This is a genomic window from Marinobacter sp. C2H3, assembly GCF_037080155.1.
Classification (GTDB): Bacteria; Pseudomonadota; Gammaproteobacteria; order Pseudomonadales; family Oleiphilaceae; genus Marinobacter.
Map to the genome: position 1 here is coordinate 915,699 of NZ_JBBBNZ010000002.1, position 49,682 is coordinate 965,380.

Annotated in this window: 48 protein-coding genes and 1 other RNA gene; 10 read left to right on the forward strand and 39 right to left on the reverse strand. The window is 63.6% G+C overall.

Annotated elements, in window-relative coordinates:
- Nucleotides 1-100: 100 nt before the first annotated feature.
- Nucleotides 101-1,000 (forward strand): haloalkane dehalogenase, encoded by a 900-nt coding sequence (locus tag V3388_RS09240; RefSeq protein WP_336367234.1) that lies wholly within the window; start codon nt 101-103, stop codon nt 998-1,000.
- 135 nt (nt 1,001-1,135) lie between these two features.
- The gene (locus tag V3388_RS09245; RefSeq protein WP_336367235.1) at nt 1,136-2,644 is read left to right on the forward strand and encodes a DEAD/DEAH box helicase; all 1,509 of its coding nucleotides are present in this window, start codon (nt 1,136-1,138) and stop codon (nt 2,642-2,644) included.
- Here V3388_RS09245 and V3388_RS09250 read toward each other — a convergent pair.
- The 4 genes from V3388_RS09250 to V3388_RS09265 are packed head-to-tail and all read right to left on the reverse strand — an operon-like array spanning nt 2,641 to nt 5,610.
- Nucleotides 2,641-3,153 carry a dihydrofolate reductase gene (locus V3388_RS09250; RefSeq protein WP_336367236.1) on the reverse strand — a complete coding sequence of 171 codons (513 nt, stop codon included), beginning with the start codon at nt 3,151-3,153 and terminating at the stop codon, nt 2,641-2,643. The genes V3388_RS09245 and V3388_RS09250 overlap by 4 nt on opposite strands.
- A gap of 23 nt (nt 3,154-3,176) precedes the next feature.
- On the reverse strand, nt 3,177-4,016 hold the full coding sequence (locus V3388_RS09255; protein ID WP_336367237.1) for a thymidylate synthase: 840 nt from the start codon (nt 4,014-4,016) through the stop codon (nt 3,177-3,179).
- Entirely contained in the window at nt 4,013-4,801 is a 789-nt protein-coding gene (lgt, locus tag V3388_RS09260) for a prolipoprotein diacylglyceryl transferase (protein ID WP_336367238.1), read from the reverse strand. The genes V3388_RS09255 and lgt overlap by 4 nt, the downstream gene beginning before the upstream one ends.
- Before the next feature lie 11 nt (nt 4,802-4,812).
- Nucleotides 4,813-5,610, reverse strand: a complete 798-nt coding sequence (locus V3388_RS09265; protein WP_336367239.1) for a sulfite exporter TauE/SafE family protein — start codon at nt 5,608-5,610, stop codon at nt 4,813-4,815.
- A gap of 92 nt (nt 5,611-5,702) precedes the next feature.
- Between V3388_RS09265 and V3388_RS09270 the strand changes: the two genes are divergently transcribed.
- The 4 genes from V3388_RS09270 to dxs all read left to right on the forward strand — a co-directional run bounded on the left by V3388_RS09270 (nt 5,703) and on the right by dxs (nt 9,667).
- A complete protein-coding gene (locus V3388_RS09270) occupies nt 5,703-6,476 on the forward strand; it encodes an NRDE family protein (RefSeq protein WP_336367240.1) in 774 nt (257 codons plus the stop codon).
- Between the two features lie 53 nt (nt 6,477-6,529).
- Entirely contained in the window at nt 6,530-6,787 is a 258-nt protein-coding gene (locus V3388_RS09275) for an exodeoxyribonuclease VII small subunit (RefSeq protein ID WP_336367241.1), read from the forward strand.
- Nucleotides 6,784-7,680 (forward strand): polyprenyl synthetase family protein, encoded by an 897-nt coding sequence (locus tag V3388_RS09280; RefSeq protein WP_336367242.1) that lies wholly within the window; start codon nt 6,784-6,786, stop codon nt 7,678-7,680. Before V3388_RS09275 ends, V3388_RS09280 begins: the two co-directional genes overlap by 4 nt.
- Before the next feature lie 76 nt (nt 7,681-7,756).
- On the forward strand, nt 7,757-9,667 hold the full coding sequence (gene dxs / locus V3388_RS09285; protein WP_336367243.1) for a 1-deoxy-D-xylulose-5-phosphate synthase: 1,911 nt from the start codon (nt 7,757-7,759) through the stop codon (nt 9,665-9,667).
- Nucleotides 9,668-9,708: 41 nt separating this feature from the next.
- Here dxs and ribA read toward each other — a convergent pair whose 3' ends face one another.
- The 6 genes from ribA to V3388_RS09315 form a co-directional block, all read right to left on the reverse strand.
- Complete coding sequence (ribA, locus tag V3388_RS09290) at nt 9,709-10,320, reverse strand: GTP cyclohydrolase II (RefSeq protein WP_336367244.1); 612 nt, start codon at nt 10,318-10,320, stop codon at nt 9,709-9,711.
- A 120-nt stretch (nt 10,321-10,440) separates the two neighbouring features.
- Nucleotides 10,441-10,920 carry a cyclic pyranopterin monophosphate synthase MoaC gene (gene moaC / locus V3388_RS09295; RefSeq protein WP_336367245.1) on the reverse strand — a complete coding sequence of 160 codons (480 nt, stop codon included), beginning with the start codon at nt 10,918-10,920 and terminating at the stop codon, nt 10,441-10,443.
- Between the two features lie 101 nt (nt 10,921-11,021).
- On the reverse strand, nt 11,022-12,020 hold the full coding sequence (locus V3388_RS09300) for a Nudix family hydrolase (protein ID WP_336367246.1): 999 nt from the start codon (nt 12,018-12,020) through the stop codon (nt 11,022-11,024).
- Nucleotides 12,001-13,218, reverse strand: coding sequence for a bifunctional glutamate N-acetyltransferase/amino-acid acetyltransferase ArgJ (argJ, locus tag V3388_RS09305; RefSeq protein WP_336367247.1), 1,218 nt, complete (start codon nt 13,216-13,218; stop codon nt 12,001-12,003). The genes V3388_RS09300 and argJ overlap by 20 nt, the downstream gene beginning before the upstream one ends.
- Before the next feature lie 184 nt (nt 13,219-13,402).
- Nucleotides 13,403-16,153: a preprotein translocase subunit SecA gene (secA, locus tag V3388_RS09310; RefSeq protein WP_336367248.1), complete on the reverse strand. Its 2,751-nt coding sequence runs from the start codon at nt 16,151-16,153 to the stop codon at nt 13,403-13,405.
- 167 nt (nt 16,154-16,320) lie between these two features.
- Nucleotides 16,321-17,256 (reverse strand): peptidoglycan DD-metalloendopeptidase family protein, encoded by a 936-nt coding sequence (locus tag V3388_RS09315; RefSeq protein WP_336367249.1) that lies wholly within the window; start codon nt 17,254-17,256, stop codon nt 16,321-16,323.
- A gap of 276 nt (nt 17,257-17,532) precedes the next feature.
- Between V3388_RS09315 and V3388_RS09320 the strand changes: the two genes are divergently transcribed.
- Nucleotides 17,533-17,955 (forward strand): DciA family protein, encoded by a 423-nt coding sequence (locus tag V3388_RS09320; protein ID WP_336367310.1) that lies wholly within the window; start codon nt 17,533-17,535, stop codon nt 17,953-17,955.
- 11 nt (nt 17,956-17,966) lie between these two features.
- Here the strand turns inward: V3388_RS09320 and lpxC are convergent, their stop codons facing one another.
- The 18 genes from lpxC to rsmI all read right to left on the reverse strand — a co-directional run bounded on the left by lpxC (nt 17,967) and on the right by rsmI (nt 37,667).
- On the reverse strand, nt 17,967-18,884 hold the full coding sequence (lpxC, locus tag V3388_RS09325; RefSeq protein ID WP_336367250.1) for a UDP-3-O-acyl-N-acetylglucosamine deacetylase: 918 nt from the start codon (nt 18,882-18,884) through the stop codon (nt 17,967-17,969).
- A gap of 232 nt (nt 18,885-19,116) precedes the next feature.
- The gene (ftsZ, locus tag V3388_RS09330) at nt 19,117-20,274 is read right to left on the reverse strand and encodes a cell division protein FtsZ (RefSeq protein ID WP_336367251.1); all 1,158 of its coding nucleotides are present in this window, start codon (nt 20,272-20,274) and stop codon (nt 19,117-19,119) included.
- 107 nt (nt 20,275-20,381) lie between these two features.
- Nucleotides 20,382-21,617 carry a cell division protein FtsA gene (gene ftsA, locus V3388_RS09335; RefSeq protein WP_336367252.1) on the reverse strand — a complete coding sequence of 412 codons (1,236 nt, stop codon included), beginning with the start codon at nt 21,615-21,617 and terminating at the stop codon, nt 20,382-20,384.
- A 35-nt stretch (nt 21,618-21,652) separates the two neighbouring features.
- Nucleotides 21,653-22,492 (reverse strand): cell division protein FtsQ/DivIB, encoded by an 840-nt coding sequence (locus V3388_RS09340; RefSeq protein WP_336367253.1) that lies wholly within the window; start codon nt 22,490-22,492, stop codon nt 21,653-21,655.
- The gene (locus V3388_RS09345) at nt 22,485-23,459 is read right to left on the reverse strand and encodes a D-alanine--D-alanine ligase (protein WP_336367254.1); all 975 of its coding nucleotides are present in this window, start codon (nt 23,457-23,459) and stop codon (nt 22,485-22,487) included. The genes V3388_RS09340 and V3388_RS09345 overlap by 8 nt, the downstream gene beginning before the upstream one ends.
- Entirely contained in the window at nt 23,452-24,897 is a 1,446-nt protein-coding gene (gene murC, locus V3388_RS09350; protein WP_336367255.1) for a UDP-N-acetylmuramate--L-alanine ligase, read from the reverse strand. Before murC ends, V3388_RS09345 begins: the two co-directional genes overlap by 8 nt.
- Nucleotides 24,890-25,975, reverse strand: a complete 1,086-nt coding sequence (murG, locus tag V3388_RS09355) for an undecaprenyldiphospho-muramoylpentapeptide beta-N-acetylglucosaminyltransferase (RefSeq protein WP_336367256.1) — start codon at nt 25,973-25,975, stop codon at nt 24,890-24,892. Before murG ends, murC begins: the two co-directional genes overlap by 8 nt.
- Nucleotides 25,972-27,171, reverse strand: a complete 1,200-nt coding sequence (ftsW, locus tag V3388_RS09360) for a putative lipid II flippase FtsW (RefSeq protein WP_336367257.1) — start codon at nt 27,169-27,171, stop codon at nt 25,972-25,974. Before ftsW ends, murG begins: the two co-directional genes overlap by 4 nt.
- Nucleotides 27,168-28,517 (reverse strand): UDP-N-acetylmuramoyl-L-alanine--D-glutamate ligase, encoded by a 1,350-nt coding sequence (gene murD, locus V3388_RS09365; RefSeq protein ID WP_336367258.1) that lies wholly within the window; start codon nt 28,515-28,517, stop codon nt 27,168-27,170. The genes ftsW and murD overlap by 4 nt, the downstream gene beginning before the upstream one ends.
- Before the next feature lie 12 nt (nt 28,518-28,529).
- Nucleotides 28,530-29,615 (reverse strand): phospho-N-acetylmuramoyl-pentapeptide-transferase, encoded by a 1,086-nt coding sequence (gene mraY, locus V3388_RS09370; RefSeq protein WP_336367259.1) that lies wholly within the window; start codon nt 29,613-29,615, stop codon nt 28,530-28,532.
- Nucleotides 29,600-30,991: a UDP-N-acetylmuramoyl-tripeptide--D-alanyl-D-alanine ligase gene (locus V3388_RS09375; protein WP_336367260.1), complete on the reverse strand. Its 1,392-nt coding sequence runs from the start codon at nt 30,989-30,991 to the stop codon at nt 29,600-29,602. The genes mraY and V3388_RS09375 overlap by 16 nt, the downstream gene beginning before the upstream one ends.
- A complete protein-coding gene (locus V3388_RS09380; protein ID WP_336367261.1) occupies nt 30,988-32,472 on the reverse strand; it encodes a UDP-N-acetylmuramoyl-L-alanyl-D-glutamate--2,6-diaminopimelate ligase in 1,485 nt (494 codons plus the stop codon). The genes V3388_RS09375 and V3388_RS09380 overlap by 4 nt, the downstream gene beginning before the upstream one ends.
- Nucleotides 32,473-32,476: 4 nt before the next feature.
- Complete coding sequence (locus tag V3388_RS09385) at nt 32,477-34,216, reverse strand: peptidoglycan D,D-transpeptidase FtsI family protein (RefSeq protein WP_442915625.1); 1,740 nt, start codon at nt 34,214-34,216, stop codon at nt 32,477-32,479.
- 57 nt (nt 34,217-34,273) lie between these two features.
- Complete coding sequence (ftsL, locus tag V3388_RS09390) at nt 34,274-34,678, reverse strand: cell division protein FtsL (RefSeq protein WP_336367263.1); 405 nt, start codon at nt 34,676-34,678, stop codon at nt 34,274-34,276.
- A gap of 24 nt (nt 34,679-34,702) precedes the next feature.
- Nucleotides 34,703-35,656 carry a 16S rRNA (cytosine(1402)-N(4))-methyltransferase RsmH gene (rsmH, locus tag V3388_RS09395; protein ID WP_336367264.1) on the reverse strand — a complete coding sequence of 318 codons (954 nt, stop codon included), beginning with the start codon at nt 35,654-35,656 and terminating at the stop codon, nt 34,703-34,705.
- Nucleotides 35,656-36,108 (reverse strand): division/cell wall cluster transcriptional repressor MraZ, encoded by a 453-nt coding sequence (gene mraZ / locus V3388_RS09400; protein WP_336367265.1) that lies wholly within the window; start codon nt 36,106-36,108, stop codon nt 35,656-35,658. The genes rsmH and mraZ overlap by 1 nt, the downstream gene beginning before the upstream one ends.
- Nucleotides 36,109-36,409: 301 nt before the next feature.
- Nucleotides 36,410-36,761, reverse strand: an RNA gene (gene rnpB, locus V3388_RS09405) — RNase P RNA component class A.
- A gap of 42 nt (nt 36,762-36,803) precedes the next feature.
- Nucleotides 36,804-37,667: a 16S rRNA (cytidine(1402)-2'-O)-methyltransferase gene (gene rsmI / locus V3388_RS09410; protein ID WP_336367311.1), complete on the reverse strand. Its 864-nt coding sequence runs from the start codon at nt 37,665-37,667 to the stop codon at nt 36,804-36,806.
- A 147-nt stretch (nt 37,668-37,814) separates the two neighbouring features.
- On the opposite strand from rsmI, the gene V3388_RS09415 reads away from it, so the two are divergent.
- Genes V3388_RS09415 through V3388_RS09425 form a run of 3 tightly spaced genes read left to right on the forward strand, consistent with a single transcriptional unit; the run spans nt 37,815 to nt 40,729 of the window.
- A complete protein-coding gene (locus V3388_RS09415; RefSeq protein ID WP_336367266.1) occupies nt 37,815-39,728 on the forward strand; it encodes a penicillin-binding protein activator in 1,914 nt (637 codons plus the stop codon).
- A gap of 18 nt (nt 39,729-39,746) precedes the next feature.
- The gene (locus tag V3388_RS09420; protein WP_336367267.1) at nt 39,747-40,112 is read left to right on the forward strand and encodes a YraN family protein; all 366 of its coding nucleotides are present in this window, start codon (nt 39,747-39,749) and stop codon (nt 40,110-40,112) included.
- A gap of 26 nt (nt 40,113-40,138) precedes the next feature.
- A complete protein-coding gene (locus V3388_RS09425) occupies nt 40,139-40,729 on the forward strand; it encodes an SIS domain-containing protein (RefSeq protein ID WP_336367268.1) in 591 nt (196 codons plus the stop codon).
- A 51-nt stretch (nt 40,730-40,780) separates the two neighbouring features.
- On the opposite strand, the gene V3388_RS09430 is transcribed toward V3388_RS09425, so the two are convergent.
- From V3388_RS09430 to V3388_RS09480, 11 genes are all read right to left on the reverse strand, one after another.
- On the reverse strand, nt 40,781-41,188 hold the full coding sequence (locus V3388_RS09430) for a ClpXP protease specificity-enhancing factor (RefSeq protein WP_336367312.1): 408 nt from the start codon (nt 41,186-41,188) through the stop codon (nt 40,781-40,783).
- 59 nt (nt 41,189-41,247) lie between these two features.
- A complete protein-coding gene (sspA, locus tag V3388_RS09435; RefSeq protein WP_336367269.1) occupies nt 41,248-41,877 on the reverse strand; it encodes a stringent starvation protein SspA in 630 nt (209 codons plus the stop codon).
- A 108-nt stretch (nt 41,878-41,985) separates the two neighbouring features.
- Nucleotides 41,986-42,711 (reverse strand): cytochrome c1, encoded by a 726-nt coding sequence (locus V3388_RS09440; RefSeq protein ID WP_336367270.1) that lies wholly within the window; start codon nt 42,709-42,711, stop codon nt 41,986-41,988.
- Nucleotides 42,711-43,940: a cytochrome b gene (locus tag V3388_RS09445; protein WP_336367313.1), complete on the reverse strand. Its 1,230-nt coding sequence runs from the start codon at nt 43,938-43,940 to the stop codon at nt 42,711-42,713. The genes V3388_RS09440 and V3388_RS09445 overlap by 1 nt, the downstream gene beginning before the upstream one ends.
- Nucleotides 43,940-44,533 (reverse strand): ubiquinol-cytochrome c reductase iron-sulfur subunit, encoded by a 594-nt coding sequence (gene petA, locus V3388_RS09450; protein ID WP_336367271.1) that lies wholly within the window; start codon nt 44,531-44,533, stop codon nt 43,940-43,942. The genes V3388_RS09445 and petA overlap by 1 nt, the downstream gene beginning before the upstream one ends.
- 145 nt (nt 44,534-44,678) lie before the next feature.
- Entirely contained in the window at nt 44,679-45,071 is a 393-nt protein-coding gene (rpsI, locus tag V3388_RS09455) for a 30S ribosomal protein S9 (protein ID WP_336367272.1), read from the reverse strand.
- Between the two features lie 12 nt (nt 45,072-45,083).
- On the reverse strand, nt 45,084-45,512 hold the full coding sequence (gene rplM, locus V3388_RS09460; RefSeq protein WP_336367273.1) for a 50S ribosomal protein L13: 429 nt from the start codon (nt 45,510-45,512) through the stop codon (nt 45,084-45,086).
- A 232-nt stretch (nt 45,513-45,744) separates the two neighbouring features.
- Nucleotides 45,745-46,521: a TatD family hydrolase gene (locus V3388_RS09465; RefSeq protein ID WP_336367274.1), complete on the reverse strand. Its 777-nt coding sequence runs from the start codon at nt 46,519-46,521 to the stop codon at nt 45,745-45,747.
- A gap of 25 nt (nt 46,522-46,546) precedes the next feature.
- Nucleotides 46,547-48,127, reverse strand: a complete 1,581-nt coding sequence (gene prfC / locus V3388_RS09470) for a peptide chain release factor 3 (protein WP_336367275.1) — start codon at nt 48,125-48,127, stop codon at nt 46,547-46,549.
- Nucleotides 48,128-48,162: 35 nt separating this feature from the next.
- Nucleotides 48,163-48,657, reverse strand: a complete 495-nt coding sequence (gene rimI / locus V3388_RS09475; protein WP_336367276.1) for a ribosomal protein S18-alanine N-acetyltransferase — start codon at nt 48,655-48,657, stop codon at nt 48,163-48,165.
- Nucleotides 48,657-49,088: a hypothetical protein gene (locus V3388_RS09480; RefSeq protein WP_336367277.1), complete on the reverse strand. Its 432-nt coding sequence runs from the start codon at nt 49,086-49,088 to the stop codon at nt 48,657-48,659. The genes rimI and V3388_RS09480 overlap by 1 nt, the downstream gene beginning before the upstream one ends.
- Nucleotides 49,089-49,682: the final 594 nt, after the last annotated feature.

Here is a 49,682-nt window from a genome sequence, read left to right on the forward strand (position 1 = left end):
CGCAACTCAAACACACCGGCCATCGAACTGAATTATCCTGAGCGTCGACGATTGTCGTAATCGACAGTCACGCACCCTATCAGCCAGGACAGTCGATGGTATGCGTATCCTGAGAACCGACGAGAGCCGTTTCAAAGACCTCCCGGATTACCCCTTCAAGCCCCATTATCTGGACGTTGCCCCGGGGCTGCGCATGCATTACGTGGACGAAGGCAACCCAGCGGCAACGCCGGTGCTGATGCTGCACGGCGAGCCCTCGTGGTCCTATCTTTACCGGCACATGATTCCGCTGGTGGCCGGCGCGGGCCATCGGGTGCTGGCGCCCGACCTGATCGGCTTTGGCAAATCCGACAAGCCGGCCAGCATGGACGACTACAGCTATGACCAGCACATGGCGTGGCTCACCGCCTGGCTGGACACCCTCGACCTGCGCAATGTCACTCTGGTCTGCCAGAACTGGGGCTCTCTGCTGGGCCTGCGACTTGCGGCGGAACACCCGGATCGCTTCAGCCGCATCATCGTCGGGAACGGCATGCTGCCCACCGGTGACACCCGTGTGCCTGCGGTCTTTACCCTCTGGAAGGCGTTCGCCAGCCACAGCCCCTGGTTTCCCATCGGGCGCATCGTGCAACTTGGTACCGAGAGGACCCTGGACCGTCACGAACTGGCGGCCTACGAGGCCCCCTTCCCATCGTCCGAGTATAAAGCGGGAGCCCGGGCCTTCCCGAAGCTGGTACCGACGTCACCGGACGATCCGGCCAGTGCCGCCAACCAGGCCGCCTGGCGCGTGCTGGAGAAATGGCGAAAGCCCTTCATCACCTGTTTCAGCAGCGGCGACCCCATTACCCGGGGCGGCGACCGGTACATGCAAAGACGCATTCCCGGCGCCCACGGACAGCCCCACATCACCCTCCGGGGCGGTCATTTCCTGCAGGAGGACTCGCCGGAGGCGTTCGCCCGCATCATCATCGACGCCCTGAAATCGGAACTGGCGGCCTGAGGCCGCCGGTGTCCGCGCAAGTGCCTACCCACCTCCCGGGGATTTCCCGTATCAAAATGCCCGCCAAGCGTCTATAATTCCGCTCTGTCACGCATCGTCGATTGATGCCCTGCCCTCCGAATTCCGAGTAATCTAATGTCAGAAATGTCTTTTGCCGAGCTGGGGCTGGATGCAGCCGTTCTTGCCGCCGTTCAGTCTGTCGGCTACGAAACGCCATCCCCTATCCAGGCCCAGTCCATTCCGGCCCTCCTGGCTGGCCGCCATCTGCTGGGCGTTGCCCAGACCGGCACCGGGAAAACCGCGGCGTTTGCCCTGCCGCTGCTGAGCCGGATTGACGCCAACCTTACCGAGCCTCAGATTCTCGTGTTGGCGCCCACCCGGGAGCTGGCCATCCAGGTGGCCGAAGCCTTCACCACCTACGCCAGCCACTTCAGCCAGTTCCACGTGCTGCCCATTTACGGCGGACAGGACTTCAGCCCGCAAATCCGCGGCCTGCGCCGAGGAGCCCAGGTGATCGTGGGCACACCGGGCCGGCTGTTGGACCACTTGCGAAAGGGCACACTGAAGCTGGACAACCTGCGAGCGCTGGTCCTGGATGAGGCGGACGAGATGCTGCGGATGGGCTTTATCGACGACGTCGAAACCATCCTGTCGAAAACGCCGGACAGCTGCCAGCGGGCGCTGTTCTCCGCCACCATGCCGCCGCAGATCAAGAAGGTCGCCCAGACCTACCTGCGGGACGCGGTGGAAGTGCGCATTGAGAGCGAAACGCGAACGGTGGAGCGCATTTCCCAGTTCGTGCTGCCGGTGTACGCCGAGCGCAAGCTGGATGCCCTGACCCGCATTCTGGAAGTGGAGCCGTTCGACGCATCGATCATCTTCGTGCGCACCAAGGCGGAAACCACCCTGCTGGCGGAAAAGCTCTCCGCCCGAGGCCATGCGGTGGCGCCGCTCAGCGGTGACCTGAACCAGCGCCAGCGTGAGCAGACCGTGGAAGACCTCAAGCGCGGCCGCAAGGACATCATCATCGCCACCGACGTGGCGGCCCGGGGCCTGGACGTGGCGCGGATCACCCACGTGATCAACTACGACGTGCCCTACGATACCGAAGCCTACATCCACCGGGTTGGTCGCACGGGCCGTGCCGGTCGCACCGGCAAGGCCATTCTGCTGGTCACACCCCGGGAGCGGAGCTGGCTGAAGACGCTGGAGCGCGCCACCAATTCGCCGATGGAACCGTATCAGTTGCCCTCGCCGGCGGAGCTCCAGAAAATGCGCATCGAGCAGTTTGAGCAGCAGCTGCTGGGCTTTGCAGAAGACCGCAAGCTGGCCAAAGCCATGAGCCTGCTGGATGAGATTGCCGAGCGCAACGAGATGGACGTGGCGATGCTCGCCGGTGCCCTGGCCTGCTGGATGGACATGGCCCAGCCCGGCACCCTGCCCCTGGAAACCCCGGAAGCGCTGCCGGAAATCTCCGCCACGCCCCGCCGTGACCACCGTGGACCGCCCCCGGGCAAGAAGCCGTTCCGCAAAAACAGCGGCAAAGGCGGCAAGGCTGGCAGCTTCCGCAAGGACGGCAAGCCGGGCCATCGCAAAGGCCCCAAGGGTGACAAACCGGCCGGCAGCAAGCGCCCGCCCCGTTAACCCGCCACGCGCTGGTAGATAACGAAGCTGTAGTCGTAAGGGTTGTTGTCGGACGCGGAGAAATCCTCCCGTCCGATCTCTTCCCACTGATCCCAGTTCACGTCCGGAAAGAACGCGTCGCCGTCGACGTCGGCGTGCACCTGGGTGACGTACATACGGTCCACCAGAGGCAACGCTTCGGCGTAAATCTGGCCGCCGCCGATGATCATCACCTCGTCCCCACCTTCCAGCTCCGCCTGGGCCTCAGCCCGAACCAGCGCGTCCGCCAGCGACGACGCCGCGACGGTGCCCGCTGGCGCCTGCCAGTCGGGATTCCGGGAAATCACCACATTCATCCGGCCCGGCAGCGGCCGCCCGATTGACTCCCAGGTTTTCCGCCCCATGATGATCGGCTTGCCCATGGTGGCCTGCTTGAAATAGCGCAGGTCCCCTGGGAGGTACCAGGGAAGCTTGTTGTCCCGGCCAATCACCCGGTTCCGGGCCATGGCAACAATCAAGGCTTTTCTCATGTTCAGATCCTCGTCAAGAGACCTCAAATCGCAATCGGCGCCCGAATCACCGGGTGCGGCTCATAGCCCTCGAACACAAAGTCCTCAACCTCATACTCGAAAATCGACGCCGGCCGGCGCTGGATGACCAGGCGCGGCAGCGGGCGCGGCTCCCGGCGCAATTGCTCGAACACAATGTCGTCGGTCAGGTGGTTCTGATACAGATGGCAATCACCAAAGGTGTGCACGAACTCGCCGACGTCCAGGTCACACTGCTGGGCAATCATGTGGGTCAGCAGCGCGTAGGAGGCAATGTTGAAGGGCACGCCCAGGAACAGGTCGGCGCTGCGCTGATACAGCTGGCAGGACAGCCGGCCGTCGGCCACGTAAAACTGGAACAGGCAGTGGCAAGGTGCCAGCGCCATGCGACCCTGACGGACGTTGTCCTGCGGGCCCACAGACTCGTCCGGCAGGTCCGCCGGGTTCCAGGCCGAGACGATCAGCCGGCGGGAATTGGGTTTGGTGCGAATCTGTTCGATCACATCCTGAATCTGATCCACCACCCGGCCGTCCGGGCACTGCCAACTGCGCCACTGCTTACCGTAAATCGGCCCAAGATCGCCGTTGTCCAGCGCCCATTCGTTCCAGATCGAGACGTTGCGTTCCTGCAGCCAGCGGTTGTCCGTTGAGCCCTGAAGGAACCACAGCAGTTCGCAGATAATGCTTCGCAGATGCACTTTCTTGGTGGTGACCAGCGGAAAGCCGGCCCGCAGATCGAAGCGCAGCTGCCGGCCGAACACCGAGCGGGTGCCGACGCCGGTGCGATCGCCTTTGTCGAATCCGTTATCCACCACATCCTGCATCAGATCGAGATAGGCTTTCATGCGGTTTCCCTCCGATACGCAATAGCAAGCAACAGCAGGCCGGCGATGATCATGGGCGAGGACAGCACCTGGCCCATGGTCAACCAGCCCCAGGCCAGATAGCCCAGCTGGGGGTCCGGCTGGCGCACAAATTCCGCCAGGAAGCGGAAGCAGCCATAACACACCAGGAACAGCCCGGAGACCGCCATGCGCGGCCGGGGCTTGGCCGAGAACCACCATAGGATAATGAACAGTGCCACGCCCTCCATCGCGAACTGATACAGCTGGGATGGATGGCGGGGTAGCGCATCGGGGGCACCGGGAAACACCATGGCCCAGGGCACGTCCGTGGGCTTGCCCCAGAGTTCGCCGTTAATAAAGTTGCCGATGCGGCCGGCCCCCAGGCCAATGGGCACGAGCGGTGCGACGAAATCCGCCAGGCGCCAGAAGCCGCAGCCAACCTTGCGGCCGTACCACCACATCGCCAGCATCACCCCCAGCAGGCCCCCGTGGAACGACATACCGCCCTCCCACACCCGGAAGAGCCAGAGCGGGTCGGCCAGAAACAGGTCAAAATTGTAGAAAATCACGTACCCGAAGCGGCCGCCGAGGATCACGCCGAGGGCGAGGTAAAACAGCACATCCCCCATCTGTTCCTCTGTAATCGGCGACCAGGGTTTGCGGGCACGCACCCGGCCCAGAGCCCAGCCGGCAGCGAAGCCCAGCAGATACATCAGGCCGTACCAGTGCACTTTGAGCGGGCCAATGGCCACGGCAATCGGGTCGATTTTCGGGTATGGAATCATGGAAGGACCTGTCAGCTCATGAGAAAACGAAGCCCCAACACCAGGAGCAAAAGCGCGAAGATGCGTTTCAGCACGCGGGCATTGAGGCGATGGGCCAGATTGGCGCCCACGCGGGCACACAGTACGCTGGTGGCGATGATACCCAATAACGCCGGCACGTTGATGAACCCGAGGCTATAGGCCGGCAACGCCGGGTTTTGCCAGCCGGTCCAGACGTTCGCCAGGGCGCCGGCCACGGCGATGGGCAGCCCGCAGGCGGCGGAGGTGCCCACGGCCGCCTGTATGCGCACGTTACACCAGCTCAGATACGGCACCGTAAGCGTGCCGCCACCAATACCGAACAGGGCCGAAGCCCAGCCGATGCCAACCCCGGCACCGCCCAGCCCGATGGCGCCCGGCGTGTCACGGCCCGGCTTCGGTGTGGCGTTCAGAAACATCCGAAGGGCCACCGTGATGGCGAATACGCCAATGATCTTCTGCAGCGCCGGGCCGCTCAGATACGCTGCCGTCCAGGCGCCGACAACGGCGCCCATCACAATGCCAACGGCCATCGGCCGGAACAGATCCCAGCGTACGGCCCGATGGCGGTGATGGGAGCGAATGGACGAGAGCGACGTAAACACGATCGTCGCCAGCGACGTGCCCACCGCCAGATGCGCACTGACGTCCGGGCTGACGCCCTGCCAACCGAAACTGAGGATCAGGCCGGGCACAATAATCAGACCGCCGCCGATGCCGAACAGACCGGCCAGCACGCCGGCCACCGCACCGAGGGCCAGGTATAAAAGTACGACGGTAACCAGGGTCATGCGTGCCGCGCCCAACCAAAACGAGGCTGGTATGATACACAGCGTCGAGACCAACTTCACCCAGCCCGCAGGTCACCGGAGCCCGTCATCGTATGTGCCTGATTGCCTTTGCCATTGCCCGCAACCGCCGCTACCCGCTGGTGCTGGCCGCCAACCGGGATGAGTTCTACCGGCGCCCGACCCTGGCCATGGATTGGTGGCAGACCGACCAGGGCCAGGCCTTACTCGCCGGCCGGGATCAGCAGTCCGGCGGCACCTGGCTGGCGGTGGACCGGTCCGGGCGGGTGGCCGCGGTCACCAACGTCCGGGAGGGCAGCCCGGAGCCTGGCCGCGTGAGTCGGGGTGAACTGCCGTTGCGGGCACTGTCCGAAACCCCGGCGGCTCTGAAGCAACAGATGGTGAACGAGCCCGAACGCTACGCCGGTTTCAACCTTGTGAGCGTGGATAGCGCCGGTGGCGTTTACCTGAGTAACCGGGATGCCCACCGCGGGCGCGCCCTGCATCGGGGCAGCTACGGGCTGAGTAACCATCTGCTGCAATCGCCCTGGCCCAAGCTCCTGCGGCTTCGTCATGCGCTGGACGAGGAGATTGACCAGGCCAGCGCCAACACAGAGGCGTTCCACGAAGCCCTGCTGGCGCCATTGATGGATCGGACACCGGCGCCCGACGATCACCTGCCGGACACGGGCGTGGGCTTGGCGACCGAACGATTTCTGTCATCACCGTTCATCGTTGGCGACGATTACGGCACCCGCGCCACTACCATTGTGACCGTCTCCGCCGACGGCGAGGTGCGGGTGACCGAGCAAAGCTGGGGCCCGGGAGGCGTCGATGCCGGCCGCCGCACGTTTCACTGGCAGCGATAGCGGCATCCCTCTGTTATAATCCGGCAAATTCCGATATCCGACCGGAGGCCCCGATGGCCGGCGACACCCCCACCGCATCCATTGCCGACTTCGAAAAATCCCTGGACGAGCTCGAGACCCTGGTTCGCCAGCTGGAACAGGGCGAACTGTCCCTCGAGCAATCCCTGAGCGCTTTCGAGCGCGGGGTCCAGCTGACCCGAAGCTGCCAGCAGGCGTTGCAAAGTGCCGAACAGCGCGTCGAGCAGCTTGTACAGGCGCCCGACGGCACCCTGGAAACCCGGCCGTTTGCCGCGGACGATGCCGATCAATGAGTGAGCCCCGCCACGCCGCTCTGGCCTTTCTGGACACCTGCCGTGCCCGCGTTGACGCTGAGCTGGACCGCCAGTTGACGGCGCAGGGTGCCTCTGACCGGCTGCAATCCGCCATGCGCTACAGCGTGTTGGGTGGCGGCAAGCGAATTCGCCCCGCCCTGTGTCTGGCGGCAGCGGAAGCCGTGGGCGTCACCGCGGAGATCGCCCTGCGGCCAGCCTGCGCCCTGGAACTGATCCACGCCTATTCGCTGATTCACGACGACCTGCCGGCCATGGACAACGACGACCTGCGACGGGGCCGTCCGACCGTTCACATCGCCTACGACGAAGCCACCGCCATTCTGGCGGGTGACGCCCTGCAGACCCTCGCCTTCGAGCTGCTGGCAGGGGCTGATCGCCCCGCTCCGACCCAGCGTATTGCGTTGATACAGGAACTGGCCGCCGCCTCCGGTCCTCAGGGCATGGTGGGGGGGCAGGCCATTGATCTGGCCTCGGTCGGTAAGCCCCTGAGCCTGGCCGAGCTTGAAAAGATGCACCGGCACAAGACCGGCGCCCTGATCTGCGCCAGCGTGCGCCTGGGCGCCCTGTGCGCTCCAGACCTGGCCGACCACGACCTGTCCGGGCTGACGGCTTACGCCCGGGCCATCGGCCTCGCGTTCCAGGTGCAGGACGACCTGCTGGACATCGAAGGCCAGACCGACGTCATCGGCAAACCCCAGGGGTCGGACCAGGCCCGGGCCAAGCCCACGTACCCGGCCTTGCTGGGGGTGGAGGGCGCACGCCAGCACCTGCGCGACCTGCTGGCGGCCGCTCGAGAGGGTCTGGCAGGCTTCGGCCCCGAGGCGGACCCACTGCGGGCTATGGCGGACTACGTGGTGACGCGCACCCATTGAACCCGCGGGCGCCAAGGGCGCACACTGAACCCTGATGAATTCTGAACCAGCGAACGATCCCGGAAGCACCGAACCCATGCAGGATATTTACACATTCAAGGAAATTCCGACGCAGCGGCCAAACACCCCGCTGCTGGATCGCATTGACGATCCCGGCCAGCTGCGGGAACTGCCTTCGGAGCAACTGCCGCAACTGGCACGGGAACTGCGCGCGTTCCTGCTGTGGACGGTGGGCCAGACCGGCGGCCATTTCGGCGCGGGCCTGGGCGTGCTGGAGCTTACCGTGGCACTCCACTACGTCTTTCACACTCCGGACGATCGGCTGGTCTGGGACGTGGGCCACCAGGCGTACCCCCACAAGATCCTCACCGGGCGGCGGGAGCGGATGGGCAGCATCCGCCGCAAAGACGGCCTGGCCGGCTTTCCCAAGCGCGCAGAGAGCGAATACGACACCTTCGGCGTGGGCCACTCCAGCACATCCATCAGCGCTGCTTTGGGCATGGCCATCGCCGCCCGCATGCAGGGGTCGGAACGCCGCAGCATCGCGGTGATCGGCGACGGCGCCATGACCGCCGGCATGGCCTTTGAGGCCCTGAACCACGCCGGCCACCTGAAAGCCAACATGCTGGTGATCCTCAACGACAACGACATGTCGATTTCCCGCAACGTTGGGGGGTTGTCCAACTATTTCGCGCGACTGCTGACCAGTCGCACCTACAACCAGGTGCGGGACAGCAGCAAGCGGGTGCTGCAGGGCACCCCGCAACTGATGGCGCTGGCCAAGAAAACCGAAGAACACTTCAAGGGCATGATCGCCCCTGGCACCCTGTTCGAGGAACTGGGATTCAATTACATCGGCCCCATCGATGGCCACGACCTGCCTCTGCTGGTGGACACCCTGGAGAACCTGCGGCAGCTCGAAGGCCCTCAGTTCCTGCACGTGGTGACCACCAAGGGCAAGGGTTTTGCGCCCGCCGAGGCGGATCCGATTGGCTACCACGCCATCAACAAGATTGAGCCTTCACCCGCCGCATCGCGATCCGGCCCCAAGTACGCCAATGTGTTTGGCCAGTGGCTGGTGGATGCCGCCCGGGAAGACGAGCGGGTGGTGGGGATTACCCCGGCCATGTGCGAAGGTTCTGACCTGCTGGCGTTTTCCCGGGAGTTTCCGGACCGCTATTTCGACGTCGCCATTGCCGAGCAGCACGCGGTCACACTCGCCGCCGGGCTGGCCTGCGACGGCGCCAAGCCGGTGGTCGCCATCTATTCCACGTTCCTGCAGCGCGGCTACGACCAGTTGATTCACGATGTCGCCATCCAGAACCTGGACGTGCTTTTTGCCATCGACCGGGCCGGCCTGGTGGGCGAGGACGGGCCGACCCACGCCGGTGCCTTTGACATCTCCTACCTTCGCTGCATCCCGAACATGGTGGTGATGGCGCCCTCCGACGAGAACGAAACCCGCCAGCTGTTGCACACCGGCCTGCACTATCACGGGCCGGCCGCGGTTCGGTATCCCCGGGGCACCGGCCCGGGGGCGGTGCAGGAGCCAACCCTGGCCCCCCTGCCCATCGGCAAGGGCCGAGTCGTCCGCGAGGGCCGCAGCGTTGCCATCCTCAGCTTCGGCACCCTGCTGGCCCCGGCCCTCAAGGCCGCCGAGGCGCTGGACGCGACGGTGGCGGACATGCGGTTCATCAAGCCGCTGGATGAGGCTCTGATACTCGCCCTGGCGGAACGGCACGATCTGTTGGTGACACTGGAAGAAAACGTGGTGGCCGGCGGTGCCGGCAGCGCCGTCGCCGAGCTGCTGAACGAGCGGGAAGTGTCGCAGCCGTTGTTGCAGCTGGGCCTGCCCGACCAGTTTATCGATCAGGGCAAGCCCGCTGAGCTGCTGTCAGCCTGTGGCCTGGACGCCGACGGCATCCTCAAGCGAGTCCAGGCTCGCTTGGAGCGGCTTCAGGGCCGTGATCTGAAAGCGGTACGGTAGGCGGGTGATCGCCGGAGAGCAGGACGACGAGAGCGACGGCCTCAGGCCGGATCGTCGTCCTGGTGGGTATCCAGCCAATGCCCGAGCTTGGCGCGCTTGGTATCGAGATACTGCTCGTTGTGAGGGTTGCGGCCCACGTGCAGGGGCACACGCTCGGCAATAGTAATGCCGTAGGAGGACAGCGCCTTGACCTTGCGGGGGTTGTTGGTCATCAGCCGCAGGCTGCGGATACCCAGGTGCTCGAGCATATCCTTGCACATGCTGTAGTCCCGCAGATCCGCGGCAAACCCCAGCTGCTCGTTCGCTTCCACCGTATCGGCGCCCTGATCCTGCAGGTGATAGGCGCGGATCTTGTTCAACAGGCCAATACCCCGGCCTTCCTGACGCAGGTACAGCAGCACGCCGCGGCCTTCACGGGCAATATTGCGCAGCGCCGCCTCAAGCTGATACCCGCAATCACAACGCATGCTATAGAGCGCGTCCCCGGTCAGGCATTCCGAATGGGTGCGCGCCAGCATGGGTTCGTCGCTTTCCAGGTCACCCATGGTCAGGGCTACGTGCTCCTTGCCGGTGTCAGACTCCTCAAACCCGTGCATGTCAAACACGCCAAACGGGGTCGGCAACCGGCAGGTCTGGATGTAACGAACGGCCACAGTGGTTCCTCGTGGTTCAGTGAAGGGACTCGATCAATCGCGGGGGCTGCATTCTATCACGGCCCACAGGTTTTGGCGTAAAGGGAGTGGGGCGTAATACGCCCGGCGCTCGCCGGCAGATCAGCCCGGCACCTGCCAGTGGCCGCTGCGGCCGCCTTTTTTCTCCAGCAAGCGGACCCCGTCCATCACCATGCCCCGATCCACCGCCTTGCACATGTCATAGAGCGTCAGGCCGGCCACGCTGGCCGCCGTCAGCGCCTCCATTTCCACGCCGGTTTGTCCGGAGAGCTTGCAGCGGGTTTCGATGCGCACTGACGCGCCATCGTCCCCCGCTGATAGCATCACTTTGACCGACGTCAGGTTAAGGCTGTGGCACAGGGGAATCAGCTCATGGGTCTTCTTGGCGGCCATGATACCGGCGATGCGAGCGGTGGCCATCACATCCCCTTTCGGATGCTCGCCGTCGAGAATCATACGCAGGGTTTCCGGGGCCATGCGCAGGGTCGCTTCCGCACGGGCCTCCCGTTCGGTGACGGCCTTGTCGGTGACGTCCACCATGCGGGCCTCGCCCTGCTCGTTCAGATGCGTAAGTTTGCTCATGCCGTCGATGTCCTGCTAGCAGCGTGGCGCCGGGCTGAGATCCCAGACGCCGGTGGTCTCTACCATCGCTCAACGATGGGTCGATGATTCACGGCGGCCGCTTAACGGCGCGGCCACCAAAAGCCAATGCCGGCGATGCCCTGCCCACCCCGCTCGATAGCCTGACCGGTCATGGCCGGGCCAACGCCGCCCAGGGCGTAGACCGGTAGCGTGGCCTTTGCCACCAGGTCGGCGAACACGTCCCAGCCGATGCCCGGCTCACCCGGATGCGTTGCCGTTGGCAACACCGGCCCCAGGGTGGCGTAATCAGCCCCCAGGCTGGCGGCGTGGCGCAATTGCTCTGCGTCGTGGCAGGACACCCCGAGCCAGGCCGATGCCGGCACCGGCCGCGCGCTCAGGCGAGCGGCTTCCCGCCAGGGCAGATGCAGCCCCGCCGCACCCGGAACCTGCGCAAAGCGATCCGGATGGCCGTGAACGAGGGCCGACCGACCACGGGCCTGGCACAGCGGAATCGCCCTGTTGGCAAACGCCTGGTAATCCAGTGGCGCCAATGCCGGGGCGCGCAGCAGCACCAACGGTGCGGCTTCGGCAAGCACCGGAAGCCCGGCTTCCAGCCTCTGCAGGGCCAGAGCCAGCTCACCGGCGTCGCCGGTGATGGCCAACTGAGGCGGTAGTCGGAGCGCCCGGATAATCGGCCGGTTGGCCTCCGGAAACTGCGCGTCCTCCAGCGCCTCCGGCGCCAGCCAGAATACCGGCTGGCCTTCCAGCCCCCGGGCCTCACCGCTCGCCTGTTCCGTGCGCCACACATCCAGCAACACCCGTTTGTCGCCGTAGTCGTGGCGGATGCAGATCAACGGCGACAGGGACGATTCCGCCACGGTCAGGCCAGTCTCTTCCGCCAGCTCCCGGACGAGCGCCTGAGGCGTGGTTTCTCCCGGCTCCACCTTGCCGCCCGGAAACTCCAGCAAGCCGCCCTGATGTACATGGTCCGGGCGGCGGGCAATCAGTAACCGCCCGTCCCGGACCACGACACCCACGGCCACCCGGATCTCCCGGACCGGCGCGTTCACGGCCGTAGCCTCAGGTACGGTATTCGGCATTGATGGTGACATAGTCATGGGAGAAGTCGCAGGTCCAGACCGTCTCCCGGACATCGCCCCGCTTGAGATCAATGGCGATGGTGATGTCTTCCTCGTTCATCACCGCCTGGCCGCGGGCCTCGGTGTAATCCTCAGCCCGGCCGCCGTTGCGTACCAGACAGACATCACCCAGATAGATCTCCAGCCGATCGAGGTTCAGGTCCTTCACGCCGGCCCGGCCAACGGCGGCGAGAATCCGACCCCAGTTGGGGTCCGAGGCAAACAGCGCCGTCTTCACCAGAGGCGAATGGGCCACGGTGTAGGCCACGTCCAGTGCTTCGGACTGGCTGGCGGCGCCTTTGACGTCGATGGTGATGAACTTGGTGGCGCCCTCACCGTCCCGGACAATGGCGTGGGCCAGTTCCAGGTAAACGGCTTCCAGGGCCTCCCGCAGCGCCGGAAGGTGCGGGCTGTCGAGGCCTAGCTCAGGGCCGCCGTACTGACCGCTGGCCATCAACATGCAGGCGTCATTTGTGGAAGTGTCACCGTCGATGGTAATGCGGTTGAACGAGCGCTCCCCCAGCTCCGAAGCCAGGGCCTGAAGCGCCTCCTGGGTGAGCGACGCATCCATGGCAATGAAGCCAAGCATGGTCGCCATGTTCGGACGGATCATCCCGGCGCCCTTGCTGATGCCGGAAATGGTCACCGTATGCTCGCCCAACCGAACCTGGCGAGACGCCCCCTTGGGACGGGTGTCGGTGGTCATGATGCCACGGGCGGCCTCGGCCCAGCGGTCTTCGGCCAGTGTGGAGAGGGCATCCGGCAGCGCCTGGATAATCTTGCTTACGGGCAGCGGCTCACCGATCACGCCGGTGGAAAACGGCAGCACCTGGACCGCCTCGACGCCGGCCTGTTCCGCCAGCACCCGGCAGCACTCAGCTGCGTCCTGAAGGCCCCGGGCGCCGGTGCCGGCGTTGGCGTTGCCGGTGTTGATCAGCAGGTAACGGGGCTCGCCCTCGGACAGGTGACGGCGACTGAGAACCACTGGCGCCGCGCAGAACTGGTTCTGGGTGAAGATGCCCGCCACCCGGCTACCCGGCGCGAGCTCGAATATCACCAGGTCCTTGCGTCCTGGCTTCTTGATGCCGGCGCTGGCCACGCCGATCCGGACACCCGCCACGGGAAAAAAGTCAGGCAACGTGCCTGGTCCTACCGCCATGAGTTCTCTCCTTTTGTTCGACCCTTTCGGCCAATCCTGTTGATCAGCCCTACTGTTCAACCCTGCCTGAAAACGCAAGAACCCGCAGGCCGGCGGTGCCGACGTGCGGGTCCCTGTGCTCTCAGTCACTGCGTTCTCGGTGCACGATCCTTGCGCGATGACCGTGGCTCCGATGTCGCCCGGATCAGCTGACCCGTCCGCAGCACTGCTTATATTTTTTACCGGACCCGCACGGACAGGGCTCGTTACGCCCCACCTTGCGCTCCTGGCGCACGAACGTCTCCGGCTGGCTGTCGGACCCGCCAGCCATACCACGCTCGGCCTCGGCGGCCGCGGCCGCTTCGGCAGTGGCGCTGGACTCATCGTGGCGCATGTTCGCACGGGCCAGTTCCTGTTCGAGCTCCTCTTTGCGGCGGCGCTCGACCTCTTCCATTTCCTCGGGCGTCTGCACGCGGACGTGGCAGAGGATGCGGGTCACGTCCCGCTTCATGGTGTCCAGCATATCCTCGAACAGGTTGAACGCCTCGCGCTTGTACTCCTGCTTCGGGTTCTTCTGGGCATAACCCCGCAGGTGAATGCCCCGGCGCAGGTGGTCCATGTTGGACAGGTGCTCTTTCCAGAGGGTATCCAGCACCTGCAGGAACACCTGCTTTTCAAACTTGCGCATGGGCTCGGCGCCGGCAATCGCTTCCTTCGCCTCGTAAGCGCTGACGATCTCGGCGAGGATCTTTTCCCGGAGGTTTTCCTCGAACAGCTTGCTGTCCTCGGCCAGCCAGGCCTGTACCGGCAGGTCCACGGCCATCTCGGACTGCAGCTGGGACTCAAGCCCGGAGATGTCCCATTGCTCCGGCATGCTCTGAGGCGGAATGTACTCGCTGATCAGATCGTTGACCACGTCTTCCCGAATGGATTGAACCATCTCGGAGATGTCGTCGGAGGCCATCACCTCGTTGCGCTGCTCGTAGATCACGGTACGCTGGTCGTTGGCAACGTCATCGTATTCCAGCAGGGTTTTGCGCATGTCGAAGTTGCGGCCTTCCACCTTGCGCTGGGACTTCTCAATGGCGTTGGTGACCATACGGTGCTCAATGGCCTCGCCCTTCTTCATGCCCATCGCCTGCATCAGGCTCTTGACCCGATCCGGCGCGAAGATGCGCATCAGGTTGTCTTCCAGGGACAGGAAGAACCGGGACGAGCCCGGGTCACCCTGGCGGCCCGCACGGCCCCGGAGCTGGTTGTCAATGCGGCGGGATTCGTGGCGCTCGGTGCCGATGATATGCAAGCCGCCGGCGTCCAGCACCTGGTTGTGACGCTCGGTCCATTCGGCCTTGAGGCGGGCAATCTCTTCCTCGGTCGGGTTTTCTATGCCCGCCGCCTCATACTCCCAGTTGCCGCCCAGGACGATATCGGTGCCCCGGCCGGCCATGTTGGTGGCGATCGTCACAGCACCGGCCCGACCGGCCTGGGCGATGACCTTGGCCTCGGACTCGTGCTGCTTGGCGTTCAGTATCTGATGGTCAATGCGCGCTTTCTTCAGCAGCATGGACAGCAGTTCCGACGCTTCGATGGAGGCGGTGCCCACCAGAATCGGCCGGCCCTCGGCCATGACGTCCTTGATTTCATCGATAATGGCGTGGAACTTTTCTTCCTGGGTCAGGTAGACCAGATCGTTGTAATCAATCCGCTGGATCGGCTTGTTGGGCGGAATGACCACCACGTCCAGGCCATAGATTTCACGGAACTCGAAGGCTTCGGTGTCCGCGGTGCCGGTCATGCCGGCGAGTTTGTCGTACAGACGGAAGTAATTCTGGAAGGTGGTGGAGGCCAGGGTCTGGCTTTCCGCCTGGATCTTCACCCCTTCTTTGGCCTCGATGGCCTGGTGCAGACCCTCGCTCCACCGACGGCCCGGCATGGTCCGGCCGGTGTGCTCATCGACGATCACCACCTGGCCGCCCTGCACGATGTAGTCCACGTTCTTCTGGAACAGATGGTGCGCGCGCAGCGCGGAGTGCACATGGTGAAGCAGGCTCAGGTTGGTGGCGGAATAGAGGTTTTCGCCGTCTTTCAGGAGTTCCGCAGCCAGCAGCAATTCTTCGACTTTCTCATGGCCGGCTTCGGTCAGTTCCACCTGTCGGGATTTTTCATCAATGGTGAAATCACCGGTGGGCTCGCCGTCCTCCGGCGCCTCGCCCCGCTCAAGCCGGGGCACCAGGGCGTTGATGGCCTGGTACAGGCGGGAGCTGTCTTCCGCCGCCCCGGAAATAATCAGTGGCGTACGGGCCTCGTCGATCAGGATGGAGTCCACCTCGTCGACAATGGCAAAGTTCAGACCGCGCTGCGCCTTGTCATCAATGCTGAACGCCATGTTGTCGCGAAGGTAATCAAAACCGAATTCGTTGTTCGTGCCGTAGGTAATGTCGGCGCGATATGCCGCCCTCTTTTCTTCGGGGGTCTGGCCTGCCACCACCACGCCGACCTCAAGCCCCAGGAAGCGGTACAGTTTGCCCATCCACTCGGCGTCCCGGCGAGCCAGGTAGTCGTTCACCGTGACGACGTGAACGCCTTTGCCAGCCAGGGCGTTCAGGTACACCGGCGCGGTCGCCACGAGAGTCTTGCCCTCACCGGTTTTCATCTCAGCGATCCGGCCTTCGTGCAGGGTAATGCCACCGATCAGCTGCACGTCGAAATGCCGCATACCCATGACCCGGCGACTGGCCTCACGCACGGTGGCGAACGCCTCCGGCAAGAGGGCATCGAGGGTCTCTCCGTCCTGAATCCGCTGCTGGAACTCCGTAGTCCGGCCCTGGAGCTCTGCGTCGGAAAGCCCGCCAAGCTGTTCCTCGAGTTCGTTGATGCGCGCTACGATCTTCCGCATCCGTTTGATTTCTCGGGCATTTTTACTGCCGAACATCTTGGTTGCAAGCTTTGAGAACATAGACCACTGCTTCTTTAATTAAACGAAGGAAGCCGGCATTCTAACCCTATTTCCAGACAGGACAAAAGGCACAGAGCACACTGCAGCGTCACGTCGGAAAAACCGGGAGAACGAGGCGTCGTGATGACGACGGGATTGGCAACAACGGGGGACGGCGCCGGTACCGATCAGCGATCGGCCCGGGCAATGTAAGGCCGAGGGTCGGTGGTACGACCGTCCTTACGAACTTCAAAATGCACGTGCGGACCGGTGGACCGGCCGGTGCTGCCCATCAGGCCAACCACTTGCGCCTTCTGGACCACCTGGCCAACCTTCACCTTAACCGCCTTGCAGTGGGCATAGCGGGTAACCAGGCCGTTGCCGTGATCGATTTCCACCAGGTTGCCATAGCCGTAACGGGGGCCGGCCCAGGTCACGACGCCGGCGGCTACGGCCACCACATCGCTGCCCTCTTTACCGGCCAGATCAACGCCGCTGTGCCACGCCCGCTTGCCCGTGAACGGGTCGGTCCGGTAGCCGTACTGGGAGGACAGCCAGCCCCAGTGAATGGGCCGACCTTCGACGTACCGCTCTTTTTCCAGCTTCTGGCGGGAAGCCAGCTTGTCGAGCATGCGAAGTTGCTGCTCGCGATCGGTGATCTGGTCGTCCAACCGCCGGATCATGTCGGTGAGCGCCGGCAGGGTGTAGGACTCCTTCAAGCCCACCTCTTCCGGGCCACCCATAGCCGGCGGCTCGTCAAAATCGAACTCTTCACTGGCCGCCAGGCCGGACTCGACAAAACGCTGACCCAGGGCATCCAACCGGAGCAGGCGCCCCTGCATCTGGCCCAGGCGAACCGTGAGGACGTCGATCTGCTGCTGGGACGACTGGCGAATGTGCTCCAGGGCATCCTGCTGCTCTGCCAGCTTTGCCTGCCAGTGCTGCGCCAGCTCGGACGGCGTAGGCTCGGCGGCCTGGCTCTGCGCGGTGGCCACCCGATAGCCCACCCAGCCAGCTGTAACCAGCAGGCCCAGGGCCAACCCGCACAGGCCAGCAGCACGCTTACCATTCAGGGCAAGGACCCGGGACTGCCCGTGGCGCTTACCCACCAGAATAATGTTCATAGTGTCGTCAGATGGTATCATCGGAGGGGTCGCAGTCCTTCCTGTAGCGGTTGCGACCCGGTCGGCCCAGATGGGCTGCCACTCCCTGGCAACAACTACGTTCATTTCGATACGCGCAATCAGGCGGTATCCACGAGGTTGTACCAGGCACTTACGTCAGCGTTCAATGTAGAACGGCTGCGGGCCAGGCACTACGCATAAACCGTGCCGAAGTGTAACCAATCGTAAAGCAGCCCGTCGAGCAAAAATGCAGCAACAGGAGTGTCAGTGACCGCCATGAGCCGGGACCCGTTAAGCAGCAACCCCACCCTCCGGGACCTGATGCAGCGGGCCGAACGGCACCGGCAAGCGGAAATCGACATTCTGGCGGCCCTGCCCGAGCCACTTGCCCAGGGCGTCCGGTTTCTTCGCTACCAGGAAGGGGAACTGGTGCTGTCCGTACCCACCAGCACACAGGCCAGTCAGTTGCGCTTTCGTCAGCACGAGCTGATGACCACGCTGCGGCAACAGGCGGGGTTTGAGTTTCTCTGGAAACTGCGGATCAAGGTGGCGCCGCCGCGCTTCGTCGAGCGCATACCGCCCGCCCCCCTGTCCCTCAGTAAAGAAAATGCCCGGCTCCTCAAGGAGGAGGCCGGGCACACGAAGGATACTGCGTTGCGCGAGGTTCTCGAAAAACTCGCAAGCCACATCCGGAGCTGAGGCGTCCTCCCTCAGCCCTGGGCCGCCAGCACCGGCTTCATATAGGAAATGGGCGCGGTTGCTTCGTTGTCGAAGGTCACCACTTCCCACGCTTCCTCTTCGGCCAGCAGCTTGCGGAGCAGCTTGTTGTTCAGATCGTGACCGGACTTGATGCCCCGGAACTCACCGATCAGGCTGTTGCCCAGCAGATACAGGTCCCCGATGGCGTCCAGCACCTTGTGCTTGACGAACTCGTCGTCATAGCGCAGGCCGTCTTCGTTAAGGATCTTGTAATCGTCCACCACGATGGCGTTGTCCACCGACCCGCCGAGGGCCAGGTTCATCGCCCGCAGCTTCTCGATATCACGCATGAACCCGAAGGTCCGGGCGCGGGACACTTCCTTCACAAAGGAGGTGCTGGAGAAGTCCACAGTGGTGGTCTGGGCCCGGCCCTTGAAGACCGGGTGATCGAAATCAATGCCGAAGCTGACCTTGAAGCCTTCAAACGGCAGGAAGGTCGCCACTTTGTCACCTTCTTCAATGCTGACTTCGCGCTTGATACGGATGAAGCGCTTGGCCGCGTCCTGCTCGGCGATGCCGGCGGACTGAAGCAGGAAGACGAACGGACCGGCGGAGCCATCCATGATGGGCACTTCGGCCGCACTGAGTTCGACGAAGCAGTTATCGATACCGAGACCCGCCATGGCGGATAGCAGATGCTCTACCGTCGCCACACGGACACCGCTCTTTACCAGCGTCGTGGACAGCATGGTCTCACCTACATTTTCCGCGCAGGCACGAATCTCGACCGCCGGGTCCAGATCGGTCCGGCGGAAGATGATGCCTGAGTCGACAGGGGCAGGCTTGAGGGTCAGGTAAACCTTTTCCCCCGAATGCAGGCCCACGCCGGTCGCACGGATGGTGTTCTTGAGTGTCCGTTGTCTGATCATCGGTTCATCATTCCGTCACAAAATGGCGATATTCTGGGCAAAAATCCGCCCGGAGAATACCAGAAAACAAGACTGAGTACCATTTAACCAGGCCGGTCAGCCCGGAATTTACAAAAATCCAACACTCGGCACCCAGCGCGCGTCGTTACTGGCTTTTGCCGGAACCATTCGACCGTTATCGCGGATCGGATCAGTGGTTCCGTTGGGCCAGTTTCCCAATTGCAACAGATTATCAATCAGCCTGGCGGCGCAGGAATGCGGGAATATCGAGATAGTCCACGCTCTGCTCCTCGCTTTCTTTGGTCTGATCGATCGCCACGTTGCCATGGGTAACGGCCCGACGACGAAGCACAGCCGGCCGGTCCAGCTGGTTGTAGTCGGTCTTGCCATCCAGGGTGCGGGTGTTGTCCACCACCTTGGTGGGCTTCTCCCGGTCGCCACCCAGGCCGGTTGCCACCACGGTCACCTTGAGCTCGTCGGTCATTTCTGGATCGATGACGGTGCCCACCACCACGGTTGCAGAATCCGAAGCGAACTCGCGAACAATGTCGCCCACCTCAGAGAACTCGCCCAGGTTGAGGTCCATACCCGCGGTGATGTTGACCAGGATACCCTTGGCGCCCTGCAGGTTGATGTCTTCCAGCAGCGGGCTGCGGATGGCAGCTTCGGCGGCTTCGCGGGCACGGTTCTCGCCGGTGGCGCGGGCCGTGCCCATCATCGCCATACCCATTTCGGACATCACGGTTTTCACGTCGGCAAAGTCAACGTTGATCATACCGTTGCGGGTAATCAGGTCCGCAATGCCTTGAACGGCGCCCAGCAACACGTCATTGGCTGCGGCAAACGCGTCCAGCAGGCTGGTCTTCTTGCCCAGGACCGCCAGCAGCTTTTCGTTGGGGATGGTGATCAGGGAGTCCACATTCTCTTCCAGCTCACGCAGGCCGGATTCGGCCACGCTCATGCGCTTGCCACCTTCGAACATGAACGGCTTGGTGACCACGGCGACCGTCAGGATACCCAGTTCCCGAGCCACTTCCGCAACGATCGGCGCCGCGCCGGTACCGGTACCGCCCCCCATGCCGGCGGTGATGAACACCATGTCGGCGCCGTGCAGGGCCTCGGCGATGCGATCGCGGTCTTCCAGGGCGGACTGGCGGCCCACTTCCGGATTGGCGCCAGCACCCAGCCCCTTGGTGATGTTACCGCCGAGCTGGATCACCTGGCGGCCGTCCAGGTCGGTCAGGGCCTGGGCGTCTGTATTGGCGCAGATGAACTCGACGCCCTCGATGTCGCTGTTGAGCATGTGACGCACGGCGTTGCCACCGCCGCCGCCAACACCCACGACTTTAATTACGGCATTCTGTTGAATGTTATCGACAAGTTCGAACATTTCCCCTACTCCTTCGTGCTGTTTTCGACCTTTTCCAGGCCGTTCATTCGCGATGTATGGTGTTGAGCCAGTTTCGAGATACCTTCGTGTACTGCCGCCCGGACCGGTCAGAACTGCCCCGTGAACCAGGCTTTCATGCGCTCCAACAGCGAGGGGGCATCCTCCCCCTTGAGCACCGGCGTCCGCCCAAGGTCCATCTGGCGGAAGCCATGGATCAACAGCCCGACGCCGGTGGCGTAGATGGGGTTGTTGACCACTTCCGTCATGCCCGCCACGGCCTGCGGTGACGCAAGCCGGACCGGCATGTGGAAGATCTCCTCGGCCAGTTCCACCACACCTTCCATGGTGGAGGAACCGCCGGTCATCACGATGCCCGCCGGGATCAGGTCTTCAAACCCGGACCGGCGCAACTCCGATTGCACCAGGGTGAACAGCTCCTCGTACCGGGGCTCGACCACTTCGGCCAGCGCCTGACGGGAGAGATCCCTGGGTGCTCGGTCGCCCACGCTGGGCACCTTGATGGTTTCATCCGCGCCCGCAAGCTGGGTCAGCGCGCAGGCGTATTTAATCTTGATTTCCTCGGCGTTCTGGGTCGGCGTCCGTAGCGCCATGGCGATGTCGTTTGTCACCTGGTCGCCGGCAATGGGGATCACCGCCGTGTGGCGGATGGCGCCACCGGTGAACACGGCGATGTCGGTGGTGCCGCCGCCGATGTCCACCACGCAGACACCCAGTTCTTTCTCGTCATCGGTCAGCACGGCGTGGCTGGACGCCAGCTGCTCCAGGATGATGTCGTCCACGTCCAGGCCGCAACGGCGTACGCACTTCTCGATGTTCTGGGCGGCGTTCACCGCGCAGGTCACCAGATGCACCTTGGCTTCCAGGCGGACGCCGGACATACCCATGGGCTCCTTGATGCCTTCCTGGCTATCGATCACAAACTCCTGGGGCAGGATGTGCAGGATCTTCTGGTCCGCCGGAATGGCCACCGCCTGGGCCGCGTCGATCACCCGGTCGATGTCCGCCTGGGTAACCTCACGGTCCCGGATGGCGACGATGCCGTGGGAGTTGAGACTCTTGATGTGGCTACCGGCAATGCCGGCGTACACCGAGTGAATCCGACAGCCCGCCATCAGCTCGGCCTCTTCCACGGCCCTCTGAATGGCCTGCACGGTGGTTTCGATGTTCACTACGACACCACGCTTCAGGCCCCGGGACGGGTGCGAACCGATCCCGACCACCTCAATGGTGCCGTCCACCTTGCGCTTGCCGACAATGGCCACCACCTTGGAGGTGCCGATGTCCAGGCCTACGATCATGTTTTCCGTTACATCCGATGACATGTGTTTCACCAAACCTGAGGTCTGTCGTTACATTGCTAGGATTTTGGTCCGCCCGCGGGTTCATCCCGTTTCCACCGAACCGCTACGCCGTTCCCGTATCGGGCATCAATCCGGCTGACCTCTGCCGCGTGGGAGGCCAGTCGCGATTCATACACGGTCAGGAACCGGTCAAACCGTTCCGCCACCTGGTCCCGGCCAAGCTCCACCTGGATGCCGTTGGCCAGGCTCAGGGTCCACGCGCCCCGGGACGCCAGGGACAGCCCGGCAAAGCCCAGCCCGTGGGCCGCCAGCCGGTCGCTCAGGCTGCGCGCCATATCGATCACCTCGCGGACCTGTTCATCGGGCCCAGACAGAGTCGGTAGCGTGCCCGCCACCTCCGGGTTGGCCGGCCTAAACACCTCGCCTTTTCGGCTCACCAGCCGACCGTCGCCCCAGTAGGCCAGCGGCTTCTTCTCCCGGATATTCACCACCAGCCGATCCGGCCAGACCCGGCGGACCGCCGCGGAATCCACCCACGGGCGCCGCTCGAGGTCCGCCTTGATATCCGACAGATCCGTGGCAAAGAAGCTCTTGCCAACCCACTTGCCGGCCTGACGCTCGATGGCGTTGCGGCTGTCACCAATAAAGTCGCCGTTCACGTCGATGGTCATGATCTGCTGGTCCATGGCGCCCAACAGCTTGCCGGTGCCCCAGGGCACCATGGCCGCGGCAAGCACGATGGCGGCTCCCAGGCCCACCTGCAGCCAGGGCACCGCGCGCAACAGGCCCAGCACCGTGCCGAACCGGTCATAGTCCGGCTCGGTGGTGGTGGCGCCCCGCCGACGGGGCGGCTCGGGCGGTACGGCGCGGCTTCTGAGCTGCAGGGTGTCAAGCATGGCGGTCCTCCAGCGTGTCCTTCAGGATGCGAACGACCAGTTCTTCGAAGCTGATGCCGGCGGCCTTCGCGGCCATGGGCACCAGGCTGTGGTCGGTCATGCCGGGCACTGTGTTCACTTCCAGCAGCCAGAACCGGCCGTCGGCATCCTGCATGATGTCCACCCGGCCCCAGGTGCGCCCGCCAACTGCCCGGAACGCGTCCAGGGCCAGTTGCTGCAGCCGCACTTCGTCCTCCGGCGACAGGCCGCAGGGAATCCGGTAGCGAGTGTCGTCCGCCAGGTACTTGGCGTCATAGTCGTAGAACACATGGTCCGTGCTCAGGCCGATCGCGGGCAGCGCCCGGTCCTGCAGCAGGCTCACGGTAAATTCCGGGCCGTCCACCCATTCTTCCACCAGCACCAGATCGTCCATGGCCGCCGCCTCACGGTAGGCCTCCGCCAGTTCCGCTTCGGTGATGACCTTGCGGATGCCGATGCTGGAGCCTTCATGGGCCGGTTTGACACCCAGCGGCGGGCGCAGCTCGGACAGGATCCGACCGGCCTCGTCCTCGGCGGTCATGGCCCGGAAACGGGGCGTGGGCAAACCGCAGCCTTCAAACACAAACTTGGTCCGCAGCTTGTCCATCGCCAGCGCGGACGCCAGCATCTGGCTGCCGGTATACGGTATGCCCGCCTGGGACAGGATCGCCTGGAGCGTTCCGTCTTCCCCGCCCCGACCGTGCAGGGCGATGAACACGCGATCAAATTGCGGATCTTCCACGGTCTTAAGCAAGCAGCCACGCACGTCCACACCAAAGGCATCGACGCCCGCCGACTGCAGCGCCGCCAACACCGCGCGGCCGCTCTTGAGGGACACCTCACGCTCCGCCGAATCGCCGCCCATGAACACAGCCACCCGGCCAAACGCTCGGGCAAGTTCCGGATCGGCCTGATAGGCCTGAGCCTCGCTGTGATGTCGTTCATTCACTGCGTTTTACTCCTGCCGCCGCCAACCGGGCGGCCACACCACCGATGTCACCCGCGCCCTGGGTAATCAGCAGGTCGCCGTCCCGGAGCACGTCCGCCAGCACGCTTTCGATGTCTTCGTTGTCTTCAATGAAAATTGGGTCTACCTTGCCCCGCTGCCGAATGCTGCGGCACAGGGCGCGGCCGTCGGCGCCGGAGATGGCAGGCTCCCCCGCGGAATACACCTCCATCAGCAGTAGCACGTCCACCTCCGACAGTACCCGGACGAAATCCTCGTACAGGTCCCGGGTGCGGGTGTAACGGTGCGGCTGGTACAGCATCACCAGACGACGCTCCGGCCAGGCACCATGGGCGGCGCGGATCACCGCTTCCACCTCGGTGGGGTGGTGGCCATAGTCGTCCACCAGCGTGGCGCTGGCCTTTTCGGTCTGGTAGTCGCCGTACACCTGGAAACGTCGGCCAACCCCGGCAAAGCCGGACAGGCCGCTGCAGATGGCCGCGTCGTCCACACCCTCATCGGTGGCCACGGCGATCGCCGCCAGGGCGTTGAGCACGTTGTGCCGGCCCGGCATCCGCAACTCAACCGACAGATCGGCACGGGCACCGGGGCGTTTCACAACAAACCGGGTACGGAGGCCATCGGAGACGATCTGCTCCGCCCGGTAGTCCGCGTCCGGGTTGTCGATGCCATAGGTGATGATGGCCCGGGCAATGCGGGGCTGGATTTCCCGCACGTATTCATCGTCCACACAGAGCACGGCAACGCCGTAGAACGGCAGGTTGTGGAGGAAGTCCACGAACGTCTGCTTGAGCTTTTCAATATCGCCGCCGTAGGTGTCCATATGATCGGCTTCGATGTTAGTCACCACCGAAATGACCGGCGTCAGATGCAGGAACGAGGCGTCACTTTCATCCGCCTCTGCCACCAGGTAGCGGGAGCCGCCCAGCTTGGCATTGGTACCGGCACTGTTCAGGCGACCGCCAATCACAAAGGTAGGGTCCAAGCCGGCCTCCCCGAGCACCGAAGCAATCAGGCTGGTGGTGGTGGTCTTGCCGTGGGTGCCAGCCACGGCAATGCCGTGGCGGTAGCGCATGATCTCCGCCAGCATTTCCGCCCGGGGAACGATGGGTACCCGTCGACGGCGGGCCGACACCACTTCCGGGTTGTCCGCGGTCACCGCCGAGGACACCACCACCACGTCCGCCTGGTCGCTGTGGGCGGCGTCGTGGCCGATGCGAATGTCCACACCCAGGCGCGCAAGACGCTCGGTAACGGCGCTTTGCCGGAGGTCCGAACCGGACACGTCATAGCCCTGGTTCTTGAGCACCTCGGCAATGCCACTCATACCGGAACCGCCGATACCCACGAAGTGGATCCGGCGAATCCGGCGCATTTCCGGCACCTGGAACACCAGCGGTGGGTTGGTTGAATCAGCCATTGGCGGCCTCCAGACAGTAATTCACGACTCTCTCCGTTGCATCGGGCCGGGCCAGCGAGCGCGACGCCGCCGCCATCTTCTCCACGCGGGCGCGGTCGCCAGCCAGGCTCTCAAGAATGTCCGCCAGCGCCGCCGGCGTGAGCCGGGGCTGGGGAATCAGTACCGCGCCGCCGGCCTCGACCATCTGCCGCGCGTTGGCGGTCTGGTGGTCGTCCACTGCGTGCGGGTAAGGCACCAGTACCGCCGCCACACCGGCCGCGCACAGCTCCGACACGGTCAGTGCACCGGCCCGGCAAAGGACGAGATCGGCCCAGCCGTAGGCGTCTGCCATGTCGGTGATAAACGGCTCCACCCGCCCTTCCACACCCGCGGCCGCGTATGCCTCCCGGGTGGTCTCATACTTATTTTCCCCGGTTTGATGGCGAACGTCCGGGCGCAGCACTTCCGGCACCCGCGACAGGGCCTGGGGCACCTGTTCGTTGAACACCTGCGCGCCCAGGCTGCCGCCCACCACCAGCAGGCGAAGCCGGCCGTTACGGCCCGCCAGGCGTTCCTCCGGCGCCGGCAGTCGGGCCAGATCCTGACGCACCGGATTGCCGGTGCAGCGAGTCACGACCTGCGCGCCAAAACTGCCTGGGAACGCTTCCAGAACCGTGTGCGCAAAACGCACCAGCAGACGGTTGGTCAGACCGGCGACCGCATTCTGTTCATGGATCACGAGGGGCGTCCGGGTCAGCCAGGCGGCCACGCCACCGGGGCCGGTGACAAAGCCCCCCATACCCAGCACGCAATCCGGGCGCAACCTGCGTACCACGGTAAAGGCCTCGCCCAGGGCTCGGCAAAGACGAAACGGCGCCATAAGCAGGGCCAGCCTGCCCTTGCCCCGCAGCCCGGAAACGTGAATCAGCGACAGCGGGATGCCGGTGTCGGCGATCAGCCGCTGCTCCATACCCCCGGCTGCGCCAAGCCAGAACACCTCGTGGCCCTGCGCCTGAAGCGCCCGGGCGGTGGCCAGCGCGGGGAACACATGCCCCCCGGTGCCGCCGGCCATAACCAGGAAACGGCGGGACGCGCTCATGAGGCACCTCCCGGACGCTGGCCGTCGCGCTTGTCACCGGCGCGGGCCCGGTCCTGTCGCTCCATATCGATGCGCACCAGCACACCAATGGCTATGCAGGTCATCATCAGGCTGGACCCACCGTAGCTCACCAGCGGGAGGGTCAACCCTTTGGTGGGCAGAAGGCCGGTGCTCACCGCCATGTTGATGCCCGCCTGCAGGCCAATAATCAGGCTGAGACCGTAACCAAAGCAGGCGGCGTAGGGCATGCCGGCACGCTCGGCGCGACGGGCAATCACCAGGCCGGAGACCACCAGCACCGCGAACAGAGTCAGCACGGTGATGGCACCGATCAGGCCGAATTCTTCGGCAATGATCGCGAAGATGAAATCGGTGTGGGCCTCCGGCAGGTAGAACAGCTTCTGCACGGAATTGCCCAGACCAACGCCAAACCATTCGCCGCGCCCGAAGGCAATCAGGGACTGGGTCAGCTGATAACCGCTGTCGAATTGATCCTTCCAGGGGTCGAGGTAACTGACGACGCGCTTGATCCGGTACGGCTGGGTCAGAATCAGCAGGGAGCCAATGAGGATCAGGGCCAGAATCAACGGGACGAAGCGCCCGAGCCGGACGCCGCTCAGGAAAATCATGCCGGCGGCGGCGGCCACGAGCACCACGGTGGCGCCGAAATCCGGTTCAATGACCAGCAGGAACGACGCCACGCCCAGAATCGCCAGGGGCTTGAGGAAACCCGGCCAGGTATTCAGTAGCTCGTCCCGCCGGCGCACGACGTAGCCGGCCAGATAGGCCACGAGGCACAGCTTAGCCACTTCCGACACCTGCACGTTGAACAGCCCAAAAGGAATCCAGCGGGTGGACCCGTTGACCGTACGCCCCACCGGTGTCAGCACCAGAACCAGCACCGCCAGGCCCGCCGCCAACAGCAACCAGCCGCTGCGCTGCCACCAGCTGATCGGGATGTTCACCGCCACCAGCGCCAGGCCACAGCCCATCATGGCGAACACCAGTTGCCGGATCACGTAGTAGTAGGCATTGCCGGTGGTGTCGGCGGCCATGTCCATGGAGGCCGAGGAAATCATCACCACGCCGACCACCATCAGGGCGATGGCGCTGACCAGCAGCAACGGCAGCGGCTCAACCCGCTGAAGCCAACCGGCCTGGAGCGTGTGCGCGCGAATGGACAGGGAGCCAATCATGACAACGCCTCCACCCGCTGGCGGAACTGGTCGCCCCGGTCTTCATAGTCCCGGAACATGTCAAAGCTGGCACACGCCGGTGACAGCAACACCCGATCCCCCGGCTGGGCCAGACGCCGGGCCTGGGCCAGGGCATCGTCCAGACTGCTTGCGTTCACAACGGGCACGGCGTGGCCAATGGCTGAGGCCAGCAGGGGCGCGTCGCGGCCGATCAGCACCGCCGCGCGACCGTGCAGGGACAGCGGCGCCTCCAGCGGCGCAAAGTCCGCGCCCTTACCTTCACCACCGGCGATCAGGACCACCTTGCCGTCACCGGACGCCGGCGCGAGGCTCTCGATGGCAGACACAGTCGCGCCCACGTTGGTGCCTTTGGAATCGTTGATGTACTCCACCCCGTCCAGGGTACGGATAAACTCGCACCGATGAGGCAGCCCCCGGAACCGACGAGCGACGTCCAACATGACTGGCATCGGCAGCCCTGCGGCCTTACCCAGGGCCAGCGCCGCCATCACATTGCTGACATTGTGGTGGCCGATCAGGCCCAGCTCCCGGGTCAGCAGCAGGTTGTCGAGCCCCCAGGTGATCCAGGTGCCTTCGTCATCGTCCCGGGTGCTGAAGGTTTCCGGGTTGACCCGGTGGAAGCCGTAACAGATGAACCGCAGGGTGTCCCTGGCCATGGGCGTGCTCAGGGCATCGTCCAGGTTGACGATGGCGTGGCGGGCGCCCTGGTAGATCCGCTGCTTGGCCTGGTAGTAGGCCATCTTGTTCGGATAGCGGTCCATGTGATCATCGCTGATGTTCAGGATGGTGGCCGCCAGCGCGCCGAGGTCCGTGGTGGTTTCCAGCTGGAAACTGGACAGCTCGAGGACATACAGGTCCGCCCCCCGGCCCAGCAAATCCAGCGCCGGCGTACCGATGTTGCCGCCCACTTCCACCCGCCGTCCGGCGGCCCGGGCCATCTCACCCACCAGGGTGGTCACGGTGGTTTTGCCGTTGGAGCCGGTAATGGCCACGATGGGCGCCTCGGCCACCTCCGCGAACAGATCGATGTCGCCACGGATGCGGGCGCCGTTTTCCGCCGCGGCCGCAATGGCCGGTTCCGAGATCGCAATGCCGGGGCTGACCACCAGCTCGCTGTAAGCGGTGAATCGCTCCGGCTGGAACGGCCCGAGCAACACGGGCACGTCCGGATATTCGGCGCGCAGGGTGTCCAGGCCCGGCGGTTCGGCGCGGCTGTCCGCCACGGCAACGGACCGCCCCTGCGCCTGCAGGAAGCGCACGCAGGAGAGCCCGGTTTTCCCGAGCCCTACCACCAGCGTTCGACGATCCGATGCAATCACACTCATGGACAAATCCGTTCAGCGTATCTTGAGGCTGGCCAGGCCAATCAGCACCAGCACCACGGTAACCACCCAGAAACGGACGATCACTCGCGGCTCAGGCCAGCCTTTGAGTTCAAAATGATGGTGCAGCGGTGCCATGCGAAAAATGCGGCGACCGGTCAGGCGGAAGGACGCCACCTGCAGGATCACCGACACGGTTTCCATCACAAACACGCCGCCCATGATGAACAGCACAATTTCCTGGCGCACGATCACGGCCACCACACCCAGGGCCGCGCCCAGCGCCAGCGCGCCCACGTCTCCCATGAACACCTGCGCGGGATAGGTGTTGAACCAGAGAAACCCCAGGCCGGCCCCCACCAGGGAACCGCAGAAAATGATCAGCTCGCCGGTACCGGGCAGGTGGGGAATCAGCAGGTAATTGGCAAACTGCGCGTGGCCGGACAGATAAGCAAACACCGCCAGCGCGCCGGCTACCATCACCGTGGGCATGATCGCGAGGCCGTCGAGCCCGTCGGTCAGGTTGACGGCGTTGCTGCTGCCCACTATCACGAAGTAGGTCAGCAGGATGAACAGCACCGGGCCCAGGGTCAGCGAGACCTGCTTCATGAAGGGCAAGTAGAGCGAGGTTTCCTGGGGCAGCGAAGCGCTGCCGTACAAATAGAGGGCCGCGCCGGCGCCGATCACCGACTGCCAGAGGTACTTCCAGCGGGCAGGCAGGCCGCGGGGGTTACGCTCAACGACCTTGCGGTAATCGTCGACCCAGCCGATGGCGCCGAACAGCAGTGTCACCAGCAGGGTGACCCAGACGTAGCGATTGCTCAGATCCGCCCAAAGCAGGGTGCTGACCGCAATCGCCACCAGAATGAGCGCACCTCCCATGGTAGGCGTGCCGGCCTTGCTCAGGTGAGACTGCGGGCCATCGTCGCGAACGGCCTGGCCAATCTGATACTGGCTGAGCTTGCGGATCATCATCGGGCCGATCATCAGTGAGATCAGCAGCGCGGTCAGAATGCCCAGGATGGCGCGCAGGGTCAGGTACTGAAACACCGTCAGCGCCGAAAAATACTGGGAAAGAATCTCTGTCAGCCAGAGCAGCATGCGTTAGTCACCTTCTTTTGAATTCCCTCCACCACGCGGTCCATGGCGGAACTGCGAGAACCTTTCACGAGCACCGTCATATCGGCACCCGGCGTAGCCAGAACCGCGTCCACCGCGGCCTGGTGATCGGTCATTATTTCTGTCTGCGGGCCAAAGCCGTCGGCGTATCCCTCGGCACCCGCACCCACCGCCAGCAGGCGCTGTATGCCCAGCTCCCGCGCACAGGCACCGACCTCCCGGTGGTAGTCACGAGCCCGGGGCCCCAGTTCGGCCATCGCCCCCAACACCGCCACGGTCTGCCCCGGTTCCCCGGACAGTACCGCCAGCGCCGCCTTGATGGACGCCGGATTGGCGTTGTAGCTGTCATCAATCACCGTCAGATGCTCGCTCAGCACCATCCGGTTGAGCCGGCCCTTGACCGGCTGCATGCGGGCAAAGCCCGCTTGCAACTGCGCATCGGTGGCGCCCAGTGCCCGGGAGGCGGCGATCACCATGAGCGCATTCGCCTGGTTGTGAACGCCCGGCAGGGGCAGAGACAGTTCAAGCTGCCAGCCGTCAGGGCCAGCGACGGTCAGCCGCTGCTGGCCGTGGTCATCAACCGCCCGCAGCAACCGGTAATCGGCGTCTTTCCGCCCCTGCTGGCTGATGCTGACGACGCGGCGTTCACCGGCTCGCTGGCGCCAGATGTCAAAGGCCGGGTCATCCCGGTTCAGCACCACGACACCGCCGTCCATGACGCCCTCAATAATCTCGCCCTTGGCCTCCACGATGTTCTCGTAGCTGCCAAAACGCTCCAGGTGCGCCTGGCCGGCGTTGGTCAGCATCACCACCTCGGGGCGGGTGATCGCCACCGTGTGGGCAATCTCGCCCACGCCGCTGGCACCCAGCTCGATCGCGCCGAAGCGGTGCTCGGGCGCCAGGCGAAAAAGCGTCAGGGGCACGCCAATGTGGTTGTTCAGGTTGCCCTCGGTGGCCAGTGTGGGCCCCATTTCGGACAGAATCGCCGCCGCCATTTCACGAACCGTGGTCTTGCCGCTGCTGCCGGTAACCGCCATCAGCCGGGCACCACTCTGCCGACGATGACCCGCCGCCAGCCGGGCCAGGGCGTCGACGGTATCATCCACAACCAACTGCGGCAGGGAGACGCCCGGCTGGGCCTCATCCACTACGGCGGCAGCGGCGCCGGCGGCCTCCACGCCCTTCAGGAACCGGTGGCCGTCAAACCGGTCGCCCCGAAGCGCAACAAACAGATCACCCGGGCGGACCGAACGGCTGTCGGTGGACACACCGGTGAACTGACGGTCGTCCAGGCTGTCCTGGTCGCAACGGGCGCTGGCCCACTGGCAGGCCTCGGCCAGTGAAAAGGCGCGCATCATGCCACACCCCCATTGAGTTTCAAGCAGTGGCGCACCTGCTCGGTATCGCTGAACGGCAGGCGCTGACCGGCCACGTCCTGATAGGTTTCATGGCCCTTGCCGGCGATCAGCACCAGGTCGTCCGGCCCGGCCAGCGCAATGGCCGCAGCAATGGCTTCGGCGCGGTCGTGCAGCACCCTGACCGCCTCCGGCGAATCAAACCCCGCCAGGATATCGCTGACGATGGCGGCGGGGTCTTCGGTTCTCGGGTTGTCGTCGGTGACAATGACGCTGTCCGCGAGACGCTCGGCTTCCCGGGCCATCTCCGGGCGCTTGCCCGCGTCCCGGTCGCCGCCGCAGCCAAACACACACACGAGGCGGCCGCCAACGTGGGGGCGCAGGGCCGTCAGCGCGTTGGCCAGCGCATCCGGGGTATGGGCATAATCCACCACGACCCGCTCGCCGTTGGCGCCCGAGAGACGCTCAAGGCGCCCCGGCGGCGGCACCAGCCGCGACACCGCCTGACGCACCCGGTCGACCGGCACGCCCAGCGCCATCACGGCGGCCATGGCTGCCAGCACGTTGCTGGCATTGAAGCTGCCCATCAACGGCACCTGAATATCAAAACTGCCCCACTGACCATCCACGGATGCCTCGAAGCCCTCATCAGTGGGCGAAAACCGCTTCAGCCAGAGTTCCGTCTGGGGCTCGTGCAGGCTGAAACGCACTCGATCGCACTGACCGTCCAGCTGCTCATAAAGCTGGCGTCCGAAGGGATCGTCGACGTTGATAACCGCAAAGTGAAGACCTTCCCGGAAGAACAGCCGGGCCTTGGCCGCGCCGTAAGCTTCCATGGTGCCGTGATAATCCAGGTGGTCCCGGGTCAGGTTGGTGAACACCGCGCCGGTGACCTTGATCTGATCGGTCCGCCCCTGGTCCAGGGCGTGGGACGACACTTCCATGGCCGCGGCGCGCCCGCCCTGCTCCAGAATCCGGTACAGTTCCCGGTTGATCCGGACCACGTCCGGCGTCGTGTGACTGGCCGGGCGGAGGGCGTCGGGCATGCCGTAGCCCAGGGTGCCAAGCAGACCACAAGGGGTGCCGGTTTCCCGGAGAAGCTGGGCGACGAAACTGGTGACCGAGGTCTTGCCGTTGGTGCCGGTGACACCCACCAACCGCAGCCGCTGCGACGGGTGCTCGAAAAACCGGTCGGCAATCCGCCCGAGCTGCTGACGCAGGCCCGCCACTGGCACGATCAGCGCGCCATGGTGCTCATAACACTGCCCGGGCATCGGCGCCTCCAGCAGAACGACGATCGCGCCCGCCGCAATGGCCGCATCGATGTACTGGTCCGCTGGCGTTCGCGCACCCGCCAGGGCGACAAAAGCGTCGCCGGCACGGACATCCCGGCTGTCGGTCTGCAGGCCGTGGATGGTGACATCGAACACCGACGGCACCTCGGCAATGCCGTGCAGCAGCGCACTGAGGGACATGATGCACATGGCGTTAACCTCGCTCCCCGGAATGGCCGGGACGGGAACTTGAACCGGAGACTTCCAGCTCTGGTTTGACGTTCAGAAGTCGCAGGGCGTCGCTCATGACACGGGCAAACACCGGCGCCGCAACCTCGCCACCGTAGTATTCGCCGGACTGGGGCGCGTCCACTGCCACCACCGTGACGATCCTGGGATGATCAATCGGCGCCATACCGGCAAAAATGCCTTTGTACTGGCTGTCTTCATAGCCGTGCGCGCCGACCAGGTGCACCGTGCCGGTCTTGCCGCCGGCCGAATACAGCCCAGGGTCCGCCCGGGTGCCGGTGCCCCGGTCTACGACGCTTTTGAGCATGGCGCGCACTTCTGCCGTGACCTTCTCCGACAGAACCCGCTCGCCCCGGGGCGCTTCGTTCAGTCGCAGCAGGCTGATCGGGTAGCGGATACCACCGTTCGCCAGAACCATATAAGCCTGGGCCAGCTGCAGGGCATTGAGACTTAGACCGTAACCGTAGGAGAGGGTTGCCTCCTCCACCGGGTACCAGGAGGGTGGTGCCGGCAACACGCCGACGGCCTCACCGGGGAAGCCGATGCCAGTGGGCTGGCCAATCCCGAGGCGGCTGTAAAGGTCGCGAACGACATCGCCGCCCAAATCGTTGGCGATCCGGCTGATGCCCACGTTGGAGGATTTGACGATGATGTCGGTGAGGCTCAGCACACCGTAATTGCGCTCGTCCCGAATCGTGAAGCGCCCGAATCGGCGGTAGCCGGGATTGGTGTCGATCATATCCCCGACGTGGTATTTGCCGGAGGAAAGCGCCGCCGCCATGGTGATCGGCTTCATGGTGGAGCCGGGCTCAAACAGGTCGGTCACCGCCTTGTTGCGAAGATTGACCGGATCCAGTTGGCTGCGGTCGTTGGGGTTGTATGCACCCTGGTTGACCATGGCCAGCACTTCGCCGGTGTCCACGTCGAGCATGACCATGGTGCCACCACGGGCACTCTGGGCCTGGACCATGGCTTTCAGTTCGCGGTAGGCCAGGTACTGGAGCCGTAGATCAATACTGAGGTTCAGGTCGTGGCCTGGCTGGGCGTCGCGAATCAGCGCCAGGTCCTTGATGGCCCGACCCCGGTTGTCCTTGAGCACCCGCTTGCTGCCGGGCTCGCCGGACAGCCAGTCGTCGTAGGACAGCTCCATACCTTCCTGGCCGTGCTCATCGATGTTCGTAAAGCCGACGACATGGGACGTGACCTCACCCGCCGGGTAATAACGGCGATACTCCTGCCGGCTGTAGACACCGTCGATGCCCAGATCCATGACCTGCTGGGCCAGGGACGGCTGGATTTTACGGCGCAAATAGATAAATTCCCGGCTGGCGTAGTCCCGCAGACGCTCGCGGAGCGTGGCTTCGTGGATGCCAAGGAGCCGGGCCAGGTTGGTCAGGCGGGGCTCATCCGGATCCATGCGGGAGGGGTTGGCCCAGAGGGTCTGAACCGGCGCACTGACCGCGAGCGGCTCGCCGTGACGATCGGTGATGACACCCCGGTGTGCGTCAATGGTTTCTACCCGTATGGTGCGGACATCACCCTGCTTGCGCAGGAAGGCCTGGTCCACCACCTGCAAGTCCACCAGCCGCCAGATCAGTGCTGCCATGACGGCCAGAAACACGCCCACCACAACGGCGAACCGCCACCCTTGCCGGGTAGCGGCTGGAACGGACTGCCGTGCTGGTTGTGCTCCCTGACCGGCCACTCAAATCACCCTGACGATGGTTGCTTTTCGTTGTGTTTATCTGCCGTCACGTCGTGCTCACCGGGCTCCGGCGACCGGCAACACCGGTACCAGAACAATGTCCTCACGGCCAGGCACCACCATATCGAAGCGCTGGGCCGCCAGCTTCTCAACCCGGCCATGGGCGCTCAGGGCGCTCTGCTCAAGCAGCAACTGACTCCACTCCCGATGGTACTGATCGCGCTTGGCCTGGAGGCTGGACAGCGTGCTGAACAGAGTGCGGTTCTCATGGGCGCTGACCACCACACCGATGGACGAGGCCACCAGCAATCCGATCAACACTACCGACACCAGCACCTGCTTCTGTCTCAGCCTTTCAAAAACCTGCCGGGACAGACGCACGGCGGACACCATCCCGCCCCGGACCTTTTCCTTTCCTTTTGTCGCCGAATTGGCCGGCCGTTCGATGGCTACCGCGCCCATAACGTTTGCGCTCCCCCGCGCTGGTTAATCGTTGTAAACCCGTTCCAGCACGCGCATCACTGCACTGCGTGCCCGAACGTTGTCACGAACTTCCTCATCGCTTGCACGAATGGCCTTGCTCGCCAGCCGAAACGCCGAGCGCTCCTGGTCGGCCGTTACCGGAATGCCCTTGGGAATCTTCGGCCCGCGCGCCAGATCCCGCATGAAGCGCTTCACCAGCCGGTCTTCCAGCGAGTGGAAACTGATCACCACAAGCCGACCACCCGGCGACAGGCGTTGTGCGGCGGCCGACAGCCCCTGCTCCAGATCTTCAAGCTCGCGATTGATGTGCATCCGGATGGCCTGAAACGTCCGGGTCGCCGGATGCTTGTGCTTGTCCTTTTTCGGCACCGCGTCACTGACCAGCGCGGCCAGCTCGCGGGTGGTCTGGATTGGCGCCTCCTGACGACGCGCCACCACCTGCCGGGCAATCCGCCTGGAAAACCGCTCTTCGCCGTAGCGCCAGATCACATCAGCAATCTCCCGCTCCTCGGCAGTCGCCAGCCACTCGGCGGCGCTGGGGGACTGCTGCGGATTCATCCGCATGTCCAGGGGGCCGTCACGCAGAAAACTAAAGCCCCGCTCAGGATCGTCCAGCTGCGGTGACGATACCCCCAGGTCCAGCAGGACACCGTCTACCCGATCCCAGCCAGCCACCGTGGCCGCCTGATCAATCTCCGCAAACGAGCCGTGGAACCACGAAAACCGGCTATCGCCCTCGGCCAGGGCCCGAGCGACAGCAATGGCTTCCGGATCTTTGTCGATACCCAGCAGCCGCCCGTCACCACTCAAGGACTCGAGCATCAGGCGACTGTGGCCGCCCCGACCGAAGGTGCCATCGATGTAGCGGCCGTCGGGGCGAACCACAACCAGCTCCACCGCCAGGTCCAACAGGACCGAGCGGTGGCTCAGTGGGTCTGCCTCGTGGCGAGCCGTCATCACAGCGACAACGCCTGCATTTCCGGCGGCATATCATCGTCTCCCGAGGATTCATCCAGCCAGGCAATCCAGCGCTCTTCGCTCCACAGCTCGAGCTTGTTGCCCTGGCCAATCAACATCAGCTTCTTTTCAAGGTCCGCGTATCGGCGAAGCGTGGGCGGAATGAGGATACGCCCCGCAGAGTCCAGCTCCATTTCCGCCGCATTACCAAGCAGCAACCGCTGCAGCCGCCGTACCGACTTGTGCATGTTTGGCAGCGCCTCGATTTTTGGGCGCAGCACGTTCCATTCCGTCTCGGGGTAGATCAGCAGACAGTGCTCTTCATCGGCGTTCGCCGTCACCACGATGCGGCCACCACAGATCTGCGAGAGCGTCTCGCGGACCTTGGTCGGGATCGCCATGCGACCCTTTGCATCCATGTTGATGGCATGACTGCCAAAGAAGTTGCTCATTTACACCGTCTCTGGGGCTCTAATTTCCACAAATAACCACTAGACACCACTTTTCCCCACTTCCGCACACTATAGAAACACGCCTGAGACAATGCAAGCGCCGCCCATGGCGTCGGAGCAGGAAAACTTCCTTTTATGACAGGAACTTAGAGGCGATGATTTGAGATGGCGCAAAGGTTACGGATAAGAAAAGAATAGAAATCAACCACCTGCGCCGAAATTCAAAGACGCAAAATGAGGTTTAAGATTTTTTGGCTATAACAGGAAGGGAGTGATATCCGATATCAGTAATGCAGGAATGAAAGTGAGCTCGCCGATAAGCCGGGTTCTGTCGTGGACAGTCATTCATCTAGGGCCTGCGTCACCACAGGCCTCAAGCAACCTACCCGAATCCAGCGCGGGCCACGCCATTGGATTCCTATTTGGTCTTGCTCCAGGTGGGGTTTACCATCGCCGTGAACTGTTGCCAGTCACGCGGTGCGCTCTTACCGCACCGTTTCACCCTTACCGGCACCCGAAGGTGCTTAGGCGGTTTGCTTTCTGTTGCACTTTCCGTCGGCTCGCGCCGCCCAGGCGTTACCTGGCACCTTGCCCTATGGAGCCCGGACTTTCCTCCCCCGGCCGAGGCCGGCGGCGACTGTCTGGCGAGCTCGGGCGAGACAATACCCCCCGCCCCTCGCGCATGCAAGCAAAAGTCAGGCTTTCATGGCCAGCGCCCGCTGGTAGAGATCATTCTTGGAGCCTCCGGTCAGGTCCGCCACGATTCGAGCGGCTTTTTTCACCGGCAACTCGTCCAGCAGGCGTGCCAGCAGGCGGTCCTCGTCGAAGGACGGCGCGGCCGCCGGAGCGGCCGCCGCCCCGGCGGCCATGACCACGAACTCACCCCGAGTGCCGTTTGGATCTGCCGAAAGGGCGGCAAACACCTCGGCAGCGGGACCCGCATAGAAGGTTTCGAAGGTTTTGGTGATCTCCCGCCCCAGGACGAGCTCGCGCTCAGCCCCCAGCACCGAGATCAGGTCCTCCAGGGTATCGAGGATGCGGTGGGGCGATTCATAAAACACCAGGGTGGCTGTCTCCCGCACCAGCGACTCAAGCACACCACGACGGCCGGCCCGCTTGGCCGGCAGGAACCCGGCGAACAGGAACCGGTCGGTGGGCAGCCCGGCGGCGCTTAACGCAGCAACCGCCGCACAGGCACCGGGCACCGGGCTGACCCGGATCCCCTGGGCTCGCGCTTCACGAACCAGCACAAAACCCGGATCGGAGATAAGCGGGGTGCCCGCGTCCGAGATCAGCGCCACATCCTGCCCTGCCAGCAGCTCGTCCAGCACCTGCTGGAAGCGGTCACGTTCGTTGTGATCGTGCAGAGCCACCATTCGTTTGCGCAGGCCAAGGTGCTGCATCAGGCGCCCGGAGTGCCGCGTATCCTCCGCCGCGACCACCGCCACGGCGGTGAGGGTCTGAACGGCCCGGGTGCTCAAGTCGTCCAGATTGCCAATGGGCGTCGCCACAATAAAAAGGGTGCCTGCCCCGGGGGCGGGGGCAACACTGTTCGCCAATGAATCGTTCAATCTGAAGGCTCCGCGTTCGTTCGTTCAGAGGGACGGGTGACACCAACGTCATGTGAATTGCCCCCGGAGCTGGTAAACTTGCCACCGTTAACGCGGCGCCACAAGCCCAATGACCCGGAGTGAGCCAAGCTTGTTATGACCAAGAAGCCAACCCATCCGTTTGCCCTGGCCTTTACCCTGCTGGCGTGTCTGCTGGCCACCGGGTGCGCCACCCTGAACCTCGACAGCCGAGTCGGTCAATCCGCGACCGAGGCGTTGGCCCTTGCCGGCCAGACTGACAACCGGGAACAGGCCCAGCGCTTCCTGCTCCGGACCGCCGCCGATCTGCAACAGCGTGGTGATCAGGAGGGCGCCCGGACGGTGTTACAGAGTGCGCCGCTCGAAAACCCCACCGCCGAACTTGCGCGCCAGAAGCGCCTGCTCGCCATGGCCGGCGCGGTTGCCTTGGATGACGCGGGCTGGGCCCGGCAACTCACCGATGGACTGACACCGGACGCCTTCACCACCTACCCGGCAGAACTTTACCGAAGAGCGGCCGACCTGCAGGCCCAGACGTTCGCCCTGGCCGGGCGCCCGCTCGATTCCGCCCTATCCCTCGTCCTGCTGGCGCAGACCGACGCCAAAGCCGACGCCCAGGCCCTGCATGACCGCATCTGGGCGCAGCTCAAATCCGTCTCCGACCGAGAGCTGGCAAAGGCGAGCGAAACCGCCCTCGGCTATGAAAGCCAAGGCTGGCTGGAACTGGCCGGCCAGCTTCGCCAGTCTAGCAGTGACTATGACGAGCAGGGCCGGGTGATTCGTCGCTGGCAGAATAACTGGCCCGGGCATCCCGCAGCCCAGGTACTGCCCTCTGAGCTGCAACTGATCGCAACCCTGGCCACTCAACGGCCGGAGAGCATTGTTCTCGCCCTGCCCCTGACCGGCGACCTGGGCAGCGCCGGCCGCGCGATCCGCGATGGTTTCCTGGCCGCCTATTACCAGGATACGGGCGAGGACCACAGCAAACTGGACATTCGCGTTGTCGACACCGGCACCCAGCCTTTTGCGACGCTGTACCAGGAGCTGAGCACCCAGGATGTCGACCTGGTGGTCGGCCCCCTGCGCAAAGAGGCGCTGGCCGGCCTGGCCTCCCAGCGGACCCTGCCGGTCCCGGTGCTGGGCCTAAACTACCTGCCGGAGGACACCCAGGCACCAGACGGCCTGTATCAGTTCGGCCTGTCCGCTGAGGACGAAGCCCGCCAGATTGCCGATCGCATGGCCCGCGAGGGTGACAGACAGATCCTGGCACTGATTCCCAAAGGCGACTGGGGTGATCGCGTGGCCCAGGCCCTCAACGCACGGCTGGCGGAAGACGGCGCTACCGCCCTGGCCATCGAGCGTTTTTTCCCGGAAGACAACCTGCGGGCGGCTACCGCTAGCCTGTTGGGCATTGACGCGTCCCGGAACCGTGCCATCGACGTCGAACGAACCATCGGGCGCAACGTTGAGTTCGAACCCCGCCGGCGCCAGGACGCCGATGCAATCGTCCTGGTGGCGCTGCCCACCGCCGCCCGCCAGTTCAACCCGCTGTTCGCCTTTTACTACGGCGGTGATCTTCCCGTATACGCCCCGTCCACCGTTTACGAGGGCAACCCCGATCCGGCCCGGGACCGCGATATGAATGGGGTCACCTTTACCGACATTCCCTGGATTCTCGATGCCAACAAAGAGTTCCGGAATACCGTGGCGAAAGCCCTTGATAACACCGGCGGCCAGCTCGGTCGGTTGATGGCGATGGGCGCCGATGCCTGGCGCCTGAGCAAGCGGCTGCCGCTCATGCGACAGGTCCCGGATGCTCAAATCGACGGACTGACCGGCGTCCTCACCATGACAAACAGCGGCCGCGTGCACCGGGAGCAGCTTTGGGCGCGCTTCCGGAATGGTGTGCCGGAGCGCCTCCCGGATCTGGCGCCCGAGGAAGAGACCGCGGCACCAGCCCCCATGCCAGGCTCCGGAAACGATGCGCCACCGATGACGCCCGGCGACGAAACATCGCGGCCGGCCCAGTAACGGGAGGCGACCATAGCCATGGACGGCAAACGGGCATTGGGGGAACACTACGAGGGCGTTGCCGCACGCTATCTGCAGCGCCATGGCCTCACCATCGTCGCGCGAAATGTCTATAACCGCGGTGGCGAAATTGACCTGATCGCCCGCGACGCGGGCACGCTGGTGTTTGTGGAAGTGCGGTTTCGAGGCGAAGGCAGCCTCACGGACCCTCTTTCCTCCATCACCTACGGCAAACGGCAGAAGCTGATCCGGGCGGTTTCCTTTTACCTCCATCGACACGGCCTGTGGGATCACCCGTGTCGCATTGATGTCGTTGGCATTACCCCCGGCGTGACGTCAAAATATCGGGTCCAGTGGGCCCGAAACGCGATCCAGGCCGCGTAACCGAAGAATGACTCAAGAGCACCCCAATGACCGACAGCGAACAGAACATCAGCGAGTGGTTTGCCACCCACATGGAGCTGACGGCCCAGGCCGCCAGTACGGTGGTCCCCCAGATGGAGCCGGTGGCAGACGCCATGGTGGCCGCGCTTCTGCGGGACGGCAAGCTGATGGCCTGCGCCAACGGCAGCGCCAACATCCTGGCCCAGTACTTCTGTACCACTTTGCTGAACCGATTGGAGCACGACCGCCCGGCCCTGCCCGCCATCAACCTGGGCGCAGACGCCACCACCTACTCGGCAATCTGCCGGGACAACCGTTTCAACGACACCTTCTCCCGCCAGGTTCGCGCCCTGGGCAAGCCCGGCGACCTGTTGTTTGTTGTGGTGGATGACGGCCACAAGGCCAACCTGATTCAGGCCATACAAGCGGCCCATGACCGGGAAATGGACGTGGTTGTACTGAGCGCCAGGGAGAAATCTGACATCACGTCCTTGCTGCACCCCGAGGACCACGAACTGGCCCTGAACAATCTGAGTGTGGCGGAGGCGCCAGCGCTGATGCTGCTGATCGTGAATGGCCTGTGCCGGCTGATTGACGGGAAGCTGTTCGGCGGATAAAAAAAGCCGGCCCTGGGCAGGACCGGCTTTTTCAGTGGCAGCGAGTGCCGACTATTTGACCACCTTGAGAGTCGGCCGCCCGGACGGTCGCTCATCCTGAGACTGACCGGCACGGTCGCCGTCGCCCGGGCCGTCCGGGTCGGGAGTCCCCGGCTCGCTGCCGAACACCATCCCCTCCCCGTTTTCCTTGGCGTAAATGGCCATCACCGCCTGTAGGGGAATGAATACCTGCATTGGCACGCCACCAAAACGGGCGCTGAACTCCAGCGCGCCGTTGCCAATCACCAGTCCCCGCACGGCACCCGGGCTGATGTTCAGCACGATTTGCCCGTTCGCCACGTGTTCGGTGGGCACCTGGACGCCCTGGACACCGGCGTCGACAACGATGTACGGGGTACAGTCGTTGTCCAGAATCCACTCATTGAACGCCCGCACCAGGTACGGCCGGCTTGAGGTCATGGCAATCTTCTGATCAGGCACGGTCTCTCACTCCTGCGACTGGGGCCGGCAGCCGCCTCTCAGCTGCGAATGTCTTCTTCAAGATCGGACAGACTGGCCTTGAAGCCTTCCCGGGCAAAAATGCGATCCATGTACTTCTGGATCGGCTTCGCCTGCTTGTCGTTGAGCTCAATGCCAAGGGCCGGAAGACGCCACAGGATCGGCGCCACGCAGCAATCCACGATGGTGAACTCTTCGGACAGGAAGAACGGCATTTCACCGAACAGGGGCGCGGCGGCCAGCAGGCTTTCTCGAAGCTCTTTGCGGGCGGCGTCCGCACCCTTGGCAGAGGGCTCGGCCAGAATTTGATCGACCAGGCCACACCAGTCCTTCTGGATGCGGTGAATCATCAGACGGCTGTTGGCGCGAGCCACCGGGTACACCGGCAGCAGCGGCGGGTGCGGGAACCGCTCGTCCAGGTACTCCATCATGATGTTCGGCTCGTACAGCACCAGGTCCCGGTCCACCAGGGTCGGCAGGGCGTTGTACGGGTTCAGGTCCGCCAGTTCCTCCGGCGGGTTGTCCGGCTCCACATTGACAACGTCAACGGTGACGCCCTTCTCTGCCAGGACAATGCGCACCCGGTGGCTGTAATGGCTGGCCGGGTCTGAGAAAAACGTCATTGATGACCGCTTGGTCACAACGCCCATAGAACTACCTCGCGAGTAAACAGTCCGAAAAAGCCCTGAAAAAGGCAAAATTCCAGGGGCCTCGTCCTGCGCCGCTGGAATTTCAAAGCCGGGATTATACCTGATTTATCAGTGCACGTCCTTCCAGTACTCCCGATTGAGAAGATACGCGAAGACGATGAACACTCCCATGAACAGCAGGACGAACAGCCCGAGCCGCTCCCGCTCGGGCCGGATGGGGTCGGCGGAATAGGCCAGGAAATTAGTCAGATCGTAGATCGCCTGATCGTAGTCGGCCGGGGACAGGGTGCCCTCGGCGGCGTAGCGGGTGCACAGCGGCTCTCCGGCCTGCCCCTGCCGGGGCTTTTCCGCGCACAGCCCCTGCAGCCCCACCAGGGCATGGGGCATGCTGACATTGGGAAACACCGCGTTGTTGACACCAAACGGCCTGGAATCGTCCTGATAAAAGCCCCGAAGGTAGGAGTAGATCCAGGACGCCCCCCGGAGCCGGGCCTCCAGAGTCAGGTCCGGCGGGGGCGCACCAAACCACGCAGCAGCCTGCTTGCGGTCCATCGCATTCTCCATCAGGTCTCCGACCCGGGCCCCGGTAAAAATCAGGTTTTCCTGATACAGCGAAACCGGGATGTCGAGATCATCCGCCACCCGCTTGTAGCGGGCATACTCCATGGAGTGGCAGCCCATGCAGTAGTTGGTAAACAGAGCGACACCGCGCTGCAGCGAGGCAGTATCGGACAGATCCGGCGTCACGTGATCCAGCGTCGGCGACGTCTCGGCGGCGGCCGCGTTGGACACCCACAACGCCATCCCCAGGGCAAAAGCGAACAGGGCGTTCATCAGGTCACCCTCTCTGGTACCGGGCGGGTTTTCTCCCACCGCGTGTAGAACGGCATCAGCAGGAAGAACAGGAAATAGCCGGCGGTCAGCACCTGTGCCACCGAGGTACGGGTCGGGGTGGCCGGCATCAGCCCCAGATAGCCGAGGGCAACAAAACTGACCGCAAACACACCCAGAGCAATTCGGCTGAGCCACCCCTTGTAACGAATGGAGCGCACCGGACTGCGGTCGAGCCAGGGCACGACAAACAACAGCGCAATCGCGCTACCCATCACGACCACGCCCCAGAATTTCGCCGGTAACCCAAACAGGTCCACCGTGACCGCCCGCAACATCGCGTAGAAAGGTGTGAAATACCACACCGGAGCAATGTGCGCGGGCGTTTTCAACGGATTGGCCGGTTCAAAATTGGGCGTCTCGAGAAACAGCCCCCCCATTTCCGGGAAGAAAAACACCACCAGGAAGAACACGAAGAAAAAGACGCCTACCCCCAGGAGGTCATGCACCGTGTAATACGGGTGGAATGGAACGCCGTCCAACGGACGGCCCTGCTCGTCCTTGTGGGCCTTGATATCAATCCCGTCCGGGTTGTTCGATCCCACTTCGTGCAGGGCGAGAATGTGCAGCACAACCAGCCCGATCAGCACAATCGGCAGAGCGACCACGTGCAACGCAAAAAAGCGGTTCAGGGTAACGCCGGAGACCAGGTAGTCCCCGCGAATCCAGAGGGACAGATCATCGCCAATGACAGGGATGGCGCCAAACAGGTTGATAATCACCTGAGCGCCCCAGTAGGACATCTGCCCCCAGGGCAGCAGATAACCCATGAACGCCTCGGCCATCAGCACCAGATAGATCACCATGCCAAACAGCCAGACCAGCTCCCGGGGCTTGCGGTAAGAACCGTACATCAGCCCCCGGAACATGTGCAGATACACCACGATGAAGAACGCTGACGCGCCGGTTGAATGCAGGTAGCGCAGCAGCCAGCCCCACTTTACGTCCCGCATGATGTACTCGACGGAGGCGAACGCCCCTTCCGCCGTGGGGTTGTAGCTCATGGTCAGCCACACCCCGGTGATCAGCTGATTGAGCAACACCACCATGGCCAGGGAGCCGAAGAAATACCAGATATTGAAGTTCTTCGGCGCGTAGTAACCGGACAGGTGCCGAGTCCAGGCATTCACAATCGGCAGGCGCCGATCAACCCAGTGGATGAGCTTTTGCATCATGCGGCCTCCGGATCCAGGCCAATGGTCAGTGTCGACTCATCGTCAAACCGGTAAGGCGGCACCTCCAGGTTCAAGGGCGCCGGCTGGGCTCGCCACACCCGGCCGGCAAGGTCATAGCGGGAGCCGTGACAGGGGCAGAAAAATCCGCCCAACCAGTCGGCACCGAGGTCCTCGGGCGCAACCTTTGGCCGATACGTGGGGACGCAGCCAAAGTGCGTACAGATACCCACCAACACAGCGTACTCGGGTTTGATAGAGCGGTAGATGCCTTCAATGTAAGCCGGCTGCTGGGGCGCCTTGGACTCGGGGTCCTTGACCAGGTCGTTGGCGGCCTGGATGTGGTCGAGCATGTCCGGGGTGCGGCGAACAATCCACACGGGCTTCCCGCGCCACTCCACGGTAATTTGCTGGCCCGGCTCCATTTTGCCGATGTTGACCGTCACCGGTGCCCCGGCCGCCTCGGCGCGGGCACTTGGGTTCCAGGAAGCTACAAACGGCACTGACGCACCGATCACTCCCACGCCCCCCACAAGGGACGTGGCGCCAATCAGGAATCGCCGCCGCCCTTGGCTCACGTCCCTATCGTTCATGCTGGCGCTCTCCCACAAAAACCCATCCCTACCACCATGAAAGGTAGACGATACCTGTACCAATGCTCCAGTTTACGGAGCGATTTTCCTGGCGACATAAAAAAACCCGGCCAGACGGCCGGGTTTTTCGGATCCCGAAGCGTGATTAACGCTTGGAGTACTGCGGACGCTTACGCGCTTTGCGCAGACCCACTTTCTTACGCTCAACTTCACGGGCGTCACGGGTGACGTAACCCGCTTTGCGCAGAGCCGGACGAAGCGTTTCGTCGTAATCCATCAGGGCACGAGTCAGACCGTGGCGAATCGCGCCGGCCTGACCGCTGGTGCCGCCACCTTTGACGGTGATGGCGATGTCGAACCGATCAGAGGACTCGGCAATCACAAGCGGCTGGCGAACAATCATTCGCAGCGTCTCGCGACCGAAAAACTCCTCGATGGTACGACCGTTGATCGTGATGTTACCGCTGCCCGGCTTGATAAATACTCGAGCCTTGGAGCTCTTGCGGCGACCGGTACCGTAATTTTGTGCTACAGACATATCCGCCTTCCGTTAGATGTCGAGTTCTTTGGGCTGCTGGGCTGCATGAGGATGCTCAGCGCCACCGTAGACTTTCAGCTTTTTGAACATGGCGCGGCCGAGCGGGCCTTTCGGCAGCATGCCTTTAACAGACTTCTGGATGATCTGCTCGGGCGCCTTGTCTACCAGCTTCTCGAAATTGATGGACTTGATTCCACCCGGAAAGCCAGTGTGGCTGTAGTACATTTTCGCCGAGGCCTTCTTGCCGGTAACCCGCACCTGGCTGGCGTTAATGACCACAATGTAGTCGCCGGTGTCGACGTGGGGGGTGTACTCAGCTTTATGCTTGCCCCGCAGACGACGGGCGATTTCAGTTGACAGACGACCCAGCGTCTTGCCGGCTGCGTCTACAACGTACCAGTCACGTTTTACGGTTTCTGGTGTCGCACTCAGAGTCTTCATTGATTCCGCCTTGAACGCTATCAAATAAACGTTGAAGGCCACCGCCGGAGATGCGCCGCATCCGGTGGAGGCCCTACCTGTATGTTTGCGGGCAATACACTATTCGGGGCTGAGATAGTGGTATCGCCATGAAAAGCCAGGGCGCGAAGTATACTCGAAGGAAAGAATAAAGCCAACCCTGAGCCATGGGGTTTGCCGCGCGTCCGGACAATCCCCTATCCACTGCCGGCCCTCAGGAGCCGGACCAGCCGAACAAACGGCGCGTGTTATCGTAAAGCACCGGCGCCAGTTGATCCGGTGATGTGGCCCGCAGCTCGGCCAGAACAGATAGGATCTGCCTGAGGTATTCCGGCGCGTTTTCACCGGCCGCCACCCCGGCCGGCGCCATATCAGGGGCGTCAGTCTCCAGCACCAGGGCATGTTCCGGAATTGCCTTTATCGCCGCTCGGGTTCTGGTCGCCCGCGGGTGGGTGATCACACCGCCAACACCAATGCAGCAACCCAGTTCGACCAGGCGCTGGGCCTGCTGGACGCTGCCGGAAAAACCGTGAACCAGCGCCCGCCCCCGCCACCGGAAGCGGCGCAAGGTCGCGGCAACCTCATCGTGGGTGCGCACCGAATGGATCACAAGGGGCAGGTCACCGTCACGGGCCAGTGCCACCTGACGATCGAACCAGGGCTGCTGGGCGTCCAGGCTGCCATGGAGACGGTCCAGGCCGCATTCGCCAACGGCGACGCACCGGCTGTCCCGCGCTAACACCGCCTGCTCAAGGGCCTGCAGGTCTGCCTCGTCATGCTCATCCACAAACCAGGGGTGGATGCCAAGGCAGTACCAGAGGCCATCATGGCCCTCGCTGACCGAGCGGACCCGAGCCCAGTCGGCTCGCCGGACACCGGGAATCACGCACTGCGATACGCCGGCGGCCCGGGCCCGTGCCAATACCGCATCAAGCCGGCCAGTAAACGCCGGAAAATCCAGATGGCAGTGGGCATCGACAAGGGCTTGCATGGCCTGCCTCCCAGGCCGGGAACCTTTAATGTTCCCGGGTTTTGTGGAACCGAACGTCCGGATTACGCTCCTGGGCCAGATTCAGGTTTACCATGGTCGGCGCGATATACGCCAGCCGGTCGGCGCCGTCCAGGGCCAGGAAGTCGCTGTTCTTCCGCTGGAACTCGTCCAGCTTGCGGGCATCGTCGCAGGTAACCCAACGCGCCGTCGCCACGTTGATCGGCTCGTACATGGCGTCCACCTTGTATTCGCTCTTGAGGCGGCTGACCACGACGTCAAACTGCAGTACGCCGACCGCCCCAACGATCAGATCGTTGTTCCGAACCGGACGAAACACCTGGACCGCACCTTCCTCGGACAGCTGGATCAGCCCCTTCTGGAGCTGCTTGGCCTTCAGCGGGTCTTTCAGCCGGATGCGCCGGAACAATTCCGGCGCGAAGTTCGGAATACCGGTGAACTTCATATCCTCACCGGCGGTGAAGGTGTCCCCCAGCTGAATGGTACCGTGGTTGTGGAGGCCGATGATGTCACCGGCAAAGGCTTCTTCGGCGTGTTCCCGATCACCGGCCATGAAGGTCAGCGCATCGGCAAAACGGACCTCCTTGCCGATGCGGACGTGCCGGGCCTTCATGCCCTGAGTGTACTGCCCGGACACGATCCGCACGAAGGCGATCCGGTCCCGGTGCTGGGGGTCCATGTTCGCCTGGATCTTGAACACGAAGCCGGAGAATCCCGGCTCGTCCGGCTGCACAACACGCTGGTCGGTTTCACGGGGCTGGGGCGCCGGCGCCCATTCCACCAGGCCGTCCAGCATGTGATCGACGCCAAAGTTGCCCAGAGCTGTACCAAAAAACACCGGGGTCAGGTCACCCGCCAGGAACGCGTCCTGATCAAATTCATGGGAAGCGCCTTTGACCAGTTCGATTTCATCCCGTAAATCCTGCGCGTAGGCGCCGATGGCGGTATCGAGCTCCGGATTGTCCAGCCCTTTGACTACCCGACGCTCCTGTATGGTGTGGCCCTGACCGGACTGGTACAGAATCACTTCGTCCCGAAGCAGGTGATACACACCTTTGAAACTCTTACCCATGCCAATGGGCCACGTGATGGGCGCACAGGCAATCTTGAGCACCTCTTCCACCTCGTCCATCAGTTCGATCGGATCACGGGTGTCCCGATCGAGCTTGTTCATGAAGGTGAGAATGGGCGTATCCCTGAGCCGGGTGACCTCCATCAGCTTGATGGTCCGCTCCTCGACGCCCTTGGCACTGTCAATTACCATCAGGCAAGAGTCCACGGCCGTCAGTGTCCGATAGGTATCTTCAGAGAAGTCCTCATGACCCGGCGTATCGAGAAGATTCACCAGCCGATCAGCGTAAGGGAACTGCATCACGGATGTTGTTACGGAGATCCCCCGCTCTTTTTCCATCTCCATCCAGTCCGACTTTGCGTGTTGACCGGACTTCTTGCCCTTGACCGTGCCGGCCTTCTGCAGCGCCTTGCCGAATAGAAGCACCTTCTCGGTGATGGTGGTCTTACCGGCGTCCGGGTGCGAGATAATGGCGAAGGTTCGGCGGTTGGCCACTTCGCGGGAAAGATTAGACATAATGTATTGGCAACCCGTTGAACGAAAACCCGACATTATAAGGGGTCGGAGCCGGCCCCGTGAACCATGACGATGGCATCTTCCGGATTACCTGGCCCCGGATAATAGCCTCGGCGGAGACCAATCTGGACAAACCCCTCGCTGGCATACAACGCTGCCGCCGACTGATTGCTGGCGCGAACCTCCAGGATGACCTTAACGGCGCCGGCAGCGGTGGCGTGCGCCATCAGGTGGCGGAGCAATCGTCGCCCAAGCCCTGAGCGGCGGTCATTGGGTGCCACGCACAGGTTTAGCAAATGGGCCTCGTCCAGTTGCAGGGCGACAATGGCATAACCACAGAGCCGGTCTCCGCGGCACAGAGCCCACAGCTGATAGTTATCCCGAAAGCAGTCCAGAAACACCGCCTCGGACCAGGGGTTGGGATACCCCTGGCGCTCCAGTTCAAGCACCTGTGGAACATCAACCGGCGCCAAGGGACGAATAACGAGCTCGGCCTGCAGCACCGCAGCATAAACGTCATCCCGTGACATCAGCTGGGCGCCAGAAGCTTCAGCACACGCCAGAGTTCCCGTTTCAGTGAGGGGTCTCCAGCCAGCGCGGCAAGGGAGCGGTTAAACCGAAGCCTGGGTGGCTGGCCGAGGGTATCGTCGAGCCACGCTGAGCCAGAGTCGCCCTGACTGCCCAGCCACAGCACCTGGCGCGCCCCCACCGGCTCAAAAAAACGACGCAGCACATCCACCAGCAGCGCAGAATCACGGCCCGCAACCTTCACATTGGCAAACACCGGCCAGGAGAAAGTGCCATGGAAGCCCACTTCTGACTCACCCAGACTCTTCAGAATGTTACCGGCCAACGATGTCTGAAGCCGGCCGCTGGCATCGTCGGTCCACTCTGAGATCAGGGCAAAGCGTTGCCCCAGCCAGACACCAAGGTTCAGTGGGTTAGGCAGAGAATTGAGCAAAGCACTGGGGGGCGCTGCCGGGGTTTGGCCGGGGCTAGCCTCGGGCTGTTCATCATTGACGGGCTCAGCGGCCGGAATCGACGGTGAATGGGGTGGCGAGGCCACCTGAGGCTTATCCGAGGCGGGCGCCGAGTCCATCAGGCCGGTCAACCGGCGCCCAGGCGCCGGTGAGTGAACCGGCTGCCGCTGGGAAGGCCTGGGCGCTGACGTCGCCCCGGAAGGACGGTCAGAAACGGGTAGCGTCGAGCCGCCCTTCGGAACACCTTGCCCACGCACACCCGGCGCTGTTCTGTCCTCCGCTGGTAGTCCGGAGTCCACCAAAGGCTCACGGAAATCAAACGCGGGGCTTGGCGCCGCTCCCGGCAGCGGCGCACGGGCATACCACATCTGCACGCCAGCGATGCCGAGGTAAAACTGTCTCCGGGCTTCTGTCGTCATGATGCCTGCTTCGGGGATAAACGGGATGCAATCTTGATGGCGCCGAGTATATCACGGGGCATTCGGGCACGCAGAAACGAAAAAACCCCAGCATCGCGAGATGCTGGGGTTTGGGTATTAAGAGCCTGACGATGACCTACTCTCGCATGGGCAGAA

Excerpts from the sequence above, each read along its gene's own strand:
- V3388_RS09240 (WP_336367234.1), top strand. The coding sequence starts at position 101 with ATGCGTATCCTGAGAACCGACGAGAGCCGTTTCAAAGACCTCCCGGAT.
- V3388_RS09245 (WP_336367235.1), top strand. The coding sequence starts at position 1,136 with ATGTCAGAAATGTCTTTTGCCGAGCTGGGGCTGGATGCAGCCGTTCTT.
- V3388_RS09250 (WP_336367236.1), bottom strand. The coding sequence starts at position 3,153 with ATGAGAAAAGCCTTGATTGTTGCCATGGCCCGGAACCGGGTGATTGGC.
- V3388_RS09255 (WP_336367237.1), bottom strand. The coding sequence starts at position 4,016 with ATGAAAGCCTATCTCGATCTGATGCAGGATGTGGTGGATAACGGATTC.
- lgt (WP_336367238.1), bottom strand. The coding sequence starts at position 4,801 with ATGATTCCATACCCGAAAATCGACCCGATTGCCGTGGCCATTGGCCCG.
- V3388_RS09265 (WP_336367239.1), bottom strand. The coding sequence starts at position 5,610 with ATGACCCTGGTTACCGTCGTACTTTTATACCTGGCCCTCGGTGCGGTG.
- V3388_RS09270 (WP_336367240.1), top strand. The coding sequence starts at position 5,703 with ATGTGCCTGATTGCCTTTGCCATTGCCCGCAACCGCCGCTACCCGCTG.
- V3388_RS09275 (WP_336367241.1), top strand. The coding sequence starts at position 6,530 with ATGGCCGGCGACACCCCCACCGCATCCATTGCCGACTTCGAAAAATCC.
- V3388_RS09280 (WP_336367242.1), top strand. The coding sequence starts at position 6,784 with ATGAGTGAGCCCCGCCACGCCGCTCTGGCCTTTCTGGACACCTGCCGT.
- dxs (WP_336367243.1), top strand. The coding sequence starts at position 7,757 with ATGCAGGATATTTACACATTCAAGGAAATTCCGACGCAGCGGCCAAAC.
- moaC (WP_336367245.1), bottom strand. The coding sequence starts at position 10,920 with ATGAGCAAACTTACGCATCTGAACGAGCAGGGCGAGGCCCGCATGGTG.
- V3388_RS09300 (WP_336367246.1), bottom strand. The coding sequence starts at position 12,020 with ATGCCGAATACCGTACCTGAGGCTACGGCCGTGAACGCGCCGGTCCGG.
- argJ (WP_336367247.1), bottom strand. The coding sequence starts at position 13,218 with ATGGCGGTAGGACCAGGCACGTTGCCTGACTTTTTTCCCGTGGCGGGT.
- secA (WP_336367248.1), bottom strand. The coding sequence starts at position 16,153 with ATGTTCTCAAAGCTTGCAACCAAGATGTTCGGCAGTAAAAATGCCCGA.
- V3388_RS09315 (WP_336367249.1), bottom strand. The coding sequence starts at position 17,256 with ATGAACATTATTCTGGTGGGTAAGCGCCACGGGCAGTCCCGGGTCCTT.
- V3388_RS09320 (WP_336367310.1), top strand. The coding sequence starts at position 17,533 with ATGAGCCGGGACCCGTTAAGCAGCAACCCCACCCTCCGGGACCTGATG.
- lpxC (WP_336367250.1), bottom strand. The coding sequence starts at position 18,884 with ATGATCAGACAACGGACACTCAAGAACACCATCCGTGCGACCGGCGTG.
- ftsZ (WP_336367251.1), bottom strand. The coding sequence starts at position 20,274 with ATGTTCGAACTTGTCGATAACATTCAACAGAATGCCGTAATTAAAGTC.
- ftsA (WP_336367252.1), bottom strand. The coding sequence starts at position 21,617 with ATGTCATCGGATGTAACGGAAAACATGATCGTAGGCCTGGACATCGGC.
- V3388_RS09340 (WP_336367253.1), bottom strand. The coding sequence starts at position 22,492 with ATGCTTGACACCCTGCAGCTCAGAAGCCGCGCCGTACCGCCCGAGCCG.
- murC (WP_336367255.1), bottom strand. The coding sequence starts at position 24,897 with ATGGCTGATTCAACCAACCCACCGCTGGTGTTCCAGGTGCCGGAAATG.
- murG (WP_336367256.1), bottom strand. The coding sequence starts at position 25,975 with ATGAGCGCGTCCCGCCGTTTCCTGGTTATGGCCGGCGGCACCGGGGGG.
- ftsW (WP_336367257.1), bottom strand. The coding sequence starts at position 27,171 with ATGATTGGCTCCCTGTCCATTCGCGCGCACACGCTCCAGGCCGGTTGG.
- murD (WP_336367258.1), bottom strand. The coding sequence starts at position 28,517 with ATGAGTGTGATTGCATCGGATCGTCGAACGCTGGTGGTAGGGCTCGGG.
- mraY (WP_336367259.1), bottom strand. The coding sequence starts at position 29,615 with ATGCTGCTCTGGCTGACAGAGATTCTTTCCCAGTATTTTTCGGCGCTG.
- V3388_RS09375 (WP_336367260.1), bottom strand. The coding sequence starts at position 30,991 with ATGATGCGCGCCTTTTCACTGGCCGAGGCCTGCCAGTGGGCCAGCGCC.
- V3388_RS09380 (WP_336367261.1), bottom strand. The coding sequence starts at position 32,472 with ATGTGCATCATGTCCCTCAGTGCGCTGCTGCACGGCATTGCCGAGGTG.
- ftsL (WP_336367263.1), bottom strand. The coding sequence starts at position 34,678 with ATGGGCGCGGTAGCCATCGAACGGCCGGCCAATTCGGCGACAAAAGGA.
- rsmH (WP_336367264.1), bottom strand. The coding sequence starts at position 35,656 with ATGACGGCTCGCCACGAGGCAGACCCACTGAGCCACCGCTCGGTCCTG.
- mraZ (WP_336367265.1), bottom strand. The coding sequence starts at position 36,108 with ATGAGCAACTTCTTTGGCAGTCATGCCATCAACATGGATGCAAAGGGT.
- V3388_RS09415 (WP_336367266.1), top strand. The coding sequence starts at position 37,815 with ATGACCAAGAAGCCAACCCATCCGTTTGCCCTGGCCTTTACCCTGCTG.
- V3388_RS09420 (WP_336367267.1), top strand. The coding sequence starts at position 39,747 with ATGGACGGCAAACGGGCATTGGGGGAACACTACGAGGGCGTTGCCGCA.
- V3388_RS09425 (WP_336367268.1), top strand. The coding sequence starts at position 40,139 with ATGACCGACAGCGAACAGAACATCAGCGAGTGGTTTGCCACCCACATG.
- V3388_RS09430 (WP_336367312.1), bottom strand. The coding sequence starts at position 41,188 with ATGACCTCAAGCCGGCCGTACCTGGTGCGGGCGTTCAATGAGTGGATT.
- sspA (WP_336367269.1), bottom strand. The coding sequence starts at position 41,877 with ATGGGCGTTGTGACCAAGCGGTCATCAATGACGTTTTTCTCAGACCCG.
- V3388_RS09440 (WP_336367270.1), bottom strand. The coding sequence starts at position 42,711 with ATGAACGCCCTGTTCGCTTTTGCCCTGGGGATGGCGTTGTGGGTGTCC.
- V3388_RS09445 (WP_336367313.1), bottom strand. The coding sequence starts at position 43,940 with ATGCAAAAGCTCATCCACTGGGTTGATCGGCGCCTGCCGATTGTGAAT.
- petA (WP_336367271.1), bottom strand. The coding sequence starts at position 44,533 with ATGAACGATAGGGACGTGAGCCAAGGGCGGCGGCGATTCCTGATTGGC.
- rpsI (WP_336367272.1), bottom strand. The coding sequence starts at position 45,071 with ATGTCTGTAGCACAAAATTACGGTACCGGTCGCCGCAAGAGCTCCAAG.
- rplM (WP_336367273.1), bottom strand. The coding sequence starts at position 45,512 with ATGAAGACTCTGAGTGCGACACCAGAAACCGTAAAACGTGACTGGTAC.
- V3388_RS09465 (WP_336367274.1), bottom strand. The coding sequence starts at position 46,521 with ATGCAAGCCCTTGTCGATGCCCACTGCCATCTGGATTTTCCGGCGTTT.
- prfC (WP_336367275.1), bottom strand. The coding sequence starts at position 48,127 with ATGTCTAATCTTTCCCGCGAAGTGGCCAACCGCCGAACCTTCGCCATT.
- rimI (WP_336367276.1), bottom strand. The coding sequence starts at position 48,657 with ATGTCACGGGATGACGTTTATGCTGCGGTGCTGCAGGCCGAGCTCGTT.